Annotated in this window: 54 protein-coding genes and 1 tRNA gene (1 of these 55 cut by a window edge); 25 read left to right on the top strand and 30 right to left on the bottom strand. The window is 65.0% G+C overall.

From position 1 onward, the window contains the following. From ACH488_RS13865 to ACH488_RS13850, 4 genes are all read left to right on the top strand, one after another. Positions 1-484, top strand: partial view of an NCS2 family permease gene (locus ACH488_RS13865; protein WP_397325038.1) — the end only. The gene continues 959 nt to the left of window position 1, outside the view; 484 of the gene's 1,443 nt are visible here — the last part of the coding sequence; the start codon falls outside the window, past its left edge; the stop codon is at positions 482-484. A 157-nt stretch (positions 485-641) separates the two neighbouring features. Next, a complete protein-coding gene (hutG, locus tag ACH488_RS13860) occupies positions 642-1,592 on the top strand; it encodes a formimidoylglutamase (protein WP_397325036.1) in 951 nt (316 codons plus the stop codon). 38 nt (positions 1,593-1,630) lie between these two features. Then, entirely contained in the window at positions 1,631-2,119 is a 489-nt protein-coding gene (locus ACH488_RS13855; RefSeq protein WP_397325034.1) for a hypothetical protein, read from the top strand. A 141-nt stretch (positions 2,120-2,260) separates the two neighbouring features. After that, positions 2,261-2,331: transfer RNA gene (locus ACH488_RS13850), tRNA-Cys, on the top strand. An 87-nt stretch (positions 2,332-2,418) separates the two neighbouring features. On the opposite strand, the gene ACH488_RS13845 is transcribed toward ACH488_RS13850, so the two are convergent. Continuing rightward, positions 2,419-3,162 (bottom strand): FadR/GntR family transcriptional regulator, encoded by a 744-nt coding sequence (locus tag ACH488_RS13845; RefSeq protein ID WP_397325032.1) that lies wholly within the window; start codon positions 3,160-3,162, stop codon positions 2,419-2,421. A gap of 210 nt (positions 3,163-3,372) precedes the next feature. Here ACH488_RS13845 and ACH488_RS13840 point away from each other — a divergent pair, with 210 nt between their 5' ends. The 8 genes from ACH488_RS13840 (at position 3,373) to ACH488_RS13805 (ending at position 15,127) form a co-directional block, all read left to right on the top strand. Further along, a complete protein-coding gene (locus tag ACH488_RS13840; RefSeq protein ID WP_397325030.1) occupies positions 3,373-4,740 on the top strand; it encodes an MFS transporter in 1,368 nt (455 codons plus the stop codon). Positions 4,741-4,822: 82 nt separating this feature from the next. Beyond that, complete coding sequence (locus ACH488_RS13835; protein WP_397325028.1) at positions 4,823-6,580, top strand: dihydroxyacetone kinase family protein; 1,758 nt, start codon at positions 4,823-4,825, stop codon at positions 6,578-6,580. Beyond that, complete coding sequence (locus tag ACH488_RS13830; RefSeq protein ID WP_397325026.1) at positions 6,577-7,047, top strand: ribose-5-phosphate isomerase; 471 nt, start codon at positions 6,577-6,579, stop codon at positions 7,045-7,047. The genes ACH488_RS13835 and ACH488_RS13830 overlap by 4 nt, the downstream gene beginning before the upstream one ends. Further along, positions 7,031-7,840, top strand: a complete 810-nt coding sequence (locus ACH488_RS13825; RefSeq protein ID WP_397325024.1) for a triose-phosphate isomerase family protein — start codon at positions 7,031-7,033, stop codon at positions 7,838-7,840. Before ACH488_RS13830 ends, ACH488_RS13825 begins: the two co-directional genes overlap by 17 nt. Beyond that, positions 7,837-8,649 (top strand): sugar phosphate isomerase/epimerase family protein, encoded by an 813-nt coding sequence (locus ACH488_RS13820; RefSeq protein WP_397325022.1) that lies wholly within the window; start codon positions 7,837-7,839, stop codon positions 8,647-8,649. Before ACH488_RS13825 ends, ACH488_RS13820 begins: the two co-directional genes overlap by 4 nt. 1 nt (position 8,650) lies before the next feature. After that, positions 8,651-9,511, top strand: a complete 861-nt coding sequence (locus tag ACH488_RS13815; protein ID WP_397325020.1) for a phosphogluconate dehydrogenase C-terminal domain-containing protein — start codon at positions 8,651-8,653, stop codon at positions 9,509-9,511. 434 nt (positions 9,512-9,945) lie between these two features. Continuing rightward, positions 9,946-14,805, top strand: coding sequence for an NAD-glutamate dehydrogenase (locus ACH488_RS13810; protein WP_397325018.1), 4,860 nt, complete (start codon positions 9,946-9,948; stop codon positions 14,803-14,805). A gap of 112 nt (positions 14,806-14,917) precedes the next feature. Further along, positions 14,918-15,127, top strand: coding sequence for a hypothetical protein (locus tag ACH488_RS13805; RefSeq protein ID WP_397325062.1), 210 nt, complete (start codon positions 14,918-14,920; stop codon positions 15,125-15,127). 178 nt (positions 15,128-15,305) lie between these two features. Here ACH488_RS13805 and ACH488_RS13800 read toward each other — a convergent pair whose 3' ends face one another. The 3 genes from ACH488_RS13800 to ACH488_RS13790 form a co-directional block, all read right to left on the bottom strand. Then, complete coding sequence (locus ACH488_RS13800; RefSeq protein WP_397325016.1) at positions 15,306-15,554, bottom strand: hypothetical protein; 249 nt, start codon at positions 15,552-15,554, stop codon at positions 15,306-15,308. A gap of 197 nt (positions 15,555-15,751) precedes the next feature. Next, entirely contained in the window at positions 15,752-17,344 is a 1,593-nt protein-coding gene (gene hutH / locus ACH488_RS13795; protein ID WP_397325014.1) for a histidine ammonia-lyase, read from the bottom strand. After that, entirely contained in the window at positions 17,345-19,075 is a 1,731-nt protein-coding gene (locus ACH488_RS13790; RefSeq protein ID WP_397325012.1) for a urocanate hydratase, read from the bottom strand. Positions 19,076-19,283: 208 nt separating this feature from the next. On the opposite strand from ACH488_RS13790, the gene ACH488_RS13785 reads away from it, so the two are divergent. After that, positions 19,284-19,730, top strand: a complete 447-nt coding sequence (locus ACH488_RS13785; protein WP_397325010.1) for an SRPBCC domain-containing protein — start codon at positions 19,284-19,286, stop codon at positions 19,728-19,730. Between the two features lie 98 nt (positions 19,731-19,828). On the opposite strand, the gene ACH488_RS13780 is transcribed toward ACH488_RS13785, so the two are convergent. The 6 genes from ACH488_RS13780 to ACH488_RS13755 all read right to left on the bottom strand — a co-directional run bounded on the left by ACH488_RS13780 (position 19,829) and on the right by ACH488_RS13755 (position 26,244). Beyond that, complete coding sequence (locus ACH488_RS13780; protein WP_397325008.1) at positions 19,829-20,635, bottom strand: IclR family transcriptional regulator; 807 nt, start codon at positions 20,633-20,635, stop codon at positions 19,829-19,831. A 248-nt stretch (positions 20,636-20,883) separates the two neighbouring features. After that, the gene (locus ACH488_RS13775) at positions 20,884-22,476 is read right to left on the bottom strand and encodes an aldehyde dehydrogenase (NADP(+)) (RefSeq protein ID WP_397325005.1); all 1,593 of its coding nucleotides are present in this window, start codon (positions 22,474-22,476) and stop codon (positions 20,884-20,886) included. A gap of 15 nt (positions 22,477-22,491) precedes the next feature. Further along, positions 22,492-22,905: an ester cyclase gene (locus tag ACH488_RS13770; RefSeq protein ID WP_397325003.1), complete on the bottom strand. Its 414-nt coding sequence runs from the start codon at positions 22,903-22,905 to the stop codon at positions 22,492-22,494. Further along, on the bottom strand, positions 22,902-23,486 hold the full coding sequence (locus ACH488_RS13765) for a flavin reductase family protein (RefSeq protein ID WP_397325001.1): 585 nt from the start codon (positions 23,484-23,486) through the stop codon (positions 22,902-22,904). Before ACH488_RS13765 ends, ACH488_RS13770 begins: the two co-directional genes overlap by 4 nt. 2 nt (positions 23,487-23,488) lie before the next feature. After that, positions 23,489-24,823, bottom strand: a complete 1,335-nt coding sequence (locus ACH488_RS13760; protein WP_397324999.1) for a flavin monoamine oxidase family protein — start codon at positions 24,821-24,823, stop codon at positions 23,489-23,491. Positions 24,824-24,849: 26 nt separating this feature from the next. Beyond that, positions 24,850-26,244: an LLM class flavin-dependent oxidoreductase gene (locus ACH488_RS13755; protein ID WP_397324997.1), complete on the bottom strand. Its 1,395-nt coding sequence runs from the start codon at positions 26,242-26,244 to the stop codon at positions 24,850-24,852. A gap of 416 nt (positions 26,245-26,660) precedes the next feature. Here ACH488_RS13755 and ACH488_RS13750 point away from each other — a divergent pair, with 416 nt between their 5' ends. From ACH488_RS13750 to ACH488_RS13735, 4 genes are all read left to right on the top strand, one after another. After that, positions 26,661-28,094: an MFS transporter gene (locus ACH488_RS13750; protein ID WP_397324995.1), complete on the top strand. Its 1,434-nt coding sequence runs from the start codon at positions 26,661-26,663 to the stop codon at positions 28,092-28,094. A gap of 71 nt (positions 28,095-28,165) precedes the next feature. Beyond that, positions 28,166-28,987, top strand: coding sequence for an IclR family transcriptional regulator (locus ACH488_RS13745; RefSeq protein ID WP_397324993.1), 822 nt, complete (start codon positions 28,166-28,168; stop codon positions 28,985-28,987). A gap of 92 nt (positions 28,988-29,079) precedes the next feature. After that, positions 29,080-29,343, top strand: coding sequence for a hypothetical protein (locus ACH488_RS13740; RefSeq protein ID WP_397324991.1), 264 nt, complete (start codon positions 29,080-29,082; stop codon positions 29,341-29,343). Positions 29,344-29,453: 110 nt separating this feature from the next. After that, a complete protein-coding gene (locus ACH488_RS13735; RefSeq protein ID WP_397324989.1) occupies positions 29,454-30,917 on the top strand; it encodes an amino acid permease in 1,464 nt (487 codons plus the stop codon). Between the two features lie 161 nt (positions 30,918-31,078). Here ACH488_RS13735 and ACH488_RS13730 read toward each other — a convergent pair whose 3' ends face one another. Continuing rightward, a complete protein-coding gene (locus ACH488_RS13730; protein WP_397324987.1) occupies positions 31,079-31,828 on the bottom strand; it encodes a 3-hydroxybutyrate dehydrogenase in 750 nt (249 codons plus the stop codon). 4 nt (positions 31,829-31,832) lie between these two features. Then, a complete protein-coding gene (locus ACH488_RS13725; protein WP_397324985.1) occupies positions 31,833-33,221 on the bottom strand; it encodes an MFS transporter in 1,389 nt (462 codons plus the stop codon). Positions 33,222-33,365: 144 nt separating this feature from the next. On the opposite strand from ACH488_RS13725, the gene ACH488_RS13720 reads away from it, so the two are divergent. Beyond that, positions 33,366-34,256, top strand: a complete 891-nt coding sequence (locus ACH488_RS13720; RefSeq protein ID WP_397324983.1) for a LysR family transcriptional regulator — start codon at positions 33,366-33,368, stop codon at positions 34,254-34,256. A 21-nt stretch (positions 34,257-34,277) separates the two neighbouring features. Here the strand turns inward: ACH488_RS13720 and ACH488_RS13715 are convergent, their stop codons facing one another. The 6 genes from ACH488_RS13715 to ACH488_RS13690 form a co-directional block, all read right to left on the bottom strand. Then, a complete protein-coding gene (locus tag ACH488_RS13715; protein WP_397324981.1) occupies positions 34,278-35,114 on the bottom strand; it encodes an ABC transporter ATP-binding protein in 837 nt (278 codons plus the stop codon). Then, complete coding sequence (locus ACH488_RS13710) at positions 35,111-36,163, bottom strand: FecCD family ABC transporter permease (RefSeq protein ID WP_397324979.1); 1,053 nt, start codon at positions 36,161-36,163, stop codon at positions 35,111-35,113. The genes ACH488_RS13715 and ACH488_RS13710 overlap by 4 nt, the downstream gene beginning before the upstream one ends. Then, positions 36,160-37,290, bottom strand: coding sequence for an iron chelate uptake ABC transporter family permease subunit (locus ACH488_RS13705; RefSeq protein ID WP_397324977.1), 1,131 nt, complete (start codon positions 37,288-37,290; stop codon positions 36,160-36,162). Before ACH488_RS13705 ends, ACH488_RS13710 begins: the two co-directional genes overlap by 4 nt. Beyond that, positions 37,290-38,171: a siderophore-interacting protein gene (locus ACH488_RS13700; RefSeq protein ID WP_397324975.1), complete on the bottom strand. Its 882-nt coding sequence runs from the start codon at positions 38,169-38,171 to the stop codon at positions 37,290-37,292. The genes ACH488_RS13705 and ACH488_RS13700 overlap by 1 nt, the downstream gene beginning before the upstream one ends. Continuing rightward, positions 38,168-39,127 (bottom strand): ABC transporter substrate-binding protein, encoded by a 960-nt coding sequence (locus ACH488_RS13695; RefSeq protein WP_397324973.1) that lies wholly within the window; start codon positions 39,125-39,127, stop codon positions 38,168-38,170. Before ACH488_RS13695 ends, ACH488_RS13700 begins: the two co-directional genes overlap by 4 nt. 136 nt (positions 39,128-39,263) lie before the next feature. Next, on the bottom strand, positions 39,264-40,064 hold the full coding sequence (locus tag ACH488_RS13690; protein WP_397324971.1) for an AraC family transcriptional regulator: 801 nt from the start codon (positions 40,062-40,064) through the stop codon (positions 39,264-39,266). Positions 40,065-40,095: 31 nt separating this feature from the next. Between ACH488_RS13690 and ACH488_RS13685 the strand changes: the two genes are divergently transcribed. Together ACH488_RS13685 and ACH488_RS13680 are read left to right on the top strand one after the other, a co-directional pair. Then, positions 40,096-42,000: an ABC transporter transmembrane domain-containing protein gene (locus ACH488_RS13685; protein ID WP_397324969.1), complete on the top strand. Its 1,905-nt coding sequence runs from the start codon at positions 40,096-40,098 to the stop codon at positions 41,998-42,000. 14 nt (positions 42,001-42,014) lie between these two features. Further along, positions 42,015-43,787 carry an ABC transporter ATP-binding protein gene (locus ACH488_RS13680; RefSeq protein WP_397325060.1) on the top strand — a complete coding sequence of 591 codons (1,773 nt, stop codon included), beginning with the start codon at positions 42,015-42,017 and terminating at the stop codon, positions 43,785-43,787. Between the two features lie 51 nt (positions 43,788-43,838). Here the strand turns inward: ACH488_RS13680 and ACH488_RS13675 are convergent, their stop codons facing one another. Next, a complete protein-coding gene (locus ACH488_RS13675; RefSeq protein WP_397325059.1) occupies positions 43,839-44,753 on the bottom strand; it encodes a spermidine synthase in 915 nt (304 codons plus the stop codon). A 182-nt stretch (positions 44,754-44,935) separates the two neighbouring features. Here ACH488_RS13675 and ACH488_RS13670 point away from each other — a divergent pair, with 182 nt between their 5' ends. Then, complete coding sequence (locus ACH488_RS13670; protein ID WP_397324967.1) at positions 44,936-45,070, top strand: hypothetical protein; 135 nt, start codon at positions 44,936-44,938, stop codon at positions 45,068-45,070. Here ACH488_RS13670 and ACH488_RS13665 read toward each other — a convergent pair. From ACH488_RS13665 to ACH488_RS13655, 3 genes are read right to left on the bottom strand one after another with little or no spacing between them, the layout of a single operon-like run. Next, the gene (locus ACH488_RS13665; RefSeq protein WP_397324965.1) at positions 45,067-45,558 is read right to left on the bottom strand and encodes a GNAT family N-acetyltransferase; all 492 of its coding nucleotides are present in this window, start codon (positions 45,556-45,558) and stop codon (positions 45,067-45,069) included. The two genes, ACH488_RS13670 and ACH488_RS13665, sit on opposite strands and share 4 nt — an antisense overlap. Continuing rightward, entirely contained in the window at positions 45,558-46,229 is a 672-nt protein-coding gene (locus ACH488_RS13660) for an O-methyltransferase (RefSeq protein ID WP_397324963.1), read from the bottom strand. Before ACH488_RS13660 ends, ACH488_RS13665 begins: the two co-directional genes overlap by 1 nt. A gap of 40 nt (positions 46,230-46,269) precedes the next feature. Further along, a complete protein-coding gene (locus ACH488_RS13655) occupies positions 46,270-46,602 on the bottom strand; it encodes an MTH1187 family thiamine-binding protein (protein ID WP_397324961.1) in 333 nt (110 codons plus the stop codon). A 92-nt stretch (positions 46,603-46,694) separates the two neighbouring features. Here ACH488_RS13655 and ACH488_RS13650 point away from each other — a divergent pair, with 92 nt between their 5' ends. After that, positions 46,695-47,321, top strand: coding sequence for a TetR/AcrR family transcriptional regulator (locus tag ACH488_RS13650; RefSeq protein ID WP_397324960.1), 627 nt, complete (start codon positions 46,695-46,697; stop codon positions 47,319-47,321). A gap of 12 nt (positions 47,322-47,333) precedes the next feature. Here ACH488_RS13650 and ACH488_RS13645 read toward each other — a convergent pair whose 3' ends face one another. From ACH488_RS13645 to ACH488_RS13630, 4 genes are read right to left on the bottom strand one after another with little or no spacing between them, the layout of a single operon-like run. Further along, positions 47,334-47,645, bottom strand: a complete 312-nt coding sequence (locus ACH488_RS13645; RefSeq protein WP_397324958.1) for an AzlD domain-containing protein — start codon at positions 47,643-47,645, stop codon at positions 47,334-47,336. After that, positions 47,642-48,394 (bottom strand): AzlC family ABC transporter permease, encoded by a 753-nt coding sequence (locus tag ACH488_RS13640; protein WP_397324956.1) that lies wholly within the window; start codon positions 48,392-48,394, stop codon positions 47,642-47,644. Before ACH488_RS13640 ends, ACH488_RS13645 begins: the two co-directional genes overlap by 4 nt. Further along, entirely contained in the window at positions 48,391-48,825 is a 435-nt protein-coding gene (locus ACH488_RS13635) for a hypothetical protein (RefSeq protein ID WP_397324953.1), read from the bottom strand. The genes ACH488_RS13640 and ACH488_RS13635 overlap by 4 nt, the downstream gene beginning before the upstream one ends. A 45-nt stretch (positions 48,826-48,870) precedes the next feature. Further along, on the bottom strand, positions 48,871-49,761 hold the full coding sequence (locus ACH488_RS13630) for a glycerophosphodiester phosphodiesterase (RefSeq protein ID WP_397324951.1): 891 nt from the start codon (positions 49,759-49,761) through the stop codon (positions 48,871-48,873). A 49-nt stretch (positions 49,762-49,810) separates the two neighbouring features. Between ACH488_RS13630 and ACH488_RS13625 the strand changes: the two genes are divergently transcribed. Further along, complete coding sequence (locus ACH488_RS13625; RefSeq protein WP_397324949.1) at positions 49,811-51,166, top strand: DUF445 domain-containing protein; 1,356 nt, start codon at positions 49,811-49,813, stop codon at positions 51,164-51,166. Positions 51,167-51,175: 9 nt separating this feature from the next. On the opposite strand, the gene ACH488_RS13620 is transcribed toward ACH488_RS13625, so the two are convergent. The 4 genes from ACH488_RS13620 to ACH488_RS13605 all read right to left on the bottom strand — a co-directional run bounded on the left by ACH488_RS13620 (position 51,176) and on the right by ACH488_RS13605 (position 54,818). Further along, the gene (locus ACH488_RS13620; protein ID WP_397324947.1) at positions 51,176-52,351 is read right to left on the bottom strand and encodes a Fic family protein; all 1,176 of its coding nucleotides are present in this window, start codon (positions 52,349-52,351) and stop codon (positions 51,176-51,178) included. A 117-nt stretch (positions 52,352-52,468) separates the two neighbouring features. Beyond that, positions 52,469-53,245 (bottom strand): allophanate hydrolase, encoded by a 777-nt coding sequence (locus tag ACH488_RS13615; protein ID WP_397324945.1) that lies wholly within the window; start codon positions 53,243-53,245, stop codon positions 52,469-52,471. 33 nt (positions 53,246-53,278) lie between these two features. Continuing rightward, on the bottom strand, positions 53,279-54,028 hold the full coding sequence (locus tag ACH488_RS13610; protein WP_397324943.1) for a LamB/YcsF family protein: 750 nt from the start codon (positions 54,026-54,028) through the stop codon (positions 53,279-53,281). Continuing rightward, complete coding sequence (locus ACH488_RS13605) at positions 54,012-54,818, bottom strand: hypothetical protein (RefSeq protein ID WP_397324941.1); 807 nt, start codon at positions 54,816-54,818, stop codon at positions 54,012-54,014. Before ACH488_RS13605 ends, ACH488_RS13610 begins: the two co-directional genes overlap by 17 nt. A 156-nt stretch (positions 54,819-54,974) precedes the next feature. Between ACH488_RS13605 and ACH488_RS13600 the strand changes: the two genes are divergently transcribed. After that, positions 54,975-55,142 carry a hypothetical protein gene (locus ACH488_RS13600; RefSeq protein WP_397324939.1) on the top strand — a complete coding sequence of 56 codons (168 nt, stop codon included), beginning with the start codon at positions 54,975-54,977 and terminating at the stop codon, positions 55,140-55,142. Between the two features lie 68 nt (positions 55,143-55,210). Beyond that, a complete protein-coding gene (locus tag ACH488_RS13595; RefSeq protein WP_397324937.1) occupies positions 55,211-56,554 on the top strand; it encodes an MFS transporter in 1,344 nt (447 codons plus the stop codon). The last annotated feature ends 198 nt before the right edge of the window (positions 56,555-56,752 follow it).

The raw sequence follows: 56,752 nt of genomic DNA, 5'->3' as shown, positions 1-56,752 counted from the left end.
GGACCGCGTGCTCCAGGTGGACGCCCTCGGCGCGATTGTTGGTGGCGGCGCGTCCGTCTCCTCCAACCAGATCTTCGTGGAGTCCGGCGCGGGCATCGGCGAGGGTGCGCGGACCGGTCTGGCGTCCATCGTGACCGGCGTGCTGTTCCTGGTGGCCATGTTCTTCACGCCGCTCATCAACCTGGTCCCGTTCGAAGCCGTCGCCCCCGCACTGGTGGTGGTTGGCTTCATGATGGTCTCCCAGGTGGGCAAGATCGACTGGCAGGACTGGGGCGTGGGCATCCCGGCGTTCCTCACCATCGCCCTCATGCCGTTCACGTACTCGATCGCCAACGGCCTGGGTGCAGGCTTCATCTCCTACGTCCTCATCCGCACCTTCCAGGGCCGCGCCCGCGAAGTACACCCCCTCATGTGGGCTGTTGCGGCGGCATTCCTGCTGTTCTTCGGCATCGGAACAGTGGAGGAACTGCTGGGCGTCAAGTAAGTCGCTGCGCCGAGTTGGCATTTGATGACAGTCCGAGGCTCCCGCATTGTCATCAAATGCCAACTCGCGGTTTTTTGAGGGACGGATGTCCGGGGTTTCAGACACTCCGGACCCGGAACTGCTGGCTTTGGCAGTCCGGGTCCGGTGTGCTTTAAGCATGGAAACCAGTGCCTTCACCGTAGACACCACCCCGACGCCGTGGACCGGCCGCTTCGATGGCGACGGCGACGAACACCGCCGCTGGTGGCAGGCCGTGGCTCCCCATACTCCGGAGGCCGCCGCAGCCGCCTCGCGTCCCGCCGTCGTGCTTGGCTTCTGTAGCGATGCCGGCGTGAAGCGCAACAAAGGGCGCGTGGGTGCCGCCGCAGCTCCGGCCGCCATCCGTGCCGCGCTGGGTCCCCTGGCCTTCCATCTGGAGCGCGACGTTTTCGACGCCGGTGACGTGGTTGTTGAGGGCGACGCCCTGGAAGCGGGCCAGGAGCGGGCGGGACGTGCCATTTCAGGACTGCTCGACGGCGGCAACCTCACCGTGGTGCTGGGCGGCGGGCACGAGACCGCGTTTGCCAGCTACCTGGGCGTTGCCAGCTCGGAGGCCGTGCGCAGCGGAAAGCGTTTGGGCGTGCTGAACCTCGATGCCCACTTCGACCTGCGGGACGAACCGACACCCAGCTCCGGGACCCCGTTCCTCCAGATGGCCCAGGAGGAAGCCGCCGCCGGGCGGGAACTGAAGTACGCCGTCGTGGGTATTTCCGAACCCAACAACACGCGGACGCTGTTCGATACCGCCGACCGGCTCGGCGTGAAATACCTGCTGGACGAAGACTGCTCGCCGGAGGCAGTGGAGACCTTCGTGGCCGACTTCCTGGCCGGGATCGACGTGCTGTACCTGACGATCGACCTCGATGTGTTGCCCGCCGCGGTGGCGCCCGGCGTGAGTGCCCCGGCTGCGTATGGCGTGCCCCTGCCGGTGATCAGCGCAGTCTGCAAGCAGGTTGCCGCGAGTGGCGCGTTGCTGCACCTGGACGTGGCTGAATTGAACCCTGGGTTCGACATCGACTCCCGCACCGCCAAAGTTGCGGCCCGGCTGGTGAACACCCTCCTGGCATAGCTGTTTCCTTGCGGCCATCCTCCGCATAGCCTGTGTGGATGGGCGCAACTCCTGTGCAGGACACATTGACTGTCCAGAACAAGTGGCGCTGGGTGGCCGGGCCGGTGGCTGTGGCGCTCGGCCTCGCTGCCCACGTGCTTTCCGGGGGCAGCGCGCCCGCCATTCCAGTGCTGTTGGGCTTCGTGGCCCTTGCGGCGTTGGGCGCGCAGCTCATTTCCCGCTGGATCCACGGGCCGCTGCTGTTGTTGTTGGTTTCCGGAGCCACGCAGCAGCTGCTGTTCTTCGGCTTCGATGCGCTGGGAGGTTCCATCCCCGGACTCGGCGCCCTGGACCACCTTCACGGCACCGGCCGGATTCCGGCGGACCTGCCCGTCCCCGCGGCCGGCACCGCCCCTGTCCACGCGGGGGACCTCATGCTGTACACGCACGCGGCAGCTGCGATCCTCACTCTCCTGATCGGCGCCGGCGTGGCCAAACTGGCCGGGCGGTCGTGGCGGGGGCGCATGGTTCATGTCACGCAACCGTAGGCAACAATGACATAGTGCGGCGACCAGCGGCGTAGCCCGGTCGTCAGGCCGCGTAGCCTGACCGTCAGCCCGCGTAGCCCTGCGAAAACCGGGGCAATGAACTTTGATTCGTTTGCCGGCCCGGGCCTAGTCTCGTTGGCACGTGGTGTACCCAAGAGGCCAGGGAGCTGCCTGCAAAGCAGCGCACGCGGGTTCGAATCCCGCCACCACGTCTGAGGGGCTTGTGGACCTCACCGAGTTGGCATTTGATGACAATGTTTGGCCCAAACATTGTCATCAAATGCCATCTCGCCGGAGATTTACTGGGCCGCGTCGAAGCCTGCGAGGAGCCGGCGGGATGCGGTGACCATGTGGGAACGCATCTGCTTGGTGACAGCGTCGACGTCCCGGGCCTTCAAAGCTTCATAGATCGCCGTATGTTCCTTGAGGGCGGCTTCCGCGTGGCCTTCGTCCGTCAGTGCGCGGTCCACCCAAATCCTCAGCAGGGACCGGATGCTCTGCAAAAGTTCCTCGAGGACCATGTTCCCGGAGGCGGCAGCGATCTCCCGGTGGAACGCCGCATCTGCCTCGACGTACGCTGCCAGGTCATCGAGGTTCTTCTCCATGGCATCGAGGTTGGCGCGCATGCGTTCCAGGGCCTCGTCGGTGACCCGCCCGGCAGCCAACTCCACAGCCTGCACTTCCAGGCCGCTGCGGAGTTCAACAAGCTCCCGCGTCCGCGGCTCCCCCAGCATCAGGCCCCAGCTGAGCGTCCGCGGCAAAAGTTCGGAGACGCCGTCGCGCAGGTACGTTCCGGAGCCTGGCCGGACAATGACGATGCCGAGAATCTCCAAGGCGGCCAAGGCCTCGCGGATGGCCGATCGTCCAACACCCAAAGACGCTGCCAGCGTGCGCTCGGCCGGTAGTCGCGTGCCCGGAGCGATGTCGCCGCTGGTGAAGTAGGCGAGCAGTCGCTCGGCCACTTCGGACACGACGGAGCCCTGCTCCATGGGCGCGAGAGCCGCCGTCATTTGGGCCGCTGCGGCGGCAGGATTCACAGGCATCCTCAAAGCGTAGCAACCGGATGACCAATCAAGGGGCAGCATCGAAGGCGACCAAAAAGAAGAACACATCAACCGGTTGACCAATTTAGATTCCAGTCCTATGGTTTAAGTCACAAGCTTCGTTTTGGCCGGACCCAGACCGGCAATCCACGAGTCAGCCCGGCGCATCCAATGCAGGATCTGCGGGGACACCAACATCTAGGAGTCAATGTGGACACCACACAATCGGTGGTAGAGAAATCCGCAATCAAGAAGGTGGCGATCCGGCTGGTGCCGTTCGTCGCCCTGATGTTCTTCATCAATTACCTGGACCGCACGGCCATCTCCTTCGCCGGGCCCAATGGCATGAACAATGACCTGGCGTTGTCCGCAGCCCAGTTCGGTTTCGCCTCCGGCGTGTTCTTCATCGGCTACATCCTGCTGGAAGTCCCCAGCAACCTGGCCCTACACAAGTTCGGCGCCCGCCGCTGGCTTGCCCGCATCATGGTCAGCTGGGGCATCGTGTCCCTGCTCTTCACGTGGGTTGGCAACGTTGAGCAGCTCTACATCCTGCGCTTCATCCTGGGTGTTGCCGAGGCCGGTTTCTTCCCGGGCGCCATCCTGTTCCTGAGCCTCTGGGTTCCGTCCAAGCACCGCAGCAAGATCCTTGCCCTGTTCTACTTGGCCCAGCCGCTGACCACCGTGATCGGTGCTCCCCTTGCCGGTGCGCTGATCCAGCAGCACGGCGTGTTCTTCGGCCTTGAAGGCTGGCGCTTCATGTTCTTCGGCGTCGCGGTTCCGGCAATCGTGATCGGTGTCATCGCCTGGTTCTACCTGGCCGACAACCCCGCCAAGGCCAAGTGGCTCACAGCCGAGGAAAAGACCTGGCTGACCGGTGCCCTTGAAAAGGAAAAGAACGCCACGGCCGCCAACAACAAGCACGTCAGCGTCCGCACCGTGTTCGGCAACGGCCGGGTCTGGATGCTCTCCCTGATCTACTTCGGCTTCATCTACGGCCTCTATGCCCTGGGCTTCTTCCTGCCGACCATCATCGCGGGCTTCGAAGGCCTCTACGGCGCCAAGTTCGACGTCTTCCAGAAGGGCCTGATCACCGCCATCCCGTACTTGCCGGCAGCGTTCGCCCTGTACTTCTGGTCCAAGGACGCCACCAAGCGCGGCGTCAAGACCTGGCACATCGCCCTCCCGGCACTGATCGGCGGCCTCAGCATCCCGCTGGCGCTCTTTGCCGGCTCCCCCGCTGCGACCATCGCCGTCATCACCATCACGGCCATGTCCATCTTCGCGGCACTGCCCAACTTCTGGACCGTTCCCACGCAGTTCCTCACCGGCGCAGCAGCGGCCGCAGGCATCGCCTTGATCAACACGGTTGGCAACCTGGCCGGCTTCAGCGCCGGCTACATCACTGGCTGGCTCAAGGACTGGACCGGCAACTACACGGTTCCCATGTTCGTAGTTGGCGGCTTCATGTTGCTCTCCTCCATCCTCATGGTGGTCCTGAGCCGCCAGGGCAAGGCCGCCGAAGGCACCTCCGCCGAGGCACTTGACCCGCAGGGCGTCGGGCACCGCGCAGAGCCGTAACCCCTTAGCCGGGGTGCCCTCCCGACGGGCGGGCACCCCTCTCCACCTCCCACTTCACGCCAATTGCTCCAGGAGCCTCCGCATGACCCGCTTATTCAATGAACCCGCAGCTTTCGCTGACGAGATGATCGAAGGCTTCGTCGCATCGCACGGCCGGTGGGTCCGTCGCGTGTCCGGTGGTGTTGCGCGGAGTACGCGTTCGACGCCGGACACGGTCGCCTTGGTGATCGGCGGCGGCTCGGGCCACTACCCGGCGTTCGCGGGCCTGGTGGGCCAGGGTTTGGCCCATGGTGCGGCGATGGGAAACCTGTTCGCTTCCCCATCCGCGCAGCAGGTCTACAACGTGGCCAAGGCTGCGTCCAACGGTGCGGGCGTGCTGCTCGGGTACGGCAACTACGCCGGAGATGTCCTGCACTTCACCCAGGTCCAGGACAAGCTCCGTGCTGAGGGCATTGATTGCCGCAGCATCGCGGTCACGGACGACATCTCCTCGGCACCGTTGGCGGAGAAGCACAAGCGCCGCGGGATCGCCGGGGACCTGACGGTGTTCAAGGTCGCCGCCGCAGCCGCCGAAGCGGGCCACTCGATGGATTCGGTCGTGGAGATCGCGAACCGCGCCAACGACCGGACCCGGTCCTTCGGGGTCGCGTTCACCGGCTGCACCCTGCCCGGCGCACCCGAGCCGCTCTTCACTGTTCCGGCGGGGCGGATGGCGGTGGGCATGGGCATTCACGGCGAACCCGGCATCGCCGAAACGGACATCCCCACCGCGGATGAGCTCGCCGAGCTGCTCGTGAAGGACCTCCTCGCGGAAGTCCCGGATGGTGTCTCGGTGGAGGGTGCACGGGTGGTACCTATTCTTAACGGCCTCGGATCGGTGAAGTACGAAGAACTGTTTGTGGTCTACCGCCGCGTCGCCCAGCTCCTGGCCGATGCCGGCGTGGTGGCCGTTGACCCGCAGGTCGGTGAGCTCGTGACCAGCTTCGACATGGCCGGCACCTCTTTGACCCTGTTCTGGCTCGACGACCAGCTCGAGGAACTCTGGCTGGCCCCCGCCGACGCTCCCGCGTTCCGCCGGGGAGCCGTCACCGCCCAGGCGCTCGACGCCGAGGAACTCGCCTTTGACACGGAGCAGTTGGCCCTGATCCCGGACGCGAGCCAGGAATCGAAGGGATCGGCCGGTGCTGTGCTGGCCGCCCTGGACGCGGCGAAGGCCGTGATCGACGCGAACGTGGCCGAGCTCGGCAGGATCGACGCGATCGCCGGGGACGGTGACCACGGCATCGGCATGGAACGCGGTATCCACGCCGCCACTGCTGCCGCGGCAGACGCCGTCGTCCGTGGTGCCGGTGCCGGGACCGTGCTGAACCTGGCCGCTGACGCCTGGGCTGACAAGGCCGGTGGCACCTCGGGGGCGTTGTGGGGCATGGCCCTGCGCGCGGTCGGGGCCGCCGTGGGCGACACTGATGCCCCGAACGCCGCGGCCGTGGCCGCCGGTGTGGCCGAAGCGAAGCGCTCCATCATGGACTTCGGCAAAGCCAAGGTCGGCGACAAGACCCTGGTGGACGTCTTGTCCCCGTTCAGTGACGCCCTCACCGCCGCGGTGAACGACGGCGGTTCGCTCCGGGACGCGTGGGGTACTGCCGCCACGGTCGCGGAGCAGTCCGCCGAAGCGACCGCGAACCTGCTGCCCCTGATGGGCCGGGCCCGCCCGCACGCCGAAAAGAGCCTCGGAACCCCGGACGCCGGAGCCATCTCCATGGCCCTGATCGTCCGGGCCATCCACAACACCCTCATTGGTGAAACCACCGTTAAGAACACTGTTAAGGAGAACGCATGAGCGCCACACTGCGCCTGGTCATCGGATCGGACGACGCCGGATTCGAATACAAGGAAGCCCTCAAGGCTGACCTGGAAGCGAACCCGCTGGTGGAGTCCGTGACCGACGTCGGGGTGGACGCCACTTCCCACACGCCTTACCCGTCCGTGGCGATCGCCGCCGCCGAACTCGTCGCCGCCGGCAAAGCCGACCGTGCCCTGCTGGTCTGCGGCACCGGCCTGGGCGTGGCGATCGCGGCGAACAAGGTCCCCGGCGTCCGTGCCGTCACCGCGCACGATTCCTTCTCCGTGGAACGCTCCATCCTGTCCAACAACGCCCAGATCCTCACCATGGGACAGCGCGTCATCGGCCTGGAACTCGCCCGCCGCCTGGCCAAGGAATGGCTGACCTACACCTTCGACGAGACCTCCGCCTCGGCAGAGAAAGTCACCCTGATTAAGGACTACGAAGGTGTCACCAGCTGCTAACCCCGTTCCCGCCAAGGCCGTGGTCGGGGTGAGCCTGAAGATGTACTTCGGGCACGCCCGCTCCATCGACTACTGCCGCGACGTGGCCACGATCGCCCTGAAACACCCCGCGGTGCAGAACGGCGAGATCGAACTGTTCATCCTTCCGGTCCTGCCCGCGCTGCCCGAGGCTGCCCGGATCCTCGGTTCCGCGCAGGTGGGTACCGGGGCGCAGGACCTCTTCTGGGAAGACGAAGGCGCTTACACCGGCGAAGTCGGCGGCAAGACCGTGGCCGAACTCGGTGGACGCTACGTCGAAGTAGGCCACGCTGAACGGCGCCGGATCTTCGGTGAAGACGACCGCATCATCGGCCTGAAAACCGCTGCCGCGTACCGCAACGGCCTCACCCCCGTGCTCTGCGTCGGGGAACTCACCGCAGGCTCCCCCGAAGAAGCAATTACCCGGTGCACCGCCGAAATCGACGCCGCCCTCAACCGCGCAGCAACCCTCGGCCCTGTGGGCAGGACCATCGTCGCGTACGAGCCGCAGTGGGCCATCGGCGCACCCGAACCCGCCACCCCGGAGTACATCAGTACCGTGGTCCGCGGCCTCGATGCGCACCTGCGTTCGCTGCCGGGCCAGGAGACCAGCCGGGTCATGTACGGCGGCAGTGCCGGACCGGGCCTGATCACCGAACTGGACACCGCCGTCGCCGGTCTTTTCCTGGGCCGCTTCGCGCACGACCCCGCCGCGCTGAAAACCATCCTCGACGAAACCGCCGCACGGTTGGCAACACAGGAGGTGCCAGCATGAGCAGGATCGGGCAGAGTCGCATTGGTTTGAGCAGTTACGCGTTCTTCTGGCAGCTCTCGGACCAGGTCAGCGAACCCCTGACCATCCACGACGCCCTCGGGCGCGCCGCGGACCTGGGCGTGGATTTGTTCCAGATCTGTGACTACGCACCGCTGGAGGACATGGACGACGCCGACCTCGCCGCCGTCCGCGCGACGGCGGACGGGCTCGGGATCACCCTGGAACTGGGCACCAAAGGCATCCAGGAAGTGCACCTCCGGAAGTTCCTGCACATCGCGGGAATTCTGGGCTCGGACCTGCTCCGGAGCATGTTCAACACCCCCGGGCACACCCCCACCACCGAAGAAGCGGTCGATATCTTCACGCAGGTGCTTCCCGAGTTCGAAGCCGCCGGGGTACGGATCGCGATCGAAACCTACGAACAAGTCCCCACGCAACGGATCCTGTCCGTGGTCCAGGCGGTCAACAGCCCGTTCCTGGGGATCTGCAGCGACCCCGCCAACACCGTCGCTGCCCTGGAGATGCCGCAACAGGTCATCGACCAGGTGGCCCCGCATGTGCTGAACATGCACATCAAAGACTTTGCGTTCAGCCGCAAGCAGGGATGGGTCGGATTCACGTACTCCGGTGCACCCCTCGGCGAGGGCCTCCTCGACTACGACTACATGGTCGAAAAGATCCAGCCGAAAACCAGAAACATCAACCAAATCGTCGAACACTGGCTGCCCTGGCAGGACACCGAAGCAGAAACCATCCGCCTCGAAAACCAGTGGACCCAGCAAAGCCTCGATTTCCTAAGGAGCAAGTGAAATGACTGCAGAAACTTTGACCGTCGCCGTGATCGGAGCCGGAGGCAAGATGGGGATGCGCGTTTCCCGGAACCTCCAGAAGTCCGGCCACACCGTCTTCTACAGCGAGAACTCCCCCGCCGGCCAGGAACGCATCCAGGCTGAGGGCCGCGAGATCACCGCCACCGACGACGCCGTGAAGGGCGCCGACGTCGTGATCCTTGCTGTCCCGGACACCGTCCTGGGCATCGTCTCCGAAGGCGTGGTCCCGCAGATGAAGGCAGGCTCCATCCTCCTGACCCTCGACCCGGCCGCAGCCTACGCCGGCCTGCTGGCCAAGCGCGATGACGTGGTCCAGGCTGTCGCCCACCCCTGCCACCCGTCCGTGTTCCTTGAGCGCACCACCAAGGAAGAATGGGCCGACACCTTCGGCGGCGAAGGCGCACCCCAGAACGTGGTCGCAGCCATCGACGACGACGCCCCCACCGCCACCCGCGACGCAGCCGAAGCCGTCATCCGCACCATCTACGCCCCCGTGATCGACGTCCACTGGGTCACCGTCTACCAGCTCGCCGTCCTGGAACCCACCCTGGTGGAGACCGTGGCCTGCATGATCGGCACCCTGCTGAACGAAGCCCTCCACGAAACCGTCCACACCGTCGGCGTCCCCGAAGCAGCCGCCAAGGCCATGCTCTTCGGCCACGTCCAGATCGCCCTCACCAACGCCCTCCGTGGCTCCAACCCGTTCTCCGAGGCCTGCGAAATCGCCATCCAGTACGGCAAGGACACCATTATCAAGGACGACTGGAAGAAAATCTTCGACGACTCCGAACTCGACAACGTCATCGCCAAAATGCTCAAGCTCGACGCCGTCAAGCGCTAAACACCCGCGGGACAAACAGATCAGCCCCTTGCCGGATTTCCGGCAAGGGGCTGAGTGCTTGTCTGAGGACAACATCCACCATGAACTAATAAGTAGTTAACTCTCGATAAACTACTTCGCAGCGGGCAACAGCCGGCTGCTTCGTTAAAAACGAAAGACCCGACGGCAATCGGGTCCTTGTTCAGCGCGAAGCGCTCTTAGGTGCGATAACAAGGGACATATCCTTGCTGACCACACCTCAAGGGTATGCCCCTTTGCGTGCCGTGTGCAAACACATCGGCCCGCAGTCGCACCCTGTCCTCGGGAGGGGAAGACCTCCCTCAAGGCTTTACCGCCGGCCCCTCGGAGACGATCATGGGATGAGGCGCAGGGACTTCGCCGACCGCACCAGTACGGCCGCTACTTGCGCAGCCCCAGGGCAGCGGAGGCGCGACATGGCACCCACAATGGAGCCGGCGGACGGGTTTCTCACCGACTACTACGAGCACGTGGCCGACGACGATGTCCTCAACTACCCGCCCGAAACCCTCATGGAACGCGCCCGCTATCACCGGACCCTGGCTGAACGCCGCGAGCCCGGGCAATCCGTGATCGGCGTCCTGCACGAGGCCGATGCGAGCGTCATTGCGATCGTCACGGACGACCTTCCCTATCTCCTTCCTTCCGTCACGGCGGAGATCGCCAGGGACACGTCGTCGATCCGCCTCCTGGTCCACCCCACGTTCCTCGTCGAACGCGACCCCGCCAGCCACCGCCTTACCGGCCTCCACCGGGGACCGCACCGCACGGGGCTGCCCACCGGCGTCGAACACCCACCGGAAACGCACGACGCCGGCAGCCTCACCGAGGCCTGGTTGGCGCTGGACATCCCACGGCTGGCGGATGAGGAAGCCACCGCGCGGCTGATCTCCCGCGTGGAGGCCGTGATTCGCGACGTTCTCGCCGCGGCCGAGGACGCCGTGTCCATGCACGCACGGCTGGAGAGCGCGCTCCGGGAACTGGACGGTCAGTCCGAGCCCGGAACGGACGAAGCCCAAGAACTGCTGCGCTGGCTGGAGGACGGAAATTTCGTGTTCCTCGGGTATCGCGGGCCGGATGGACTGGGGTTCGGCATCCTGCAGGACCCGCCAGCCACGGAGACCACCGTGGACAACCCACGTTCCGGGACGCCAATCCTCACGCTCACCAAGTCCACCCGCCGCTCGACGGTACTGCGCCATGCGTACCTCGACGAGATGAAGGTGCGAATCCCCGGCGTGCACGGCGGGCACACCTTCGTTGGCTTGTTCTCTCCGAATTCCTCTGCCCATTCAGCCCTGCAGATCCCCGTCATCCGGGACACTGTGCTCGATGTACTCCGGATGTTCGGCTACCCCGCGGAATCCCACCCCGGCAAGGAACTGGTGGGCGTGATGGACGCCTACCCGCGGGATGAACTGTTCCACATCGACGCCGAACAACTGGCGGTGCACGCCCGCGAAATCCTGCGCCTGCAGGAACGCCACAGCACCCGGCTCTTCCTTCGCCCGGACTCCTATGGCCGGTTCATGACGGCGTTGGTTTTCTTGCCACGCCACCGGTACAGCACGGCCGTCCGGCTCAACATCGAGCGCGAACTGCGCGAGGCCTTCGGTGCCGAAGAGATCGAGTTCGAACTACGGCTGGGCGAATCTGCCATGGCACGGGTGTTCTTCCGGATCCTGCTGCCGGAGGCAGCGGAACACAGCGGCAACCACAGCGAAAGCGGAACCAGTCCGCAAGGGGTGACTGCCGCCGTCGTCGATTCAGCGGCCCTCATCGATTCAGCCGTCCTGGAGCAGCGCATCATCGCCGCCACGCGTTCCTGGGCGCAGGGCCTGGACGAGGCACTGCAGGCCAGGTACCCGAGGGAGGAAGCCACCCAGCTCTCGGCGCAGTGGGCTACCGCCTTTTCCGCAAGCTACAAGGCCGAGTACGAGGTGGAGGATGCCGTTGCGGACATTGCCAGGTTTGAGGGCTTCCCCGAGGATGGCGACCGAGACCCCATCCTCTCCGTCTACAAACGTCCCGGCACCGCCATCCTGACCGAGGACGCCCGCGTACGCCTGTACCTGACCCGTCCGCAGAGCCTCACGGAGATCCTGCCGTTCTTTCACAATCTGGGACTGAAGGTCCTGGACCAGCGGCCCTTCGATGTGCAGCGCGCGGATGGCCGGCAGTTCTTCCTCTACGACCTCGGGTTGAAGTACCCGCGCGGAGTCGATCCGCTGCCGACGGCTGAACTGCTGGCCGACTCGTTCTGCGCCTCGATGCGCGGCGATGCGGAGTCGGATGCCTTCGACGCCTTGGTGATCAGGGAGGGCATCGACTGGCGCCGGGTGGCGATCCTGCGCGCCTATGCCAAATACCTGCGGCAATTGGGCAGCACCAACTCGTATGGCTTCATTGCGGATACCCTGCGGGCCAATGTCACGGCCACGCATGCGCTGCTGGAGTTGTTCGATGCCAAGTTCAACCCGGACCGCTTTGCCCCGGACCTGTTCGAACCCGGCCCCGGCGCACATGCAGGCGAGGGCGATGTCTTCGAAGAAGGCACCAGCGAGTTGAGCCACAGGACCCAAGCCATCCATCAAGCCCGGACAGCGTTGACCGCAGCAATCGACGCCGTGCCGGTCCTCGATGCGGACCGGCTCCTGCGGCAACTGGCGAGCCTGGTGGAGGCCACCCTGCGCACCAACTTCTACCTGGACAAGCCCTACATCAGCGTCAAGCTGAATCCGTCCAGCATTCCCGCGGCTCCTGCGCCCCGGCCCAAGTTCGAGATCTGGGTCTACTCGCCGCGCGTTGAGGGCGTGCACCTCCGCTTCGGCCCGATTGCGCGCGGCGGCCTGCGCTGGTCTGACCGGCGGGAGGATTTCCGCACGGAGATCCTGGGACTCGTGAAGGCCCAGACCGTCAAGAATGCGGTCATCGTACCCACGGGCGCCAAGGGCGGCTTCTTTCCCAAGCTCCTTCCGGACCCCGCCGAGGACCGTGCGGCGTGGCTCGCCGAAGGACAGGAAAGCTACCGGACTTTCATCCGCGGCCTCCTGGACCTCACGGACAACCTGCTGGCGGATCCCGACGGCGGCTCCAACGGCACGGTGGTGGCGCCACCTCGCGTCGTCCGGCACGACGGCGACGACTACTACCTCGTGGTGGCCGCGGACAAGGGAACGGCCGCGTTTTCCGACCTCGCCAACTCGGTGGCGACGGAGTACGGGTTCTGGTTGGGAGACGCCTTCGCGTCCGGCGGCTCGGTGGGCTACGACCACAAGCAGATGGGCATCACAGCACGCGGGGCTTGGGAGTCCGTGCGGCATCACTTCAGCGAACTCACCATCGACTCCCGCGCCGAGGACTTCACGGTGGTGGGGATCGGGGACATGAGCGGCGACGTCTTCGGCAACGGCATGCTCCTGTCCAACCACATCAAACTGATAGCCGCGTTCGACCACCGGCATGTCTTCCTTGACCCCACCCCGGACCCGTCAGCCTCTTACAAGGAACGCGAACGCCTCTTCAAACTCCCCCGCTCCTCCTGGGCCGACTACGACCCCACCAAACTGAGCCCCGGCGGCGGCGTGTACTCCCGCTCGGAAAAGTCGGTTCCGGTCACCGAAGAGGTCCGCCTCGCCTTGGGCATGGAGGAAAGCACGACGGCGGCCAGCCCGCCCGAGCTGCTCCGCGCCATCCTCAAGGCACCAGTGGACCTCCTGTACAACGGAGGCATCGGCACCTACGTCAAGGCATCCACGGAAACCCACGCGGACGTCGGGGACAAGTCCAACGACGCCATCCGCGTGGACGCCCGGGATCTCCGCGCGCACATCATCGCCGAGGGCGGAAACCTCGGGGTGACCCAGCGGGGCCGGATCGAGGCAGCCCTTGCTGGAATCCTGGTGAATACGGACGCAATCGACAATTCGGCCGGCGTGGACTGTTCGGACCACGAGGTCAACATCAAGGTGTTCCTGGACCGGATGATTTCCGCAGGACGAATGTCCGTGGCGGAGCGGACGGGGTTCCTGCACTCGCTCCAGGGCGAAGTGGGCCGGCTGGTCCTCAAAACCAATGACCACCAAAACACGCTCCTCCTTAACGACAAGCAGTTGGCCGTGGAGTGGAGCCCCAGTTTTGAACGGACCATGGATTGGCTGGAAGCGGCAACGGACCTTGACCGCCAGTTGGAATGTTTGCCAAGCAACGAGGAACTCCGGGCGCGGATCCTGACGGGCAAGGGCCTGACCACCCCGGAGCTGGCGGTCCTGGCGGCCTATGCCAAGATCGAGCTCGCCAAGGAACTCACGGACGGTGGCCTGGCGGACGATCCGTGGTTCTCGCAAACCTTGCACTCCTACTTCCCCAAGCAGGTCTCCGAACGGTTCGGCGAGCACCTCGCCACCCACCCGTTGCGCCGCGAAATCGTCGCCACGGTGGTAGCCAACGACATGATCAACATGGGTGGCATCTCCTTCGCCTTCCGGGCCATGGAGGAGACCACGGTGTCCGCCACTGCCGTGGCCAGGGCGTTCGTGGTGATGCGGGAGATCTGGGACTTCGATTCCGTCATGGAGACCATCGCCCAGCTTCCGTCCAGCACGCCGAGCGAGCACGGAGCGGCTGTGGCCCTGGACATGCGACGCCTGCTGGACCGTTCAGTCCGTTGGTACGTCACCCATGATTTCCGGGACAAGCCGGTGGCGGATGCATTCGCCCGGCTGGAACGTCCCATGGCGTTGATGCGGGCCAACTTCACGGGATTCCTGCACGGCATCAACCTGGCCCACTCCTTAAAACGCCTGGCCCACACCGACTCCGTGGGTTTGCCGCACAGCCTGGGCATCCGGGCCTCCGAGCTCCTGGTGAGCTACGGCCTGCTGGACATCTCCGCGATCGCCGAGGAACTCCAAGAACCGGTGGAAGCCGTGGCCGAGGTGTATTTCGCGGTGTTCGAGCGTATTTCCGCCATCCCCCTCCTGGAACACATCACCATGCTCTCCAGGGACACCCACTGGGAATCCCTGGCCCGGGCGGCCTTGCGGGATGACATGTACCTGGTGCTGGCGGACCTGACCAAGGCCGTGGTCCGGCACACTCCCCGCTCCTCGACAGTCAGCGATCCCGTAGAGCGGATCATGGATTGGGAACGGGGAAACATCGAACAACTGGCGCGCATCCAGGAGACCATCCAGGAAGCCATCAAGCCAGGTCCCATGGACATTGCTGCGCTGTCCGTAGCTGTGAAGCTGCTCCGGGCCATGGTCCGCCGGTGAGACACACATCACTTAGCTGCCAGTCATCTTACAAATATTTGGATCAGAGGTCCTATGATTGATGGGTCGCCCTCGCATGCGGCACGTAATAGGAGGTCCCCCAATGACTGCAATGACGGCAGAACGCGAAATCCGCCTGTCCTTTTCCGAGGCAGGCGAGATCCACGACGGACTCGACCGCGCCGTGGATACCCTGATCGAAAGCGCAGCAGCAGAAGCTAACTGCGGCATACTGGTGACGCGCCACGAGCCCGGCACCTACACCGTGGCCCTGGACGAATCCGTTCCCTTCGGCCAGACCCACGAAGCCCTCGCCGCCTGACCACACCCACGAAGGCAGGTTCTTGGCAGCGAAGCCAAAAACCGGGGCCTGTCCCTTTCCGCTCTACTACCCGCGGAAAGGGACAGGCCCCGGTTTCTGTTTAAGCTCCCCCAAGTAGGTCGCAATTGACGTCGTTCCCAGCGCCGGGAACGACCTGAAGTGCGACTCAGTTGGGTGGTTATGCGCGGCGGAGGGTGACGCCGTCGGACTTCATGAAGAGTTCCTTGCCCTCTTCGGTGACCCCGGGCCCTGAATGTTCAAGCCACACCACATTCCCGCTGCTGGAAACTTCCTCGATCTGGCCGGTTGCGATGACGTGGGCGTACTTGACCACTTCCACCATTTCGCCCACCCGGAGTTGCCTCCAGTCGGACACCGTAGCCGTGTGAGCGTTTCGCCTGGACAGGACTGCTCCGCGTGCCTTCATTGAACTTCTACCCCTTTGTGGATGTTCGTTGTGTATTGACTTGTGTAAAACGGATGACCGTCAAGCCCACGACATCGTTGGCGTGGACGTGACGTACACCATAAGTATTACTACATTTGCCACGTCCCGGAGACTGCGTTGCGAACAATTTCCGGAACGTGACAAACATGCGCCTCAAATGAGGCTTTTATTCGACGTCAGGCCAAAATCCCGACGGCGGATTCGGCGGCCGCCCGGACGGCACCCGAGCCAACCAAACGGTCAGCCGCTTCGAGCTCGGGCGACAGGAACCGGTCGGTGCCCGGACCCTGGACCACCTCGCGAAGCACCTCAAGCACTGCCGCACCGGCAGGACCCGGCGTGAGTTCGCCGTCGGACAGCTGCGTGCGCATATCGATGGCGCGGGCGCTGGTGACAAGCTCGACGGCGAGCACCCGCCGCAGGTTCTCCACGGCCTTGCGCAGCTTCCGGGCGGCGTGCCAGCCCATGGACACGTGGTCCTCCTGCATGGCGGAGCTCGGGATGGAGTCCACTGATGCCGGTACGGCCAGGCGCTTGTTGTCCGAGACCAGGCCGGCCTGCGTGTACTGGGCGATCATGAGGCCGGAGTCCACGCCGGGATCCGCGGCGAGGAAGGCCGGGAGCCCGTGCGAACGGGCGGGATCCAGCATGCGGTCCGTGCGACGCTCGGCAATGGAGCTCAGGTCCGCGACGGCTATGGCCAGGAAGTCCAGCACGTAGGCCACTGGTGCGCCGTGGAAGTTGCCGTTGGAGGTCACGCGGCCGTCCGGGAGGACCACCGGGTTGTCGATCGCAGCGGCGAGCTCGCGGGAGGCGACCAGCGCGGCGTGGTCAACGGTGTCGCGGACAGCTCCGGCAACCTGCGGGGCGCAGCGGAGGGAGTAGGCGTCCTGGACCTTGGTGTCGTTGACGCGGTGCGAGGCGACGATCGGGGAGTTGGACAGCACGCGGAGCATGTTGTCCGCGCTGGCGGCCTGGCCCGGGTGCGGGCGCAGTGCCGCGTGGAGTTCGGGCAGGAACACCTGGTCCGTGCCGAGGAGGGCCTCGACGCTGAGGGCGGCAGTGACATCCGCTGTCGCAAGCAACATGCGCAGGTCCGCGATGGCCATCAGCAACATACCGAGCATGCCCTCGGTACCGTTGACCAGCGCCAGGCCTTCCTTTTCGGCCAGCGTGACAGGCTCGATGCCGTGCTGCGCCAGCAGCTCTGCGACAGGTGCCTTGCCGGCGGCGCCGTACAGTTCGCCGTCGGGCCCTGTTGCTTCGCCTTCGCCCATGAGAACCAGCGCGCAGTGGGACAGCGGCGCGAGGTCGCCGGAGCAGCCAAGCGAACCGAACTCGCGGACCACCGGGGTGATGCCCGCGTTGAGGACGTCCACCATGGTCTGCAGGACCACGGGCCGGACACCCGTGCGGCCCGAGGCGAGGGTCTTGGCACGGAGGAACATGATGCCACGGATGACTTCGCGTTCAACGGCCGGGCCCATGCCGGCGGCGTGGCTGCGGATGAGCGACTTCTGCAGCTGCGTGCGGAGCTCGTTGGGAATGTGGCGGTTGGCCAGCGCACCAAAACCGGTGGAGATGCCGTAGGCGGGCACCTCGCTGGTGGCCAGGTCATCAATGTGGGCGCGGACTTTGGCAACCGTGTCCAGGGCGTCCTGGGAGATGGTCACCTTGGCGTCGTGGCGTGCGACGGCGACGACGTCTTCCGGGGTCACGCCGCTGGAGCCGAGGGTGACGGTGAGTTGTTCGTTTGAGGTAATGGTCACTTACTTGCCTTCGTTCATGGGGATGCGGACGCCGCGTTCGTGGGCGACGTCGATGGCGCGTTCGTAGCCGGCGTCTGCGTGGCGGATCACGCCCATGCCGGGGTCGTTGGTCAGCAGCGCGGTCAGTTTCGCCGCGGCGAGTTCGGTGCCGTCGGCCACGGAAACCTGCCCGGTGTGGATGGACCGGCCAATCCCGACCCCGCCGCCGTGGTGGATCGAAACCCAGGTAGCGCCGGAGGACGCGGCGGTGAGGGCGTTCAGCAGCGGCCAGTCGGCGATCGCGTCCGAGCCGTCCTTCATCGCTTCGGTTTCGCGGTACGGGGATGCGACAGAGCCGGAGTCCAGGTGGTCACGGCCGATGACGATCGGTGCCTTGACCTTGCCCTCGGCCACGAGCTTGTTGAAGAGCAGCCCGGCCTGGTGGCGTTCGCCGTACCCAAGCCAGCAAATACGGGCCGGCAGGCCTTCGAATTCCACCCTTTCCTGGGCGGCGTCGATCCACTTGTGCAGGTGCTTGTTCTCCGGGAAGAGTTCCTTGATCGCCTCATCCGTGACGCGGATGTCTTCCGGGTCCCCGGACAGCGCCACCCAGCGGAACGGGCCCAGGCCCTCGCAGAACAACGGGCGGATATACGCCGGAACAAACCCCGGGAACTCGAACGCACGGGTGTAGCCGCCTTTGCGGGCCTCGTCCCGGATGGAGTTGCCGTAATCGAAGACCTCGGCCCCGGCGTCCTGAAACTCCACCATCGCCTGCACGTGGCGGGCCATGGAGGCCTGGGCCTTCTTGGTGAACCCTTCCGGGTCGGCTGCGGCTTCGGTGTGCCATTCGGCCACGGTGATGCCCTCAGGCAGGTAGGACAACGGATCATGCGCGGACGTCTGGTCCGTGACCACGTCAATGGTCAGCTCTCCTGCCTTGTGGCGGCGCAGGAGTTCGGGGAAGACCTCGGCGGCGTTACCCACGTACCCAACGGACCAGCCACGACGTTCTTCCTTGGCCTTGAGGACCTTCGCGATCGCGGTGTCCAGGTCCGTTTCGACCTCGTCCAAGTAGCGTTTCCCGGCACGGCGGCGCAGGCGGGTCTCGTCAACATCGATGATCAGGCAGGCGCCGTCGTTCAAGGTCACGGCCAGCGGCTGCGCACCGCCCATGCCGCCACACCCACCCGTCAAGGTCAGCGTCCCCGCCAACGGGCCCTCGGTGGAACCCTCCGCAGCAGGTGCCGGGTGCCGGCCTTCCGCGACGAGCTTGTTCCCCAGAGCCGCGAACGTCTCGTACGTGCCCTGCAGGATGCCCTGCGTGCCGATGTAAATCCACGACCCCGCGGTCATCTGCCCATACATCGTCAGGCCCTCAGCCTCAAGGCGGCGGAACTCCGGCCACGTCGCCCAGTCCCCCACCAGGTTCGAGTTCGCCAAAAGCACACGCGGCGCCCACTCATTCGTGCGGAACACACCCACCGGCTTGCCCGACTGCACCAGCAGGGTCTCGTCCTTCTCCATGGTTTCCAGGGTCCGGGTGATCGCATCAAACGCAGCCCACGAGCGAACGGCGCGGCCGGTGCCGCCATAGACCACCAGGTCATCCGGACGCTCAGCAACCTCCGGGTCCAGGTTGTTCATGAGCATGCGCAACGGCGCCTCGGTCTGCCAGGACTTTGCGGTGAGCTCCGTGCCACGGGCGGCTTTGACCGGGCGGGCTCCTGTAGTGAAATCGGCGGGTGCCATGGTGGCTCCTTCATCTCTCGAAATATGTCTGGGTGAAAGATCTTCTGTATCCAGTAGAGCCTGTTCCCCGGGCGCCGGGAACGGCTTTTAAGCGGGTGCTGTCCGGGATTACAGACCCGCGCGACTGACCCTGCGACCGGTCAAACAACTGACACATCGAGGCTCAAAGAATCTCGAATTCGTCTGCGAAGAAGCGCATGCTGAACCCATGGGAACATTCCACGTGTCCACGTTTATTGCCGCGCCACCCGAACGTGTTTTCGCCACCTGGACGGACCAGGACCGGTTCAAGGAATGGATCGGCGGCGTCACCCGTGTGACCGATCGCGTGGGGCCGATCGATGAGGCAGGCAGCAGTTACACGGTGTGGTTCGGGCGGATGTCCACCCCTACCGAAGTCCTGGCTGTCGAGCGGCCACGGCATATCCGCACGCGCTTCGGCAACGCGATCCTCAAGGGCGAATCGGACGTCACGTTCCTGCCCGAGGGTGCAGGAACGTGCCTCAACCAGCAGTTCGTCACGCGGGGATTCATTGCAGGAATCTTTGGGCGCCTCTTCGCAACGGGCTCCTACAAGGGCAGCTTCAAAGGCGAACTGGAAGTGTTCCGCGCACTCGTAGAACGCGAGACCCCGGAGCCACCTGGAGCCCCCTAAGCCGCAGGCCTCGTCATCCCAAGTAAGTCGCACTTGAGGTCGTTCCCAGCGCTGGAAACGACCTGAACTGCGACCTAGTTGGGGTGGGGACAGGCAACTTAGACGGCCGGGCGTCCGTGGATCCGGACGGACAGTTCGTCCGCCGCCTTGCGGATACGGGCGGCAAGGACCGGCCATTGCTCGGCCGGCACTTTGTCCTCCAGGAACGTCACGGCTACTGCCGCCGTCGGCCATCCCACATGGTCCGTCACAGCGGCGGCGATGGAACCGAAACCCGGGGTGATTTCGCCGTTCTCGGTGGCGTAACCGCGCTGCCGCACCTGGTCCAGGTGGGAGGACAACGCAGAGTACTTCATGATGGGGAACTCCACCTCGTGCCGCGACGTGAAGGCCGCAGCGTTCGGATAGAGCGCCCGCACCTGCGACTTGGGCAGCGCTGCGAGAATCGCGCGGCCACTGGCTGTGAGGTGGCTGGGCAGGCGGACGCCGACGTCGGTCACCAGGCTGGGGCGGTTCTTGGCCCGCTCCTCCACGATGTAGAGGACGTCGCGCCCGTGCAGGACGGCGAGGTGCGCGCTCTCGCCAATGACATCCACCAACGAGGCGAGCATGGGCCGCCCCAGACGGGAAAGGGGCTCCTGCCGCGAGTACGCCGAGCTGAGCTCGAAGGCACTGATTCCCAGGCCGTAGCGCTGCTCTTCATGCAAGTGCAGCACAAAGCCGTTGGCCTCCATGACCCCCAGCAGGTGGTACACGCTGGAGCGCGGCAGGCCGAGCGCTGTGGCAATGTTCGACGCCGCCATGGGACCACGGCGCGACGCCAACAGTTTGAGGATGCGCAGGGTGTTTTCGGCGGCCGGGACCTTGGAAGTGGACTTGCCGGGTGCCAGTGGCGTGGTTGTCATGGTGCCTCACTGCTTGGGGTACTCGAGGGTGACTTTCCAGGCAACTCTTCCACCGCCTGTCCGGTATCCCGTACTCAAGGATGCACAGAACTGCCCCTGACTTCCTAGCCCCACGTACGCGCGGGCGTCCGGAATACCAGACTCTCACAGCACCGAACATTCCCGCGTGCCTGGAAACCTAGGGCATGGAAAAGCCGCCCGGCGGTTGCGATCGCCGGGCGGCTTGCTTGGGGTGGGATGAACAGTAGCTAGCGGGAGAGCTCAGGCTGTCCATCCACGAGACGGTTCACGTTCCAGGGGTTGGCATCCTTGAGTGCCTCAGGGCGCAGTTCCTCGGGGAAGTTCTGGTACGCAACCGGACGCAGGAAGCGGTCGATCGCGAGCGTGCCAACGGACGTGGTCTTGGCATCAGAGGTAGCCGGGAACGGACCGCCGTGGACCATGGCGTGACCCACTTCGACACCCGTAGGCCAGGCGTTGATGATGATCCGGCCCACCTTGAGTTCCAAGGTGGGGATCAGCGGTGCCGCGGTGGCGTAGTCGGCTTCCGTGAGGTGGAGGGATGCGGTGAGCTGGCCCTCAAGCTTCGCGGTGGCTTCGATGAGGTCCTCAATGCCCTTGTAGCGGACCACGAGGGACGCGGCGCCGAACACTTCCTCATGCAGGATCGGGTTGTTGATGAACACGTCCAGGTCCGCGCCGAACACCGCGGGTGCGGGCGCATTCTCGCCGAGGCCCTTGGCGCCGCGGCCAAGGATTTCGACGTCGGGGGCTGCTTCGAGGGCGTCGTGGCCGTGCTGCCATGCTGTGGCGATTCCACCGGTGAGCATGGTCTGGCCGTGGAGATGGGTGATTTCACCGGTAACGGCAGCGGCGAAGCGTTCGCCGGCCTCCCCTGCCGGGACGAACACCAGACCGGGCGAGGTGCAGAGCTGGCCGGAACTGCCGGTAACCGACCCGATGTACTGCTTGGCCAAGGCTTTGATGTCCTCTTCGGACCCTTCGAGGGCGCCGGGGAAAACGTAAACCGGGTTAATGGAGGACATCTCAGCGTAGACCGGGATGGGCTCCGGCCGTGCCGCGGCGGTCCGCATCAGGGCCGTGCCGCCCGCTCGGGAACCGGTGAAGCCCACGGCCTTGATGGCAGGGTCCGCAACCAGGGCCTGGCCGATGCTGGAACCCGATCCGTACACCAGCGAGAACACGCCAGGATGCAGGCCAAGGTCCTTCACGGCCTTGGTGATGGCCTGGCCTACCAGTTCGGCCGTGCCCGGGTGGGCGTTGTGGGCCTTCACGATGACCGGGCAACCCGCAGCGAAGGCCGAGGCGGTGTCGCCGCCGGCCACGGAGAAGGCCAGCGGGAAGTTGCTGGCACCGAACACCGCCACCGGTCCCAAGGGGATCTGGCGCTGGCGGATGTCCGCGCGGGGCAACGGAGTGCGCGCGGGAAGGGCAGGATCGATTCGGACACCACGGAAGTCACCCTGACGGACAACGTTCGCGAAGAGCCGCAACTGCCCGGTGGTACGGGCACGTTCACCGCGAAGGCGGTCGAGTCCAAGGCCGGTCTCCAAGGAAGCGCGTTCGACGAGTTCGTCGCCGATCGCTTCGATGTTTTCCGCGATGGCGTCCAGGAACCGGGCGTGCTGTTCCGGGTCCAGGGCGCTGAAGGATCCGAAGGCATCTTCGGCAGCGGCCGTGGCTTCCTGCAGCTGTTTTTCACTGATCAGGCTGTAAGCCGGTTCCAGCTGTTCATTGGTGGCAGGGTTGATGCCGAAGGCCGAACCGCTGGTCCCGGGAGTGGCCTCGCCGGCGATGAGGGAATGTCCGTGAAGAGTCATGAAGAGCTTTCTGGGTTAGTTTCCGTGTCCGAGGTGCCAGATGCCGAGCGCTGAGAGCAACTCGCGGGGATCCCACACCACCCATTCCTCGGCGAGTTTATCGCCGTCGAACGCCAGGAAGGAGGCGCCGGTCACGGTGACATTCCTGCCCGTGGCGGGCACGTCCATGAACTCGCCCGTGTGCGTGCCGGTGGTCTGCCAGTGGATGGCAACCTGGGCGCCGTCCTCGATGATCTGCAGGATGTCCGTGGACGAGTCCGGGAACGCCGCATGCATGGCTTCGATGGTCTTGCGGAGGCTGGCGAAGTCCTCGCTGCCGGACTTGGAACGGCGGACGTAGGCAGGGCTGAGCAGCTGCTCGAACGCGGCGAGGTCGCCGTTGCCCCAAGCTCCGTTCCAGGCCTTCAAGATGGTGTCGCGACGGCTCATGATGCGCTCCTTGCGAGTTCGGGTGCTTGTTCTGGAGCGACCTGTGCTGGAACGACGGGGGCCGGGGCGACGGGTGCCGCAGTGGCAGGCGCCGGGATGTCGATGGGCAGGTACTGGCCGAACTTGCCGCCACGGAAGAGAAGGGCATCGCCCGTTCCGTCTTCCATGCTGGTCACGGCGCCCACCACCATGTAGTGGTCCCCCACCAGGACCTCTGCCGTGACGACGCAGTCGATGTAGGCCGTGGCGCCGTCCAAATGCGGGGTTCCGAGGGGTCCGGGAGTGGAAGGGAGGCCCGAGAACTTCTCCGGACCCTTGCGGGACAACGACTTGCAGATGGGGATCTGGTGGTCGGCGAGGATGTTCGCGGTGAACTTCTGCAACTTCCTGAGCTTCGGCCAGCTCGACGAGGACTTGTCCACGCAGAACATGACCAGCGGCGGTTCAAGGGACAGCGACTGGAACGTTCCCACTACGAGGCCGAGCTTCTCGTCGTCGTCGTTGATGCCGGTGATGGCGGTGACGCCGGTGGGCAGCTTGCCCAGGATTTGGCGGTATAACGCCGGGGTAATGTCGCTCATGGCTAGGCCTTCTCCTCTTGCAGTTCTGTGTGTACTTGGCGGCCGACGCGGAGGCCGGATTCGATGGCTCCGTCGAAGAAGCCTGCCCAGATGTTGGCGATGTCGCCGCTGGCGAAGTGCAGGGCGCCTTCGGACGCCTGCTGTGCTGCGTGGTACTTGGTGAGTTGGCCGGGGCGCTGGACCAGCCAGGTTTCCTCGGCGTAGGGGTCTTCGCCCCATTTGTGTCCCGTGACTTCGATGACTTCGAGATCGTCGCGCCACACTTTGATGGCTTCCTGGACCTGCTCGATGTCCGTGACATCGATGCGGTTGGCGTCGGCTCCGAAGCCCACCAGGACGGCGTCGTCTTCGCCGAGGAATTCGGTGCGGATCACGGAGAGTGGCTTGTCCTGGGCTGAGTACGCGAAGAACGGCTTGATGGGGCCACGTTCTCCACGACGAGCGACCCGGATCCACGCCTTCACGCCCTGGGAGGCAGTGCGTTCACGGCTCGGGGCGGTCTTGCCTTCGGGCAGTGCGGGGGTGACGTCGAGCTTGTGCAGCACGTTGACCGGCAGGGTGACCACGATCTTCTTCACTTCGATGCGCTGCCCGTCGCCGTAGGTGACCGTGCCGCCGTCGTGATGGTGTTCCACCTTGGTGACCGGGGAGTTGAGGCGGATGTCCGCGGTGGTGTCTTCGGCGATCGCGTTGACCAGGCCGTCGTTGCCGTCCTTGAGGCGGTAGATGGCCGAGGCCTCGTGCATGAGGTGCCAATGCCCGGACGAACCGGCTGTCCAGCGGAGGGCGTTGACGTAGGCGCACTGGTTAAGGGGTGCGTTGAAATGGCCCACCCAGGCGGCCTCGTTGGCGTTGCGCTCGTCCTCGGAAAGGTCCAGCTTGTCCAGCATTTCCTGCAGGTTGTACTGGTCCGCTTCAGCGAGGTTCTCCACGGTGAGCGGGGCGTCCGGGCGGGGCAGCCACTTCACGGTGTCTTCGAGCAGGCGGGTCATGCCGGGGTCGATGAGTTTCATGAAGTCGTCCAGGTTGCCGCGGCGGACTTCGTTTCCGGCCAGCCAGAAGGTCTCTTCGGAACGGGGGCCACGGGAGACTTCCAGGCCGTAACGGGTCACTTCGGCCCAGACGTGGGGCTGGGTCCAGTGCAGCCAGTTGCCGCCGAGTTCCAGGTTCTGGCCCAGGCGGCGTTCGGTCCACAAGCGGCCACCGAGGCGGTCGCGGGCTTCGAGGACCACCACGTTGTGGCCGCGGTTGGTCAGTTCGCGGGCCGTGATCAGGCCTGCCAGGCCGGCACCGATGACGACGACGTCAGCCTGTTCGGTGTCAAAGGATTCAGTCATGGGTATCTCCGTTGATATCTGGGTGCTTAGTTCGTCAAGGCGAGGTGCTGGGCGCGGTGGGCCGTGGCGGGGTGGCCGTCAAGGGTGTACTTCCGGCCGAAGAGCGTCTCGCGCAGGGTCACCGCGTCACGCTCCTGGTCGCGGAGCGGCGCTATGAGTCCTTGGGCGCGGAGTTCGGGGAGGGCGAGTTCGATGAAGTCTTCCCAGCTGCCGGGCTTGGTGGTGTAGCTGAGGTTGATGCCGTCGACGTCGGCCTCGTCGCGCCAGCGGCGGAGTTCGTTGGCCACGGTTTCGGGAGAACCGATGACCGTGGAGCCGGTGCCACCAACGGCTAGGAATTCGGCGATCTGGCGCGGAGTCCAGTCACGGTCCGGATCGGCCTTGGAAAACATGTCCACCATGGACTGGCCGGCCTTGGTTCCGACGGAGCGGAGCGGGGTGTCCAGCTCGTACTCGGACATGTCGATGCCGGTCCAGCCGCTGAAGCGGGCCAGGATGCCATCGATCGGCGCGGTGTCCACGGCCTTCTGGTACTTTGCCTGGGCTTCCTCGTCGGTGGGGGCAACCACCACGGTCAGCAGGATGACGATCTTCACGTCGCGCGGGTCGCGGCCTGCGTCGGCCACCGCCTGGCGGAGCTTGTCCACGGAGCGCTTGGTTCCCTCCACCGACGTGCCCTGGAGGAACACCACCTCGGCGTGCTTGCCGCCGAACTCCATGCCACGCGACGAAGCTCCGGCCTGGAACAGGACGGGCGTGCGCTGCGGGGACGGCTCGCAGAGGTGGAAACCGGGGACCTGGAAATGCTTGCCCTCGTGGTTGATGGGGTGGACCTTGGCGGGGTCGATGTAGGTGGCGGTTTCGGCGTCGTTAACCACGGCGCCTTCTTCGTAGGAGGACTCCCACAGCTTGTAGACCACTTCCATGTACTCGTCTGCCATGTCATAGCGTTCGGCCGGAGTGAGCTGCTGCTCCTTGCCGAGGTTGCGGGCAGCCGCCTCGGAGTAGGACGTCACGATGTTCCAGCCAACGCGGCCGTCGGTGAGGTGGTCCAGGCTGCTGAACTTGCGGGCAAGCAGGTAAGGCGGTTCGTACGTTGCCGAGACGGTAACGCCGAAGTTCAGGTGCTTGGTCACTGCCGCCATGCCGCTGATAAGCACGGTGGGATCGTTGATGGGAATCTGCGCAGCATCCCGAAGGGCTGCGTCACCGTTGCCGCGGTACACATCGTGGTAGCCCACGTTGTCCGCGAAGAAGATCCCGTCAAAGCCGGCGCGTTCGAGCATCTGGGCGATACCCGTCCAATACTTCAGGTCGGTGTAGCGGTGACCTTGGTCGCCGTCGTTCCTCCACGACCCGGAAGTCAGGTGGGAAGGGGCGAAAACATCAAAGGCGAACAGGCTCAAAGGCGCATTTTTCATGGCAGCGGTGCTTCCTTGGACTCGTGCCGGGCTATGCAGGCAACTTCACTAGCGACGTTCACTTGCTGAACGCTTCGTTCAATTTAGAGCGTGGCTTGGCTCACTGTCAAGGGGTTCCCGCCGGGTCTGCAACATAGGAAAAGGTGTTGACAGTAAATGTGGCGCATGCCATATTTTTGAACATGTCGTTCAATCAATGAACGTTTTAGATTTCTGGTCCCCGCCACCCCAACGGCGTACGGGCGCAAGATTCAGGCCACAGTTCGTAGCGATCCCCGGTACGGCCCAAACATGGGTCCAGGACGTGTGGCGCACATCCAAAGGAAAGAAGGACAACGATGTTCGATCAGTCCAGAACACAACGTGCCGCGCCGCGAGGCGGCACCCGGCGGTTACAGGCAGAAGACTGCATCATCGTGGACAACCGCGAGCTGCGTAAGGCGCAAGTAGGCACGGGCGTGGGCAACTTCATCGAGTGGTACGACATCGGCATTTATGGCTACCTGGCCGTGACCATGACGTCCGTCTTCACCGAAGGCATGGACGAACGCATGGGCCTGCTGGTCACCCTGTTGGGCTTCGCGGTCTCCTTTGTGGTGCGCCCTCTCGGCGGCATGATCCTGGGACCCCTAGGCGACAAGATCGGCCGCCGGAAGGTCCTCTTCTTCACCATGGCACTCATGGCCGCGGCCACCACCACCATCGGGCTCCTGCCCTCGGCGGGACAGGTGGGCCTCTGGGTGATCATCCCGCTTTACCTGCTCAAGATGCTGCAGGGTTTCTCCACCGGAGGCGAATACTCCGGCGCCGCCACCTACATCGCGGAATTCTCCCCGGACCGCAACCGCGGCTTCATGACGGCCCTCCTGAACTCCGGCTCCATGCTGGGCTTCGCCGTAGGCGCGGGCGTGGTGGCCGCAACTACCGCACTGACCACCTCTGCATGGGGCGCCCAGGCAATGCACGACGGCGGCTGGCGGCTTCCGTTCCTGCTCGCCCTGCCGCTCGGCATCCTTGCGATCTCGCTCCGAAGCCGCATTCCTGAATCGCCGGCCTTCGAAGTTGCCCACGAAAAGACCGCCAACCAAAACGTCAACCCGCTTTTCGTGCGGCACAACCTGCCGAACATCCTGCGGTTCTACTGGCCTCAGATCCTCATCGGCATCGCCCTCATCGCAGCCGACGGAACCTCGTCCTACATGCTCACCAGCTACATGCCCACGTACATCGAGACGGAGGTGGGCTCACCCGCCGTCCATACCGCGGTAGCCGCCGTCGTGGTCCTGGTGCTCCAGGCCGTGCTCATTCCGCTCGTCGCGCGCTGGTCGGACCGCATTGGCCGGAAGCCCATCTACACCATGGCCACCATCGGCAACCTGGTCCTGCTGGTACCCGCGTTCGCCCTCATGCATGTCGGCACCCTGTGGTCGCTCTACCTGGCGATGTTCCTGGTGATGGTGCCCAGCGCGTTTTTCCTGGCCCTCACGGGCGCCGTGATGTCCGAACTGTTCCCCACCGCTTCCCGCTACGGCTGCGTCGGCGTCACGCACAACCTGTCCATCTCCATCTTCGGCGGCACTACACCCCTGGTGAGCCAGATCCTGGTTGAAGTCACCGGCAACTCGTATGCACCGGCTTTCTACATCATGTTCTTCTCAGCGGTGGCACTCGTCGCCGTCTTCAAGATGCGGGAATCGGCAGCCCATCCCCTTCTGGGCTCGGTTCCCGTGGTCAGCAGCCGCGCAGAAGCGGCGGCCTTGGCCGACGGCCAGGACAGCAACGAGCGGCTGGATACGGGCACCATGTTGCTGACCCCGGTTCCTGAAGGCGCAACCCTCGAACGCCCGTAGCCCCGGCATAGGATGGATGGGACATTGAGCACGAGGGCGCCCAGCCTTGGCCACGAAGACCGGGAGCGGACATGGCATCGGAAGACATGGCATCGGAAGCAGAGCAGGCAGACGTCGACGGCGGAGCATCAGCGCCGGACGAGGCCGCGGACCTGACCAATAAGTCCGTCATCAAGGCCACCATCCTGCTTTCCGAACTCGGCCGTCACCGCCAGGGCATCACCGTGACCGAACTGGCACAGGCCGTCGGCATGACACGCCCCACCGCTTTCCGCCTTCTCTTGAGCCTGGAACAGACCGGCTTTGTTGACCGCGTGGACAACCGCTACCGGCTCGGGTGGGAAATGTCCCGCCTGGGCCGGCTCGCCGACCCCTACGCCGGTGCCGTCGCCCGCATCCAGCCAATCCTGGACGACTATGCCGGCAAGCTCAAGGAGACGGTCAGCTTCGCCATGGTGCGCGGCGAACTGGCCTACGATGTCATCGCCGAGGCGTCCGCCTCCAGGTACCTGAACGTCTCCTTCTACGTTGGCGAAACCTATCCGCTGCACGCCAGCGCGACGGGCAAATTGATGCTTTCCGAACTAAGCGACGAAGCAGTGTCCGCGGCGCTGCCCAGGAAGCTTGCGTCCTACACCTCCCACACCATCACCAACCGGGAGGCGTTGCTCAAGGACCTTCGACGCATCCGTGAGCAGGGCTACTCCATCATGGACAACGAACTGGAGGAGGGCCTCTTCGTTGCGGCCTACCCGGTTCGCGAGGTGGACGGAACCCTCATGGGCATCGTCTCGGTGAACGGCCCAGTCCAGCGGCTGAAGTCTGAGCAATTGCCCGGCACCATCGACCAACTGCGCAAGGCTGCCGAGGAAATCACCAAGGCGCTGTCCTAGCAATCTACTCTTGACGCACCAAGCTACGTGCGCATACCTTGAACGAAACGTTCATTCAACGAACACTCTTCATTCTCTCCCAAGGTGCCAGCATGAGCCTCCACACCTCAACCCGCAACACCTTCCCAGCCCGGCCGGTCCCGAACTGGTCGAAACTCTCCCGCAACGACCGCGTCCAGGTGTTTCACCGCGACGGCCGCGTAACCTCCGGGCAGATCGAGATGATCTCCGTGGACCGCAGCGTTTTCTGGCTCATCCAGGATGACGGCCAGGGGCGCCTCATGGTCTGCCGCAGCGACAAGCCACAGGTGATCAAGAGCGCCGTCGACCAGAAAGCGCCCTGGCTGCACGCCTAAACCCGATTGTCTGCGATCAAAGACAGCAATGCCCCGTGAGACCGATCACAAGGTCTCGAAAAATGGTCTGCTGGTTAGCGATCCCCTCCCAAAGACGAGAAGGTTTTACCATGCAACACACCACGCTGGCCGAAAAGGACACCGTCCTCCAGGCCGCCGGATCGGCGCTTAGCCGTGGCCTCAACGTCCGCCACATCCGCTTCATGGCACTTGGATCCGCCATCGGCACGGGGCTCTTCTACGGTTCGGCCTCGGCCATCCAAAAAGCGGGTCCTGCCGTCCTCCTGGCCTACATCATCGGCGGCGCCGCCGTCTTCATGGTGATGCGGGCACTTGGCGAAATGGCTGTCAGGCACCCGGTTTCAGGCTCGTTCGGACAGTACGCCAGCCGTTACTTGGGACCGTTTGCCGGCTTCGTCACAGGCTGGACGTACGTGTTCGAGATGGCCATCGTGGCCATCGCCGACGTCACCGCCTTCAGCATCTACATGGGCTTCTGGTTCCCGCAGGTGGATCGCTGGATCTGGGTCCTGGCGATCATCCTCTTCCTCGGCGCGATGAACCTGCTCAGCGTGAAAGTGTTCGGGGAACTTGAGTTCTGGTTCTCCTTGATCAAGGTTGTGGCGATCATCGCCATGATCGTCGGTGGCGCGGCGATCGTCGTGTTCGGCTTCCAGACAGGGAACGACGGCGGTGGCGTGGCACCGGGACTGGGAAACCTCGTCAACCACGGCGGTTTGTTCCCCAACGGTTTCGAGGGCCTGCTGGCCGCGTTCGCCGTCGTGATGTTTGCGTTCGGCGGGATCGAAACCATCGGCATCACCGCGGGCGAGGCCGCCGATCCCAAGAAGGTCATTCCGCAGGCAGTCAACACCGTGCCGATGCGCGTCCTGCTGTTCTACGTACTCACGCTTGGCGTGCTGATGAGCATCTTCCCGTGGAACGAAATCGGCAGCAATGGCAGCCCGTTCGTGCAGATCTTCGCTGGCTTGGGCATTCCGGCAGCGCCGCACATCCTGAACGCCGTGGTGATCACCGCAGCGTTGTCCGCCATCAACAGCGACATCTTTGGGGCCGGCCGCATCCTCTTCGGCCTGGCCCAGCAAGGCCACGCACCCAAGAGCTTCGGCAAGGTCTCCCGCCATGGCGTTCCGTGGATGACCGTGGTGATGATGGGTGGCATCCTCCTGGTTGGCGTCGTGCTGAACGCCGTCATTCCCGAAGACGTGTTCGTGGTCATCGCCTCCATCGCAACGTTCGCAACCGTGTGGGTCTGGGTGATGATCCTTGCCTCGCACGTAGCCATGAAACGGGAGATCAAGGCCAAGGGCCTGCCTGCGTCCGAGTTCGGATCTCCGCTGTGGCCTCTTGCGTCGATCCTGACCATGGCCTTCATGGCGATGGTGATCGTGATCCTGGGCGTGTTCGAGGACACCCGCGTTGCTTTGTACGTGGGTGGGACCTGGCTGGTGCTGCTGTTCGTGGCCTACAAGCTCTGGGTCCGTGGCGGAGGGCTTCGCCGGGCTGAGTTGGTTGACGAGACGGCGTCCATTCCGGTGGTGAAGGCACTGTAGAGCCTCCGGGCAACGGTTGCCGCACCCGATGCCGCCTGACGCACCCCTTCGGCCGGATAAGCGCACCCCGTTCCGCCTGACGCACCCGTACTAACGGGCGCGCCGGGCGGAAACGGGGGCGCCGAAGGAACTGGGCGCGCCGAGTGCCTCGCAGGCCAGTCCTACCTCGCCGACCAGCCGCCGTCCATGGTGTAACTCGCGCCGGTGACCATGCCGGCGTCGTCCGAGGCCAGCCAGGCCGCCAGGGACGCCACCTCGGAAGGCTCCACCAACCGCTTCACCGCGGACTCAGTCAGCATCACCTTGGCGAGCACCTCGGCCTCGGGGATTCCGTGGAGCCGGGCTTGGTCGGCGATCTGGCGCTCCACCAAAGGGGTACGGACGTAGCCGGGGTTGATGCAGTTGGAGGTAACTCCGCGCTCCCCGCCCTCCAACGCCGTGACTTTGCTGAGCCCTTCAAGGCCGTGCTTCGCGGACACATAAGCACTCTTGTAAGCCGAGGCCCGCAGCCCATGCACCGACGAGACGTTGATGATCCGGCCAAAGCCGTTGGCGTACATGTGCGGAAGCGCAGCGCGAACCAGCAGGAACGGCGCCTCAAGCATCAACGCCAGGATCCGCCGGAACTCCGCGGGGTCGAACTCCTCAATGGGCGCAACCTTCTGGATACCGGCGTTGTTGACCAGGATGTCGCAATCAAGGCTCAAGGCGGCGAGGGAATCCACATCCAGCAGGTCCACTGTCCAGGCAGTGCCACCCAACTCGTCGGCGAGGGCCGCAGCTCCGGGGGCGTCGACGTCGGCCACTACTACTTTCGCGCCACGGGCCGCGAGCGCCCGGGCACAGGCCGCCCCGATTCCGCTGGCGCCTCCGGTAACCAGGGCTTTGCGCCCATTCAGGGAGTTGTCCATCACATCAGCCCTTCGAAGTAGCGGAAGCGGTAGCCAGTCCGTGTCGCTCGGCGTCGGCGGCGTCGACGTCCTGCAGCGCGATACCCTTGGTTTCCTTCAGGGAAACGACGGCGACGGCGGTAATGGCGCACGCGACGACGAGGTAGATCGCGGTCGGCACCCACGAACCGGTGTCCTTGAGCCACTGGGTAGCCAGCAGGGGCGCCAGGGAGCCGGCGAAAATCGAGGTGACCTGCGAGCCGAGCGAAACTCCGGAGTACCGCATGCGGGTGGGGAAGAGCTCGGACATGATGGCGGGCTGTCCTGCGTACATGAACGCGTGCAGGCACAGTCCGATGGTCACGGCGAGCACAATGATCACGGCGTTCTTGGTGTCGAACATGGGGAAGGCGAAGAACGGCCACACCGCGCCGGTGACAGCGCCAACCAAGTACACGGGCTTGCGTCCCCACGAGTCCACCAGGCGGCCCACCTGCGGAATGACCAGGAAGTGGATCACGTGGGCGATCAGGAGTGCCAGGAGGAGCGAGGACGTGTCGTACTTGTGAACGCTCTTGAGGTAGACGATCGCGAAGCTGACCACCAGGTAGTACATGATGTTCTCGGCGAAGCGGAGGCCCATGGCCTGCAGGATGCCCTTGGGGTATTTGCGGATGACTTCACCGATGCCGTAGCTGATGGCCTTGGACTCCTCCACCTGGGCTTTGGCTTCCAGGAAGATGGGGGCTTCGCTGACGTGGGTGCGGATGTAGTAGCCGACGAAGACGATCACCGCGGACAACCAGAACGCGACCCGCCAACCCCAGCCGAGGAAGGCCTCGCTGCTGAGGGTGGTGGACATGACGAACAGGACCAGGGTGGCCAGGAGGTTGCCCACGGGGACAGCGGCCTGCGGCCAGGATGACCAGAACGCACGCGACTTGTTGGGGCTGTGCTCGGCAACCAGCAGCACGGCGCCACCCCATTCACCGCCGAGCGCGAAGCCCTGGATGAACCGGAGTGCAACCAACATGGCGGGCGCCCAGTAGCCGATGTCCACGAAGCCGGGCAGGCAGCCCATAAGGAACGTGGAGACACCGACGATCACGATGGTCAGCTGCAGCGTAGGCTTGCGGCCCAGCTTGTCGCCGATCTGGCCGAAGACAATGCCGCCCAGCGGCCGGGCGATGAAGCCCACGGCATAGGTGATGAAGGCCTGGATGATTCCGTCGAGTTCGTTGCCCGTGCTCGGGAAGAAGTACTTGCCGAATACCAACGTGGCGGCCGTGGCGTACAGGAAGAATTCATACCACTCCACCACGGTTCCCACCATGGATGCGGCGACGATCTTCTTCAGGCCTGATCCCTTGCCGGTGTTTCCAGCAGCGGGCGTGGAGCGTTGCTCTACGCTCATATCCATCTCCTCAGTGTCTTCTTTGACAATGCCCTTTTTCATGCGCGTTGTGATCCACAACACGAATAGCTTCACTGAGTATTGCTGCAGATTCGGCGTGCCTCAATAACCAAAGAGGCACCCCATGTGTGCAGAATTGCAGATATGAACCCTAGCCCGGACGACCTTCTCATCCTCCTCGCCGTCTCCCGGTCGGGTAGATTCACGACGGCGGCACAAGCCCTGGGACTGAACCACACCACCGTTTCGCGCAGGATCGCGGCGCTGGAAAAGGCGCTCGGCGGCCGTGCACTCGCGCGTGCGGCAGGCGGCTGGGAACTGACCGAGCTGGGGGCTGAGGCGGTGCGGGTGGCCGAGCGGGTGGAAGCTGCGGTGAGTGCGCTGGGACAGAACCACCGCGCACCGGACCCCATTACCGGCGTCGTGCGTATGACCGCAACAGACGGTTTCAGCGCCTACATCGCGGCACCGGCCGCCGCGCGCATCAGGAGGGAGCACCCGGGCCTCAGCCTGGAGATCGTTACTGTGACCCGCCGGGCACTCCAGCAACGCTCGGGCCTGGACATCGAAGTGGTGGTGGGGACGCCACAGGTGCACCGGGCCGAAGCGATCAAACTGGGCGAGTACCGGCTGGGGATGTACGCCTCACGCAATTACCTCAAGGACAACGGAACACCCACCAGCGTTGAAGAAATGACCCGGCACCAGCTGGTGTACTTCGTGGATTCCATGCTTCAAGTGGACGACCTGGACGCACCCCGCAGGCTGGTTCCGAGCATGCGGGACGGCCTCACCTCAACCAACGTGTTTGTCCATGTGGAAGCGACACGTGCCGGGGCGGGGGTGGGTTTCCTGCCGTGCTTCATGGCGGATCGACACCCGGACCTCGTCCGGCTGCTGCCCGAAGACTTCGCCGAGCTCCTCCCCTACTGGCTGGTCCTCCGTCCCGACTCGATGCGCCGCCCCGCTGTAGCCGCCGTCGTGCACGCTTTGCGGGAGGAGACGGAGAACCGCCGGGCGGAGCTGCTGGGCTGAGGCGGACGCCGAGCGGAGAGGCTAAAGAGGAATGACCAGGGGCGTGTGGCTCACGGGATCGTCGATCACCATGCAGGGCAGGCCGAACACGTGCTCCACCAACTCTGCGGTGATGACGTCCGCGGGCCGCCCCTCGGCCACGACGGCGCCGTCCTTCATGGCGATCAGGTGCGAGGCGTAACGGCAGGCATGGTTGAGGTCATGCAGTACGGCCACCAGGGTATTGCCCTCGCCGTTCAGTCGCTTGAACAGCTCCAGCAATTCGATCTGGTGGGCGATGTCCAGGAACGTCGTGGGTTCGTCCAGCAGCAACAACGGGGTTTGCTGCGCCAGGACCATGGCCACCCAGACCCGCTGCCGCTGGCCGCCGGAGAGTTCGTCCACCAGCCGTCCGGACAGCTCTGTCACGTTGGTCGCCTCCAACGCGCTGACGACGGCGGCCTCGTCCTCTTCCGACCATTGGCGCAGCAACTTCTGGTGCGGATAGCGGCCACGGGCCACGAGGTCCGCAACAGTGATGCCGTCCGGGGCTATGGAGGTCTGCGGCAACAGGCCCAGCCTCCGGGCCACGTCTTTGGCGCCGTAGGAGGAGATGTCCTTCCCGTCCAGGTAGACCGTGCCGGACGTCGGCTGCAGCAGCCGCGACAAGGCCCGGAGCAACGTGGACTTTCCGCAGGCATTCGGACCCACGATCACCGTGAATTCGCCATCGGGAATCCGGACGTCCAAGGCGGAAGACACGGTCCGGCCCGCGTAGCCCAGGCTCACGCCGGCGGCCCGCAGCCGGGAATCCGTGGACACCAGCGGCACCGCCGGGGCGGCCAGCACGTCAGTCAAAGCAGTCTCCTTCACAGTCATTGCCGGCGCACCTCGCGCGCCAGCAGCCAGACGAGGTAGCAGCCACCGATGCTCACGGTCACCACTCCCACCGGCAATTGAATCGGCGCGAAGAGGTTCTGCGCCACGATGTCGCTGGCCACGAGCAAGAGTGCACCCATGGCAGCGGAGGGCACCAAGCCCACTGACGCCGAGCGGGTCAGCCGGCGGGCGAGTTGCGGAGCAGCGAGCGAAACGAACGCAATGGGTCCCGCGGCCGCGGTGACCATCGCCGTCAACGCCACGCCAACAGCCGCGAGGACCACCCGCGAGCCTTCCAGCCGAACGCCCAAGGCGCGGGCGGCGTCGTCGCCCATCTCCAAGAGCCCCAACCGGCGACCATAAAAAGCCAGCACCGCCAGCAGCCCGGCGAAGATCAGCAGCACGGGCAGCACCTGCTCCCAGGACACTTTGTTCAGGGATCCGGCACCCCATACAGCGGCAGACATGGCCTGCTCGAGGGACGCCTTGAGGATCATGTAGGTATTCACTGACGCCAGCATGGCGCTCACCGCAATGCCCGCAATGATGAGCCGGAAGCCCTGGATGCCCTTCTTGTAGGCAAACAGGTACACCAGGACCGCGGTCACCAACCCGCCCACCAGCGCCCCCGCAGACACCGCGTAGTATCCGCCACCCATCAGCAGGATCACCACCAAGGCACCCGAGTAGGCGCCGGTGTTGAAACCGATGACGTCGGGGCTGCCCAGCGCGTTGCGGGTCAGCGATTGGAAGATGGCCCCGCTGACCCCCATGGCCGCCCCCAACAACAGGGCCAGGAGGACGCGGGGCAACCTCCACTCCACCACCACCATGTGGATGGCGCCGGTGGAGCGACCGAACAGCGCCGAGACCACGTCCGGCACTGGAATACTGAACTCGCCCAGGCCAAGGGCGACGACGGCGAGCGCCAAGGCGGCGCCCGTCAGGACAGCGGTGACAATCATCGAACGGACGTCGAGGCGGGCTGAAACCCGGCCGCCCAGCGGACGGACCGTGAGGGTTCGCCGGCCAAAATCAATGGCGCTCACAGGGTGCTCACTTTCCGGCGGCGGATCAGCCAGATCAATACCGGTGCCCCGACGAACGCGGTGATGATGCCTACCTGCATTTCGCCGGGCCTGAGCACCAGCCTGCCGAGGACGTCCGACACCAGCAGCAAGACCGGTGACAGCACCAGCGTGTAAGCCAGGATCCAGCGTTGGTCCGGGCCGACGATCCAGCGGGCCACGTGCGGGACCATGAGGCCCACGAAGCCGATAGGACCCGCCGCTGCAGTAGCAGCGCCACACAGCAGGGTGACGGCGATGATGGTCCAGGTACGCGTGCGGAAGATGTTGGCGCCGAGTGACTTTGCGGTGTCGTCACCCATGGCCACGGCGTTGAGTGGCCGGGCCAAGGCCAGGGCGATGATGGTGCCCACCACGATGAACGGTGCGACGGTGGCCACGATGTCCCACGAACGATTGCTGAGCGTACCGGCGGTCCAGTTGCGCATGCTGTCGAACACGGCGGGGCGGAGGAGCGTGATCCCGGAGGAGACCCCGCCGAGGACCGCGCCCAAGGCAACCCCTGCCAAGGTGAGCCGGAGCGGGGTTGCCCCTCCCCTGCCCATGGAACCGATCAGGTAAACGATTACTGTGGCCAGCACGGCACCGGCGAAGGAGAACCAGATGTATTCCTGGATGCTGGTTACGCCGAACAGCGCGACGCCGAGCACCACAAAGAATCCAGCACCCGCGTTGACGCCCAGGATGCCGGGGTCCGCCAGGGGGTTGCGCGTCATCGCCTGGATGAGGGCACCGGAGAGTCCCAGCGCTACGCCCACGAGAACGCCGACGACGGTCCGTGGAAAGCGCAGGTCATGGATGATCACGTGTTCCGGTGAACCGTCATAGGCAGTGATGGCCGGCCACAGGTTGGCGGGATCCACGTCCTTGGAGCCGATGACCATGCTGAGCAGAAGGGCCAAAGCCAAGGCCGCGATGGACGCGATCAGTCCGAGCAGGCGGTAGCGGTTGACGGTGGCAAGGCCTGCGCTGCCCTGGCGTGCCGGTGCGGAGGGCGCCGCGGATGCAGAGGGTGCCCCGGATGCGGAGGCCGGGGCAGTCGCCTGCCCGGCCCCGGCCTCCTTCCCCGCCATGGTTCCGCTGGTCATTACAGTCCCAGCAGTTCGAACTTGGCGTCCTGCAGGTCCTCGAGTTCTTCGCGGTCGCGCTTCTCGTCGGACCACAGCTCGTCGAACCAGCGGCGGGTTTCGGCGTCGAGGTTCTCCCAACGTTCCGTCCATGCCTCGCTCTTGTCCGTCCAGTAGCCGATCAGCTTGTAGGACGCAGGCGTGAGCTTCTTCTCGTGGCGCAGGTACTTGCGGATCCCGCGCAGCACCTTTGCTTCCCCGGCCACCCAGATGTAGCCCGTTCCGCCGGGAAGTTGCATGCTCTTCAGGGCCTCGTCCAACCTCGATTGGCTGTGCCCGTTACCGCCGTGGATCCAGGCAACCTCGGTGCCCGCGCCGATCACCAGCTCCTGCTGGTGGGACGGGTCTTCCACCTCGATCAGGACGCGGGTCCGGACGCCCGGAGGGGTCAGTTCCAGCAAACGGGCGACGGCGGGAAGTCCCGTCGCGTCGGCCAGCAGGATCTGCCACTGCAGTTCGGCCGGCGGTTCGTACAGTCCCGTAGGCGAGTTGAGCCCGACGACGTCACCCACCTCGGCGCGCTGCGCCCAGGCTGCTGCCACGCCGCCGTCGTGAACGACGAAGTCGATGTCCACGGTGCCCGCAGCCGGGTCCACCGAGCGGACCGTGTAGGTCCGCATGGCGGAAGGCTTGACGCCGGGTTCCCAGTCCCAGGAGTCGCCCGTGGAAATGGGCAACCGGGCCTCATGTTCACCTGTATCCGGCAGGAAAACGCGGAGGTACTCGTCGCCCACACCGGTGGACTCGAACCCGGCCAGGCCGGGTCCGCCGAAGGTGATGCGGACCATTCCGGGGGTCAAAGCCCGGGTAGCCAAAACCTCCGCGCGGTAGATGCCCATCATGGCAGGAGCGCCTTCTCGATCTTCTCCAGCAGTGCGAACTGGCCGCTCGGGGAGCCGTAGATCATCTCAAGGTCGTAAGTGAAGATCTGCTTGTTGGCCACGAAGGGCAGCGAGGTCCAGAGTTTGTTGTTGGCCAGCGGAGCGAACGCGTCCGGGTTGGCACCATCCTTCTCGGGGACTTCGGTGGTGATGACGGCGTCAATGCCCTTCAACTGCTCAAGCTGCTCGGCACTGAGCTTGGCGCCTTCGCCGTCAGCCAGCGGGGAGATCTTCAAGCCCAGGTCCTTGATCACCAGGCAAGGGGTTCCATAGCAGCTGACGGAGACCTGGTCCTCGTAGTAGTCAACCGGGCCGATCACCAAATCGCTCTTGCCGGCCTCGGCCAGGCGCTTCTTCACGTCATCCACCTTGGCCTGGTACTTGTCCATCCAGGCCTGGTACTGCTCGGTCTTGCCGAAGGCCTCGGCGACGGTCTTGAACTTGGTGCGCCAATCGCTGCCGTCAAAGCCGTTGAAGGTGTAGGTGGGGGCGATGTCGGAGAGCTTGCCGTCCAGGTCCTTCTCGTAGCCGAGGCCGTTCAGGATGACGTCCGGCTGGGCCTTGAGGATGGCCTCGAAGTTGAACTCCGGGTAGTTGGTGAAGGGTGTGATCCCTTCAAGCGCCTTCTGGTCGAAGAAGTACGGGAACCCCTTGTAGCCGCTGTCGCGGATGGGCTGCTGGCTGGCCAAGGGAATGCCGAGCGTAATGAGCATGTCCAGATCCGTGGTGTACATGCCCAGGGCCTTCTTCGGCTCCGCCGGAATGGTCAGCTCCTTGACCTCGCTGGTAACCGTGCGGGTTTGCGCAGCAGCTGCGTCGTTGGCGTTCGCCACCGGGCTGGCGCAGCTGCTCAGCAGAAGGGCCGCCGAGGCAAGCGCTGCGAGGGCAGCGGACATGGTTTTAGGGCGTGAAATCACTGTGGTCCTCTTGATGCTCAGGGGAGGTTGGAGGTCTCCCGTTGGCAGTCGAGACGCGATGAGGGTGCTGTCGTCGAACTGTCGAAGTTAGGTATACCTACCCTAACAACGGCTTTCCGTATTGAACCCGCGATTTCTATTCGGAACCGGCCAAGGACTGATGGTTTCCGGCCTTAAGCGAGGCCACGTACCACCCTGGAGTGTGCCCCATCACTTTCCGGAACACTTGCACGAAGGCGCTGGGGTTGTTGTAGCCCACGCGCCGGCTGACCGAGGAAACAGGATACCCGGCAGCCAACAAACCCAAAGCCACGCGGACGCGCGCGTGAATCCGCCACTGGGCAAACGTCATGCCGGTTTCCTTGTGGAACAGGCGGGACAAGTTGCGGACGCTGATGGCCACTTCGGCACCCCACTCCTCAAGGGAACGGTCCAGGGCGGGATCGTCCAGGAGAGCCCGCGCAATGCGTTCCAGCCGGGGATCAGAGGGCATGGGCAGCAGCATGGGCCGGGCGTCCACCACATCCAGCAGCGCGACAGCCAACTCCTCCGAACGCCCGCGCAACTCCGGCTCCATGTCGAAGGTCCGCATATGCCGCAAAAGTTCCTGGGCCGCCGTCGGGACCGTCACTGCCACAGTCCGGCTGTCCAGTGGCGCCGCGACGTCCGCGTCTATATGCGAACAGAAGAAACCCGTGCCCTCGGTGGACTTCACCGCGTGCGGGACTCCCGCCGGAATCCAGAGGCCGAGCGTGGCCGGAACCGCGAAGAACGCCGCGTCAGCTTCGACAGTCAGCACGCCGCGGGCACCCCACAACAGTTCATGGGTGGGGTGCACGTGTTCCGTCCATGTGGCCGGTGTGGCGCATTCGAAGTACGCGGTGTACACACCACGGACCGTCGGCTGTCCGGAATGCGATAGAGCTTGGCGGGTCATGGAGCCTTCTTGAAGTTAGGTGAGCCTTACCATGGTAAGCATGCCTTCCAGTACCGCCATGCCGTCCTGCCCGCCCGGGCGTAACAAGCAAACCCCATGGAAGGCCTCCCGCCTCTTCAGCTACTCCCTCTTCGGAAACCGCCGCTGGAAGTATGTGGTGGTTGGTTGCGCAGGACTGACGCTGCACCAAATCAGCGAGGCCCTGGTGCCCACCACCATCGGCGCGGTAGTGGACAACGCGATTACACCGCACGACGGCGGCGCCCTCCTGTGGTGGCTCGGCGCACTGGCCGCAGTGTTCATCGTGCTGGCCCTGTCCTGGCGCATAGGAACGCTCGCCACCATGCGCTCCTTCTCCTACGGCTCGCACCACCTCCGCCAACTCGTGGTGGAAAGGACGCTGGATCCGCGGGGAATGGCGGCGCGTCGTGCGCCGGGCGAAATCGTGGCCATTGCCTCTTCGGATGCGGACAGGGTTGCCGGACTGGCCTGGCTCATCGGCGGCGGCCTGGCTGCCACCGCCGGCGTGGTCACCTCGGCAGTAACCCTCTTGCTCATTTCCGTGCCCCTGGGATTGGCCGTACTGCTGGCCACACCCCTGATGCTGCTGGTCATGCACCGGCTCACCAAACCGCTGGAAGACCGCAGCGACGTGGAACAGTCGACGGCGGCCCGCGCCGGAGCCTTGGCGACAGACTTCATCACGGGGTCGCGTCCGTTGAAGGGACTGGGGGCCGAAGATGCTGCCATTGCCAGGTACCGGGCGGCCAGCCAGGGCTCGTTGGTATCGGCTTTGAAGGCCATCCGCGCGAAGAGTGCGTTCACAGGGGCGAGCACGGCCATGTCCGCGGCTTTCCTGGCGGGCATCGCATTCTTCGCCGCGTGGTTCGCCGTGCAGGGCAGCATTACGGTGGGGCAGCTGGTGGCAGTGGTGGGAGTTGCCCAGTTCGTCCAGGGCCCGATGGCGGCACTCGGGTTCCTGAGCGTGGAACTGGCCCGGAAGCGGGCGTCGGCGGCGCGGATTGCGGTGCTGCTTAGCGAGGCTGAGGCGGTGCCGGAAGCGGGCGCTGCGTCGGGTGTTGCTGGTGCGCCGGTTGTTGCCGGGTCGCCGGGTGTTGCTGCGCCGCTTGTTGGCGCAACCGGGCGCGGGGTTGGATCGCCTGTTGCTGCTGCGCCGGTTGCTGGCGCAACCGGGCGCGGGGTTGGATCGCCTGTTGCTGCTGCGCCGCTTGCTGGCGCAACCGGGCGCGGGGGTGGGTCACCGCTGCTTGAGGTTCGTCCTTCTCCCGGGTCACACTTTCCAGCCTTCTCAGCGTCCGCGGGGGATGTTGTGGGTGTCGTCCTTCCCGATGGCGTCCAGGCCAGGCTGCTGGTGGACACCCTCGGCTTCCGGGTTCCTGCGCCTGCGGGCCTCGTGACGATAGACGGCTCTGACGCCGCGGACCTTGACCCTTCGCAGGCGCGGTCGCGGGTGTTTGCCGACAGCCATGACGGTGTCCTTTTCCGCGGCACGGTGCGGCAGAACGTCGTAGTTGCCGACGCTGAACTGGACGATCGCGCCTTCGCAGCTGCCGCCGTCGTCGATTTCGTCTCGCAACTGCCGGAAGGAACCGAAACCATGCTGACCGGACACGGGCAAAGCCTCTCCGGCGGGCAACGGCAGCGCTTGGTGCTGGGCCGTTCGCTGCATCAGCCTCAACCGGTGCTGGTGCTGCATGACCCCACTACCGCCGTCGATACCGCTACCGAAGCCGTCATCGCGGATGGCCTGCGGAACTTTCCGGACAAGGCGCTGGTCCTCGTGACCACGAGTCCTACGCTGCTTGCTGCCTGCCACCGGGTGGTGCTGGGCACCGCGGACGGGCCACCCGAGACGGGGTCCCACCGTGAACTCCTGGCGACGTCGGCAAGCTACCGCGCGGTGGTGGGTTCATGAGCACCGATGGATCCATGAATGCAGACATCCTGCCCATCGCGACACCGCGTGAAACCCGCAGAGCCATGTGGAAATTGCTGGCCCAGCGTCCCGGCCGGCTGGTGACGACCGTGCTGGTCCTGTTGGCCGCGTCCTGCTGCGGGCTGGCCGCACCGGCGATCCTGGGCATCATGGTCAACATCGCGGCCAGCGGCGGCGAGGTGCTTTCCCTGTTGTGGCTGGCCATTGGACTCCTGGTGGCCGGTGGCGCGGGGGCGCTGCTCGGAATCCTGGGGCAGAACCTGCTGGCCAGGATCTGTGAGGAAGCCTTGGCCGGACTACGGGAGGAGGTGTTCGCCGCTGCCGTCCGGAAGCCGCTCGCGCAGCTGGAGAAGGCAGGCATCGGGGACGTCGTGGCCCGCGTTTCCGGTGACGTCGAGGCCGTCAGTGAAGCAATCTCCGGCGTGCTTCCGGCTTTCACCAGCGCCGCATTCACCATCGTGGTCACGCTGCTTGGCTTGGGTGTAATCGATTGGCGCTTCGCCGTGGCCGTCCTGGTCGCCGCCCCGCTGCAGATCTTCACGCTCCGTTGGTTCCTGAAGCGGACTGCCCCCATTTACCGGACCGTCCGGATTACCGAAGCCAACCGGACCGAACAGATCATCGAGACGGTCCACGGCTCGCAGTCCGTCCTGGCACTGGGCTTGGGTGATCGGCACGCCAGTCTGGTGGCAGCATCTTCGCACGAAACAATCGGCCACTCCCTGCGCGGCATCGGCTACCTGACCCGGTTCTACAACCGCCTCAACCTTGCCGAGCTCCTTGGCCTGTCCGCCGTGCTGGTGGTCGGCTTCTGGCTGCATGCCGAGGGTATGGTGACCATCGGAGCTGCCACGGCGGCTGCGCTCTACTTCTACCGGTTGTTCGATCCGATCGGAATGGTGCTGGGACAGTTCGATGAACTGCAAAAGGCCGCTGCGGGACTCGGGCGGATGTTCGGGCTGACACGGGGCACCGCCTCCGGAGAAGCCGAGCGGACCGCCGTCGAACGTCCGGCGGGCGGACCGGCGTCGGACGCCGTGGTCCTGGACAAGCTGACGTTCAGCTATCCCGGACAGCGCCCGGCGCTCAGCGGCGTCTCGCTGCGGGTGGCGGCCGGGGAACGCGTGGCTATTGTTGGCACGTCCGGCGCGGGGAAGACCACGTTGGCCAAGGTCATCATGGGACTCGAAAAGCCCGACGGCGGACGGGTGCTGGTGGGTGGGCTCGATGCGGCCGCTGTTTCTGGGGCTGAACTGCACCAGCGGATCGCCATGGTCAGCCAGGAAGTCCATGTGTTCTCCGGAACGCTCGCGGAGGACCTTCGGCTCGCCAAGCCCGGCGCCTCGACAGACGAGTTGCGGCGCGTCCTGCGGGACGTCGGTGCCGCCTGGCATGAAATGCTCGACGCCGGGCTGGAGACTTTCGTAGGTGCCGGCGGCCACCAACTCACGCCGGAACAGGCCCAACAACTGGCCTTGGCACGGCTGATGCTCAAGGATCCGCCCATCGCCGTCCTGGATGAGGCCACGGCGGAAGCAGGCACCGGCTCGGCAACCATGCTGGACCAAGCCGCCGACGCCGCCTTGGCCGGGCGCACGTCAGTGGTGATCGCGCACAGGCTGTCCCAGGCGGCAACTGCCGACACAGTGGTGGTCATGGACCAGGGACGGATCGTCGAATCGGGCTCGCACCAGGAGTTGCTGGCCAACGGCGGCAGGTACGCCCGGCTTTGGGAAGCCTGGAACACGTCCTTGAGCCGGGCCTAGGGCTCGGGGGCAGTACAGGTCAGCGCAGCGCTGGGAAGCCCAGCGCTGCGTTTACGTTTCGGGCGCCGGGGCGGGATCCGGCGTCGCGGCGGGATCCGGCGTCGCGGCGGGATCCGGCATCGGGGCAGGATCCGGCATCGGGGCGGGATCGTGCCGCACGGGGGTTCCCGCCGCGAACGCGCGGACCTGGGCATCGTTCCAAATATGCGCGGGAACCGCGCCGCCAAGGAGCCTGCGGGCCAGGCTGGGATCGTCACCGAAAGGAACGTGGCTGCCCGCCATGATCATGTTGCCGTAGCGCCTGCCCTTGAGCATGGGCGGATCGGCAATGATCAGCGTGTGTTCGAACGTGTCAGCGATGGTGGCGGCGTCGGCCCGGGCATTTTTCAGGTCCGGGGCGTCGCCGGAGTTCACCACGTACAGCCCGTCCGGCGCCAGGACGGCGTCGGCGTGGGCATTGAACTCGCGGGTTGTCAGGGCGCGCGGAGTGAACGCTCCGGCGAAGACGTCACGGATGATGAGGTCGCGGGTGTCCGGTGTGAGCTGCTCTGTCACCTGGCGGGCCTCCCCCACCCGGATCCGCAGCAGCGGGGCCTTGGGAAGGTCGAACCAGCCGCGGACGTACTCGGCGAGCTTTCCGTCGAGTTCCACTACCACTTGGCGAGCGTCGGGGTAAGCGGCGTTGAAGTATCTGGCCATGGAGCACGCTCCCCCGCCCAAGTGAAGGGCCCGGAGCTTGGGCTTGGTTTCGCGGGGCCACCGGGACTCGACGAGGGCCGCGATCCAGCGCATGTACTCGAAGTCGAGGAACAAGGGGTCGGCGAGGTCGATGTGCGAGCTCAGCACGCCATTGATCTTCAGGAGCCAGCCGTTGCCGTTATCCGGATCTGGCAGGAGTTCGCAGTCACCGGTGTCGATGTAATACACGCCGGCGACTGGACCATCGGGGCGGGTGCCCTCGGGCACTTCGATGACTGCCGCCGTCGACCTTTGCGCGCCGAAACTGCCGGGCCGTCCTGACTTGCCTTTCCTGGATTTGGTCACTGGATACGCCCTGCGTCACTCATGGTTCCAGCCTAGTGGAGCGCACACAGGCAATCATACTAAGGGTACTTATTATTTATGCGAATGCGCCATAAAATCACCCTATGGAACTGGGAGCCATGATGTGGGCGGAGGTGCTGACGGTGTCGACAGCGTGGTTCACCGTCGTCTGCCTCTTGCTGGCCCGCGTTCCCAAACTGCCGTCCATCATGGACGACGCCTTGGATGACGAGGACTAAGCCCGGACCATCCTGTGCTCAGGCAAGGAGTACCAGGACGGATCGCACAGTTGCCGCCTTCCGTCCGGGACGAAGCCGTTGCGCCGGTAGAAGGCCTGGGCCCTCGGATTGTCGTCGAGGACCCACAGGTACGCCGGCCCGTCGCCGAGCAGGGCATCCACCAGCGCCTGGCCCACGCCACGGCCGTGGACGTACTGCAGGGTGTACAGCATGAACAGTTCCACCTCGCACGGGCTGTCCTCATCCCTGCCTGGTCCCGACGCAGCGATGCCCATGAGTTCCCCGTCAGGTCCGTGGGCCAGCATCCTCCGGTGGCCGGCGGCAATATATTCCCGGTACCGCATAGTCCTGTCCGGCAAGGCAGCTTCCTGCTTGGCGAAGAACTCCGGCGGCAGCAAATGGCCGTAGCTCTCCCGCCAGGCCTGGACGTGCATGATCGCCATTGCCTCGGCGTCATCCACCACTGCAGCGCGAAGGCTGAAATCCATCAGCGCACCCGCGCGATCGCGAAGCCGTCCCAGCCCTTGCTGCCCACGGTCTGGATGGCGGTGGAGTCCAGCCGGGGATCCTGGCCCAGCATGTCCAACGCACGGATGATGCCGGGCGCATTCACTTCGTCGCGTTCCGGTTCCAGGATGGAGCCGTCCCAAATGACGTTGTCGATCACGATCACCGTGCCGGGATGTCCCAGCCGGATGGCCCAATCGAGGTAGTTCGAATCGTTTTCCTTGTCCGCATCGATAAAGACGAAGTCGAACGCTTCTTCGGCCACCAAGGTGGGCAGCGTGTCAAGGGCAGCCCCCACGCGGATGTCCACCTTGTGGCCCACCCCGGCGGCGTCGAGGTTGGCGCGGGCCACGTCGGCGTGCTTCTGGAGGTATTCGCACGTGACAAGGCGGCCGTCGTCGGGCAATCCCTGCGCCATCCACATGCTGCTGAAGCCTGCCAGCGTACCGATCTCAAGGACCCGGCGCGCGCCGGAAACCTGGACCAGCATCTTCAGCAGCTTCCCCGCATTGGGAGCGACTTCGATGGCCGGCATGCCTGCCTCGACGGCGGACGTCAAAGCCCGTTCGTGGGCAGGGTCCGGACGCACGACGACGTCAGTCAAGTAACGCTCCACCTCAACCCAACCGGGCTCGGTCACGTGTTCAATCATGCGCCCCAGTCTTGCACCCGGCGCTGCCGTGCGGAAGGAACTACTCCTGGTTCTTGAGCGCGCCCTCGAGCCGTTCCACCTTGCCGGTCAATTCACCCGAGTAGCCGGGACGGATGTCTGCCTTGATGACCAGGGAGACACGGCTGCCATAGCGCCCCACCGCCTCGGTGGCGCGTTTGACGACGTCGAAAACTTCGTCCCATTCACCCTCGATGGTGGTGAACATTGAGTCTGTCTGGTTGGGAAGTCCGGACTCCCTGACGATCTTCACCGCGGCAGCGACGGCGTCGTGCACGGAGGCGTCTGCGTTGGGCGAATCGTTGGGAGCGGAAGCGGGCTGGCCCGAAGGGGCTACTGAGAATGCAAGCAACATGAAAACCAGTGTTTCACGTACCGGTTTGTCATATAACAGGCTACTCCCGCGTAACCACTGGGGATCAGCGCTCCATTGCTAGTCTGGGCAGCATGGAACTGCCCTCCGAACGCAAGCCCCTCAGGGCCGACGCTGCACGCAATGTGGACAAAATCATCACCGCGGCACGTCAGTGTTTCCGTGAACACGGCCCCGAAGTGCCCTTGCAGACCATTGCCGCGACGGCCGGGGTAGGTCCCGCAACTCTTTTCCGCAACTTCTCCGACAAAGAACAACTGGTGCTTTCCGCCCTGTCCCGCGAGCTTCGCCAGCACGCGGATCCGGTAGCCCAGGAGGCCCTGGACGGCATGGACGCCGCCGAAGGGCTCATGAAACTCATCGACGCCGTGATGCGCGTGGCGAGCGATGAAGCCAACCTGCTCAGCGCCGTCGCCGGACGCCGCGGACTCCTGGTGGGCATCACCCGGGGCCTCATCGACACCATGGCCACGCTGCTGGAACGCGGACAGGGACAGGGTTCCCTGCGCCGTGACATCACCATCGAAGACATGGTGCGTCTCGTGGCCATGCTCATCGGCTCCGTGGACACCATGGAACCTGGCTCTGAAGCGTGGAAGCGTCCGCTGGCCTTGGTTGAAGACGCTATCCGCACCGAGCGCCCCTCGCGTCCGCTGCCGGAACAGTCGGACATTCCGGGCGTATCCTTCGAAGCCGTTTAGGACCCGGAGCGCCTAGCCCCAGCCGATCAGCCGCAGCAGGGCCGCCGCGGCTGCCCCGGAGATCACCACCACAAGGAACGGCGCCCGGAGCAAAAGCGCGACGGCGGCAGCCACCAGGGCGCCCATGCGGGCGTCCAGCACCAACCCCTGGCCGGAAGCGACGGCATTGACCACCGTCAGCGACGCCAGCAGGCCAATGGTCATGGTTCCAGCGATGTGCATGATCCGCGGGCTCTTCAACAGCTTTGCCGGTACAAAGTAGCCCACCAGCTTGGTCAGGTAGGCCAGCGCACAGGCGATGGCGATCCACAGCCAAAGATTCATTCCGTGCCGCCTTCCTGCCGTGCCCGGCTGCCCAGGCCCTTGCTTTCCGGATACGGATCAATGTCCGGTTCCAGGCCCTCATCCATGCGGGCATGGCTGAACCAGCCGATCACCCCGGCCACCAGCGCCGCCACCAGAATAGGGACGCCGGAGGGAACAAACGGGACAGCCAGGATGGTGGCCAGTGCGCAGGCAGCGGCAATCGCCCATGGTTCCCGGCCCTTCAAGCGCGGCCACAGAAGGGCGAGGAAAGCGGCAACCGCGGCTCCATCGAGGCCCCACTGCTTGGGGTCGCCCATGGCATCACCCGCGAGTGCTCCGATCGCCGTGAAGATATTCCACAGAACGAATATTCCAATGCCAGCGGTCCAAAACCCCCTGCGCTGCTCGTCCACGTCGGATTGGCCGGACGCCGTAGCCGTGGACTCGTCGATGGTGATGTGCGCCGAGACGTAACGCTTCCACCCGCCAGGACGCAGCATCGCGTTGATCTGCATGCCGTAGATGCCATTCCTGAGACCGAGCAGGGCGCTGGCCGTCATCGCTGCCACGCCTGAGCCGCCGCCTGCCACTACGCCGATGAAGGCGAACTGCGAGCCACCGCTGAACAACAGCAGGCTCAGCACCATGGTCTGCCAGAAATCGAAACCGGAAGCCACGGACAAGGCACCGAAGGAAACTCCGTACAGGCCCGTCGCAATGCTCAGCGAAAGAGCGATCTTGAAGGCCGGTGAATCCCTGAGCCTCACTTCCGCAGGCTCCACGACCACAGGATCAGTGGAATCTGCAACGGCAGGCGCAGGGTGTGGATCCGTCGCTCCTTCTGTGAACCGTACGGACCATAGGCTCGTCGCAGCGCGTCAATATGCCCGGCCAGGAATGCTGCGAACATCGCGGTGGTGCCGTCAGCAGCAACCTTGCGGGTAGCGGGGATCAACAGGCCGACGGCGGCAGTCACCTCCAGCAACCCGGAGGAGGCGATCCATTCCTCGCGGGACATAACTGCCAAAGGACCGTTCGGGGCACCACCCGGCTCGTCATTCCGGCACAAGTATTCCGGCACCACGGGGTTGTAGAAGGAGGGTGTCCGGAAGTGCTTCATGGCGCTGGCCATCAGGAGCGCGCTCAAACCTATGACTGAGAGGGTATGTGTTGCCTTGGGTGACCAGCGAAGTGACATGAGACCACTCAATCACAACGGCCGCAACGCCCGCCAAAGTTTCGTCTATCTGCTGGGCACGCTCAACTGTGCCAGGACCTGTGCGGGCCGGTTGGTGGTGATCTCGTGGATGCCAAGGCCCTGGCACAGGGCAACGTCCTTTTCGGAGTCCACCGTCCACACCCGGAAAATGCGCCCGGCATCCAACCACCGCTGTACGTTGCGGGCATGTTCCCGCACATAGTCGATGCCCGGACCAGCGATGCCTGCCTCGCCCTCGTCCAGAACTCGTTCGGCTTCCTGCTGGGCTGCCTTCATGACGTTGGCCACGGCGCCGGCCGTGATGGGTCCCAGCCCCAGCTCGTCGCGCAATTCCCTGACCGTGAAGTTGTCCACCAACTGGCAGACATGCTCTGGAGGTACGTCTTCCAGCAGGCGCTGCACGGAATCCGTGTCGAAACTCATGAAGGAGACCTGGATGTTGTCCACGCGTGAATCCGTGGGGGTCCAGCCCTCAGCCGCCAACAGATCCAACACCCGCTCCTCAAGCTTCAGCTGGTAGGGACTGGGGTGCTTGAGTTCGATGGCCAGGCCGATCTCACGGTCGGCTCCGCGGAGGATATCCAGGAGCTCCGGCAACGTCAGGAACTGGTCCGAGATCCCACCGTAGGCCTCGGGAATCCTGGCACCCTTCCATGATGAGAAGTCCAGTGCACGCAGTTCTTCCAGGGTCTTGTCCGCCACGGTGCCTGTGCCGTTCGAGGTGCGGTCCAGAGTGGCGTCGTGCAGCAACACCACGTGCTGGTCACGGGTGAGGTGGACATCGCACTCCACTCCGTCGGCGCCGTCGGCGATGGCCTTCAAATATGCGGCACGGGTGTGCTCGGCGAACGCAGCACTGGCACCGCGGTGCGCGTAGACCCTGGGGCGCGGGGAGTCGAAGGATTCACTGGTCATGCAGCCACGGTAGCCCACGCGCCTGCACGCACAGCGCTAGTCTGGGCTAATGCAGGTGAACTCTGAACAAATCCCAGCCGAAGACGTCACCAACCCGCCCCAACCAGCCCCAACAACAGCTGCGGGTACCCGCAAAGCGCGTTCCGCCGTCGTCGGTCTTTCCGATGGTGACTTGGAGAAGGCGGCCGCGCTGCGCCGCATGAAACGTCTGGCGCTGTCCCTGCTGCTGGTCATGGCCGTGATCTTCCTGTTCGCGTTTGCGCTGCAGAAGCAGTACCCGTGGCTCGAGTACGTCCGGGCCGCGGCCGAGGGCGGCATGGTGGGTGCGTTGGCCGACTGGTTCGCGGTCACGGCGCTGTTCAAATACCCCATGGGGCTCAAGATCCCCCACACCGCCATCATTCCGCGCCGCAAGGACCAGATCGGTGACTCCCTCAGCGATTTCGTGGAGAGCAACTTCCTCTCGCAGGAAGTGGTGCAGGACAAGCTCGCCAGCATCGACATCGCGCGGAAGGCCGGCACCTGGTTGTCCAGCCCGGGAGGCCCGGAGCGCGTGGCCAAGGAAGGCGGCGCCCTCATCCGCGGCGCGTTCACAGTCCTTAATGACGACGACGTCCAGGCAGTGATCGAGGGGCTGGTCCGCAAGCATCTGCTCACCCCTCCCTGGGGCCCGCCCGTAGGACGCATGGCTGAGCGGATCTTCGCCGACGGGCACCACCACAAGCTCGTGGACCTGCTGGTGGACCGCGCCGCCGACTGGGTGGATGCCAACCACAACACCCTGAACCGGCTCGTCTCGGACCGCTCGCCGGTGTGGGTGCCCACATTCGTGGACGGGCTTGTGGGTGACAAGGTGTACGTGGAGCTCCTGAAGTTCGTCCGCGCAGTCCAAAACGACCCCAACCACCAGGTCCGCCAATCCATTGACACGTACCTGACCGACCTCGCCCAGGACCTGCAGCACGATCCCGCCATGATCGAGCGGGCCGAGGCCATCAAGGCCCAGATCCTGGGCGATCCCGAGGTCCGCGAACTGGCGTCCCGCACGTGGGGAACCGTCAAGAATGCCCTGCTGACCGCCGTCGACGATCCCAACAGTGAACTGAGCCAACGGTTCAAGAGCGCCGTGCGCGATTTCGGCACCCGGCTGGTCAACGACGCCGAACTGGCGGGGAAGGTCAACGCCTGGATCGGAGACGCCGCAGGGTACCTCGTGAACACCTACCGCTCGGACATTGCGGGCGTCATCTCGGACACGGTTGCCCGCTGGGACGCCGAGGAAACGTCACAGAAGATCGAGCTGCAAGTGGGCAAGGACCTCCAGTACATCCGGATCAACGGCACCGTGGTGGGTGCCCTGGCCGGATTGCTGATCTTCACGGTGGCGCATTTGATTTTCGGGTAGGGACCGCGACTAGTGGCGGGTTCGGCGGCCCGCACGCGCAGCGAAGTCATCCAGTGCGGCGATGATGTCTCCGGCGATCCACACCCGAACGCCGCCGACTTTTCCAGCGGGATTCAGGATGCCCAGCGCTTCCAGGCGCTGGACAGCCCGATAAGCCGTGGCCGACGAAACGCCCGTCAGGTCCGCGGCCATCTCCGCTGTAACTGCCGGCTCCCTGGGCAGGAGTTCGACGATTTTCAGCACGGAATCCTGCGCCATTCCCAGCCGATCCCGGTAATCCTGCATAGCGGACTGAATGTCTTCAGCCAAGAGCCGCCCGTGCTCCACGGCCAGGATGGCGGACTCGGCGAACCGTTCCACGATCGGCAGGACATCACCTTCGCGATAGGCGTCCAGCGCGTCAAAGTACAGCTTCGTATTGGTCAGGAGTCCCGAGGACACCGGAATGGTCACCCGCTCGGTGACGCCCTTGGCCCGGAGCAGGGCGCTGACGGTCGCCCGCCCGGTCCTGCCGTTACCGTCGGCGAAAGGGTGGATGGTCTCAAACTGCGCATGGGCCAGCGCCGCCTGTGTGAGTGCTGGAATATCATCACGGCGCATGAAAGCAACCAGGTCATCCATAGCCTCCATGACGCGCTCGTGGTGCGGGGGTACGAACTCGGCCGAATGCGGCGAGTTGCCGCGGATCCACACCTGCCTCTGGCGGTATTCACCGGCGATGGTGTGGTCCGAGGAATGCAGCAGCGTGTGGTGCATAGAGCCGATATTGTGCACACTCAGGTCCTCGGACAATGCGATGGCCGCTTGCATGGCACTGACGTTGGAAGCAATCAAGGAAGCGTTGACGCTGGACCGATCACCCAACTGGGCCAACAGGATCCTTCGCGCGCCGGCTGTGAGGTTCTCGATCTCCGAACTTGAAGCGGACTCACTGCGCAGCAGCAGCGCTGCGAAAGGAGCCGAGTCCTGCCCCAGCTCAGCGTCAAAGCGCACCATCTCAACGGTTGCCGCCTCCACCAGCGACTGGGTCCTTGAATCAACGTCCGGATCGATGTCCGCGATCATCGCGGGAACGGCAGCTTGGTACGGTCCGCGGGCCAGGAGGCGTTGCCTCCGGGAGACGCCAACGGCGGGCCCGGCTGACCAGGGCCGCTGTTCATAGGCGATGGGTGGCCAGTCAGTCATGGCGCTCCTTGCGAGAATAAGAGAGCTCAATTTTCTCATAAATAACGGTTCATGAGAAAATCGGCCATCGATTTTCTCACCTAAGCCCATTCTTGAGAAAATCCCGCGCCGCCATTCTCACCCCAGCAGATGCACCATCTGCCCGGGCCGGGCTTGCCCCAGGGAATCCAGGTCCTCGTCCCGCACCACGGCGATCACCGGTGATTCGCTCGTGGCCGGATGGTCTGCGAGGGCGATGACAGGAAGGCCCGACGGCGGCAGCAGGACCGAGCCGGCCACCAGCGGTTGGGTGCCGGGTGCCGGAGACCCGTCAAGGGACAGCGGCCGTCCGGCCAACCGGGCGCCCACGCGGTCCGACTCCGGCGAGAGAGTCCAGGGTTCTGTGGTCAAGCGAAGCCAAGTGCCGGCGTCGTACGTTTGCGCGTCCGGTCCGGGCGATACCCTGGCCACCACGGGCCGTTCCGCATCCAGGGCACGCCTGGCGGGCTGGTTCACGGAGGGGAAGCCGTGTCCGTGGGGCCGGCCGAACGCAAGGGTGCGGCCGGTATGGAGGGCATCGGGCTGGGGCTCGATCCCGCCCTGCACGGCAAGGTAGTAACGGATCCCGAACAGTGCGCGTCCGAATTCCAGCACGGCCCCTGGAGCCACCCGCACGGCTTTGTTCATGGTGAGCTCGGAACCGTTGAGCCTGACCAGGCCTTCCGCGCCCGTCACGGCAATGGCGGTTCCCGTCACGAACCTCAGCCGGAGGCCGCCCACCAACGCTTCAAGGCAAGGTGCCGAATCGTGGTTTCCCAGCAAGGCGTTGGCCAAAGCGGGGGATGCGCGGTCCAGGGCCTTGTCCGGCGGCACAACCAGGGTCAACGCGCCGGGATCCATCACTATGGCACTCATCGGGCCTCCTTTGGCTGCAGTCCGAACACCAGACTAGGCGAACGGCTGGATCTCCACACCCGCCTTTTCGAGGCCGTTGCGGACGGCTGCCGCCATCTCGACGGCGCCGGATGTATCGCCGTGGATGCAGAGGGAATCGGCTTTCACGGAGACCACTGTTCCGTCCTGGGCCACCACTTCGCCGCGGGTGGCGATCCGCACGGCTTGGGCCACTAAGTCGGCGGGATCGTGCAACACGGCGCCTGCCTGCGAGCGCGGCACGAGCGTCCCATCAGCGAGGTACGCCCGGTCCACGAAAGCCTCGCGGAACACGGGGTGTCCGGATTCCTCGGCGAGGTTCAGCCAAGCGGAGTCCGGCAAGCCGAGCACCGGGAGCCCGGGATCATAGGCGTGGACAGCGGCAACCACGGCTTCCGCCTGCGCGGGGTCGTGGACGATCCGGTTGTAAAGGGCACCGTGCGGCTTCACGTAATCCACGGAGGCGCCGACGGCGTGGGCCACTCCATCCAACGCACCGAGTTGGTAGAGGACATCGCCAAAGAGTTCATCGAAGCTCATATCCAGCGAGCGCCTGCCGAAGCCCGCGAGGTCCCGGTAACCGACATGCGCGCCCACCCGGACGTCGAGGTCGAACGCGGCCCGGCAACTGTCCAGCATGGTCAGCGGGTCTCCGGCGTGGAATCCGCAGGCAACGTTGGCGCTGCTGACGATGCGGAACATCGACGCGTCGTCGCCCATTGTCCAGGAGCCGAATGACTCTCCGAGGTCAGCGTTGAGGTCCACTGGTACCGCCTTCCAGGCTTTGGTTTTTCGCGTTGGCCGGCAGCAACTCGCCGGGAACGGTTGCAGGCAGGGCGCCGAAAGCTTCCTTGGCGGTAGCGATGACTGCCCGGCCCATCATGAGGTTGCCGGCACCGCCCACCACGGCGCCAACCCCGAAAGGCAGCGCACGGCCAAGGAACGCCGAGCCCTGTTTCTTCACAAGGTTCTTCAGGAATGCCCGTTGGATCGCGTCCCGGATGACACCAAATCCGCTGCCCGGAATCTTCTTGGTCAGCGTCCGTCCCCACGCGTGGGTCACGCCTTTGCTGCGGCCCAGCGATTGACCGCTCAGCGCGCCCAGCAGCGAGGTCCCTTCCTCGCCGAGCATGATGGCCATGACCATGGTGCGCGCGCGTTCGGGATCGGTCAGCCGGATGCCGTGCAGTTCGGCCAGCGACGACGCGTACAGTGCGGTGGTCTCCAGAAATCCCACGGTGGCCAGGGCGGAGAGACCCAGCGACGCTGCGGTTCCCAGGCCAGGCACGACGGCGATGGCACCTACCCCGGCTCCCCCACCTGCCACTGCGGTCAGGTAGTCGCGTTCCAGCTTGGCGGCCAACTGGTCCGGCGTCGCGTTGGGGTGCCTGCGCTGCATCCTCCTGAGGTTCGCGAGGACCAGCGGGCGCTGTACTTCGACGGCTTTCAGCAGCACGTTGTGGACGCCTGGCTTGGTGTTGCCTTGGGCGTCGAACACTGCGTTGTGGGCTGTTTCCTGGGCGATTCGTACCGCCGGGTTGGGTCGCTTCGGCATGATCACAGCCTATGCCACGCATTACCGGTGAGGGGCCCGTTGTGCGCGCCTTCAGGCCCGGATTCCGCGCAGAGCGGACCCCACAAGGTGCAGCCTCCGGCGTAGACTGGGGGCATTCACGGAAGCAAGTCCACCCACGGACAGGGAGTATCCGTAATGAGCGCAACCGACAAGCCAGAACACGTCATCAGGCACCACACCGACGCCCCGGCCGAAGGCGAGACGGACGGTTGGGTGGCGCACGACGTCGGCCTCCACAGCCAGGATCCCGCCGAAGGTCCGGATATTGACGACGGCGACGCTCCGCCGTCGGGCGCTTCATAACTGACGCTCCTCCCGCACCCGTGCGGGCGCCCCTCCCCCGCCGGCTTTGCCAGGTCTAGGCTGGAGTGATGGTGGCTCTGAGGGCGCTGCGTCCTTTCGCACACCGGGAATTCCGTGTGCTGATTTCCGCGTTGTCCATCTCGATTTTCGGCTCCGGCATGTGGGCCGTCGCCATGGTCTACGAGGTGATCCACCTTGGTGGGGGTCCGCTGGAACTGTCCCTGGTGGCGACGGCAGCGAGCATCGGCCTGGTGGCGTTCGTCCTGGTGGGCGGGATCGCGGCCGACCGTTTTCCGCAGCGCCTGCTGATCATCGCGGTTGAGGGTGCCAACCTCGCCGTCATCGCCACGGTATCCCTGTTGGCCATGCTCAACGTCCTGCAGCTGTGGCATCTGGCTTTGGGAGCCTTCGTGCTGGGTGTTGGCCAGGCGTTCTTCTTTCCTGCCTACTCGGCCATCCTCCCCCGGATTCTGCCCGCCGAGGACCTGTTGGCGGCGAACGGGATGGAAGGGACCGTCAGGCCCATCCTTCAGCAGGCCGCCGGTCCTGCACTGGCCGGCATCATTGTGGCGTCTTTGTCGCCCGCGTTTGCCGTGGCCGGGGTTGCCGTGTGCCACTTCCTGGCCTTCGGCATCCTTAATTTCCTGAGCAGGCAAACCTTGGACGCCCGCGGAGTGGCCCCGGCTGAGGGGATGGCGCCGGCTGAGGGGATGGCGCCGGCTGAGGGGCCCACCAAGTCCTCCTTCTTTTTCGATCTCAAGGAAGGGTTCACCTACACCCTGCGAACCCCGTGGCTGTTGTGGACCCTGATCTGGGCGTGCCTGTCCGTGCTGTTCCTGATCGGTCCCATCGAAGTGTTGTTGCCGTTCGTGGTCCGGGACCAATTGGGTGGCGACTCGAGGATGTTTGGGTTCCTGCTGGCCATCATGGGTGTCGGCAGCGCTGTCGCTTCGCTGACCACGGCGTCATTCCCCCTGCCACGGCGTTACCTCACGGTGATGGTGGTGACGTGGGGGCTGGGAAGCCTTCCCGTTGCTGCGATCGGCTTCATCACTGAATTCTGGTGGTTGGGCGCGGCCATGGTGGTGTTCGGCGTAACCGAGGGAATCGGTGTAGTCATTTGGGGAACCCTGCTGCAACGGCGTGTGCCTCCGCATCTGCTGGGCCGGATTTCCAGCCTGGACTTCTTCGTCTCGCTGGCTTTGATGCCCGTGTCCATGGCCTTGGCCGGTCCGGTTGCCGAGGTGGTGCCGATCTGGCTGATCTTCTTCGTGGGCGGTTTGGTTTGCCCAATCATGGCGTTCATCGCGCTCTTCGCGGCGCACATGGGCACCGACGAAATCGCCCATCCGCTAACCTCGTCGGACATGGATTCGGCCGAATCGCCCGACAGCCAGCCGGACGCTGTGTAGGGGCGCTTCCTGCACTTGCTCGCCGCGCACCCCCGCTCTCCGCGGCCGTTCCCGCCCCCTGCACCCGCACCCGCTCTACGCACCCACACGGCACACCCATCGCACCCGCACCCGCTCCACGCATCCACAAGAACGGGCGCGATCGGCGGGAACGGGTGCGCGCCGGATTGACGGGCGGGACCCCGGGCGCGATCGGCG

The sequence above is a fragment of the Paenarthrobacter sp. NPDC018779 genome (genome assembly GCF_044391085.1).
Lineage (GTDB): Bacteria > Actinomycetota > Actinomycetes > Actinomycetales > Micrococcaceae > Arthrobacter.
The sequence above is the reverse complement of the archived record's forward strand: the minus strand, read 5'-3'. Positions and strand labels throughout refer to the sequence as shown.

Bases quoted from the DNA above. Each gene is read 5' to 3' on its own strand.
- hutG (WP_397325036.1), top strand. From the start codon at position 642: ATGGAAACCAGTGCCTTCACCGTAGACACCACCCCGACGCCGTGGACC.
- ACH488_RS13855 (WP_397325034.1), top strand. From the start codon at position 1,631: ATGGGCGCAACTCCTGTGCAGGACACATTGACTGTCCAGAACAAGTGG.
- ACH488_RS13845 (WP_397325032.1), bottom strand. From the start codon at position 3,162: ATGCCTGTGAATCCTGCCGCCGCAGCGGCCCAAATGACGGCGGCTCTC.
- ACH488_RS13835 (WP_397325028.1), top strand. From the start codon at position 4,823: ATGACCCGCTTATTCAATGAACCCGCAGCTTTCGCTGACGAGATGATC.
- ACH488_RS13830 (WP_397325026.1), top strand. From the start codon at position 6,577: ATGAGCGCCACACTGCGCCTGGTCATCGGATCGGACGACGCCGGATTC.
- ACH488_RS13820 (WP_397325022.1), top strand. From the start codon at position 7,837: ATGAGCAGGATCGGGCAGAGTCGCATTGGTTTGAGCAGTTACGCGTTC.
- ACH488_RS13815 (WP_397325020.1), top strand. From the start codon at position 8,651: ATGACTGCAGAAACTTTGACCGTCGCCGTGATCGGAGCCGGAGGCAAG.
- ACH488_RS13810 (WP_397325018.1), top strand. From the start codon at position 9,946: ATGGCACCCACAATGGAGCCGGCGGACGGGTTTCTCACCGACTACTAC.
- ACH488_RS13805 (WP_397325062.1), top strand. From the start codon at position 14,918: ATGACGGCAGAACGCGAAATCCGCCTGTCCTTTTCCGAGGCAGGCGAG.
- ACH488_RS13800 (WP_397325016.1), bottom strand. From the start codon at position 15,554: ATGAAGGCACGCGGAGCAGTCCTGTCCAGGCGAAACGCTCACACGGCT.
- ACH488_RS13790 (WP_397325012.1), bottom strand. From the start codon at position 19,075: ATGGCACCCGCCGATTTCACTACAGGAGCCCGCCCGGTCAAAGCCGCC.
- ACH488_RS13785 (WP_397325010.1), top strand. From the start codon at position 19,284: ATGGGAACATTCCACGTGTCCACGTTTATTGCCGCGCCACCCGAACGT.
- ACH488_RS13780 (WP_397325008.1), bottom strand. From the start codon at position 20,635: ATGACAACCACGCCACTGGCACCCGGCAAGTCCACTTCCAAGGTCCCG.
- ACH488_RS13775 (WP_397325005.1), bottom strand. From the start codon at position 22,476: ATGACTCTTCACGGACATTCCCTCATCGCCGGCGAGGCCACTCCCGGG.
- ACH488_RS13770 (WP_397325003.1), bottom strand. From the start codon at position 22,905: ATGAGCCGTCGCGACACCATCTTGAAGGCCTGGAACGGAGCTTGGGGC.
- ACH488_RS13765 (WP_397325001.1), bottom strand. From the start codon at position 23,486: ATGAGCGACATTACCCCGGCGTTATACCGCCAAATCCTGGGCAAGCTG.
- ACH488_RS13760 (WP_397324999.1), bottom strand. From the start codon at position 24,823: ATGACTGAATCCTTTGACACCGAACAGGCTGACGTCGTCGTCATCGGT.
- ACH488_RS13755 (WP_397324997.1), bottom strand. From the start codon at position 26,244: ATGAAAAATGCGCCTTTGAGCCTGTTCGCCTTTGATGTTTTCGCCCCT.
- ACH488_RS13745 (WP_397324993.1), top strand. From the start codon at position 28,166: ATGGCATCGGAAGACATGGCATCGGAAGCAGAGCAGGCAGACGTCGAC.
- ACH488_RS13740 (WP_397324991.1), top strand. From the start codon at position 29,080: ATGAGCCTCCACACCTCAACCCGCAACACCTTCCCAGCCCGGCCGGTC.
- ACH488_RS13735 (WP_397324989.1), top strand. From the start codon at position 29,454: ATGCAACACACCACGCTGGCCGAAAAGGACACCGTCCTCCAGGCCGCC.
- ACH488_RS13730 (WP_397324987.1), bottom strand. From the start codon at position 31,828: ATGGACAACTCCCTGAATGGGCGCAAAGCCCTGGTTACCGGAGGCGCC.
- ACH488_RS13725 (WP_397324985.1), bottom strand. From the start codon at position 33,221: ATGAGCGTAGAGCAACGCTCCACGCCCGCTGCTGGAAACACCGGCAAG.
- ACH488_RS13720 (WP_397324983.1), top strand. From the start codon at position 33,366: ATGAACCCTAGCCCGGACGACCTTCTCATCCTCCTCGCCGTCTCCCGG.
- ACH488_RS13715 (WP_397324981.1), bottom strand. From the start codon at position 35,114: ATGACTGTGAAGGAGACTGCTTTGACTGACGTGCTGGCCGCCCCGGCG.
- ACH488_RS13705 (WP_397324977.1), bottom strand. From the start codon at position 37,290: ATGACCAGCGGAACCATGGCGGGGAAGGAGGCCGGGGCCGGGCAGGCG.
- ACH488_RS13700 (WP_397324975.1), bottom strand. From the start codon at position 38,171: ATGATGGGCATCTACCGCGCGGAGGTTTTGGCTACCCGGGCTTTGACC.
- ACH488_RS13690 (WP_397324971.1), bottom strand. From the start codon at position 40,064: ATGACCCGCCAAGCTCTATCGCATTCCGGACAGCCGACGGTCCGTGGT.
- ACH488_RS13685 (WP_397324969.1), top strand. From the start codon at position 40,096: ATGGTAAGCATGCCTTCCAGTACCGCCATGCCGTCCTGCCCGCCCGGG.
- ACH488_RS13680 (WP_397325060.1), top strand. From the start codon at position 42,015: ATGAATGCAGACATCCTGCCCATCGCGACACCGCGTGAAACCCGCAGA.
- ACH488_RS13670 (WP_397324967.1), top strand. From the start codon at position 44,936: ATGGAACTGGGAGCCATGATGTGGGCGGAGGTGCTGACGGTGTCGACA.
- ACH488_RS13665 (WP_397324965.1), bottom strand. From the start codon at position 45,558: ATGGATTTCAGCCTTCGCGCTGCAGTGGTGGATGACGCCGAGGCAATG.
- ACH488_RS13660 (WP_397324963.1), bottom strand. From the start codon at position 46,229: ATGATTGAACACGTGACCGAGCCCGGTTGGGTTGAGGTGGAGCGTTAC.
- ACH488_RS13655 (WP_397324961.1), bottom strand. From the start codon at position 46,602: ATGTTGCTTGCATTCTCAGTAGCCCCTTCGGGCCAGCCCGCTTCCGCT.
- ACH488_RS13650 (WP_397324960.1), top strand. From the start codon at position 46,695: ATGGAACTGCCCTCCGAACGCAAGCCCCTCAGGGCCGACGCTGCACGC.
- ACH488_RS13645 (WP_397324958.1), bottom strand. From the start codon at position 47,645: ATGAATCTTTGGCTGTGGATCGCCATCGCCTGTGCGCTGGCCTACCTG.
- ACH488_RS13635 (WP_397324953.1), bottom strand. From the start codon at position 48,825: ATGTCACTTCGCTGGTCACCCAAGGCAACACATACCCTCTCAGTCATA.
- ACH488_RS13630 (WP_397324951.1), bottom strand. From the start codon at position 49,761: ATGACCAGTGAATCCTTCGACTCCCCGCGCCCCAGGGTCTACGCGCAC.
- ACH488_RS13625 (WP_397324949.1), top strand. From the start codon at position 49,811: ATGCAGGTGAACTCTGAACAAATCCCAGCCGAAGACGTCACCAACCCG.
- ACH488_RS13620 (WP_397324947.1), bottom strand. From the start codon at position 52,351: ATGACTGACTGGCCACCCATCGCCTATGAACAGCGGCCCTGGTCAGCC.
- ACH488_RS13615 (WP_397324945.1), bottom strand. From the start codon at position 53,245: ATGAGTGCCATAGTGATGGATCCCGGCGCGTTGACCCTGGTTGTGCCG.
- ACH488_RS13605 (WP_397324941.1), bottom strand. From the start codon at position 54,818: ATGCCGAAGCGACCCAACCCGGCGGTACGAATCGCCCAGGAAACAGCC.
- ACH488_RS13600 (WP_397324939.1), top strand. From the start codon at position 54,975: ATGAGCGCAACCGACAAGCCAGAACACGTCATCAGGCACCACACCGAC.
- ACH488_RS13595 (WP_397324937.1), top strand. From the start codon at position 55,211: ATGGTGGCTCTGAGGGCGCTGCGTCCTTTCGCACACCGGGAATTCCGT.